This window comes from Falsibacillus albus, assembly GCF_003668575.1.
Lineage (GTDB): Bacteria > Bacillota > Bacilli > Bacillales > DSM-25281 > Falsibacillus > Falsibacillus albus.
Window position 1 is genome coordinate 1 of sequence record NZ_RCVZ01000009.1, and the last position, 57,055, is coordinate 57,055.

60 protein-coding genes (1 of these 60 cut by a window edge) are annotated in these 57,055 nt (G+C 46.0%); 40 read left to right on the plus strand and 20 right to left on the minus strand.

Annotated elements, in window-relative coordinates:
* Positions 1-746, plus strand: a 746-nt coding sequence (locus tag D9X91_RS22515) for a hypothetical protein (protein ID WP_199738109.1), incomplete at its 5' end; no start/stop codon positions are given.
* Positions 747-1,061: 315 nt separating this feature from the next.
* On the opposite strand, the gene D9X91_RS13055 is transcribed toward D9X91_RS22515, so the two are convergent.
* Entirely contained in the window at positions 1,062-2,063 is a 1,002-nt protein-coding gene (locus D9X91_RS13055) for a YeiH family protein (RefSeq protein ID WP_233569789.1), read from the minus strand.
* Positions 2,064-2,177: 114 nt separating this feature from the next.
* On the opposite strand from D9X91_RS13055, the gene D9X91_RS13060 reads away from it, so the two are divergent.
* A complete protein-coding gene (locus tag D9X91_RS13060) occupies positions 2,178-3,059 on the plus strand; it encodes a LysR family transcriptional regulator (protein ID WP_158598316.1) in 882 nt (293 codons plus the stop codon).
* 346 nt (positions 3,060-3,405) lie between these two features.
* Here D9X91_RS13060 and D9X91_RS13065 read toward each other — a convergent pair whose 3' ends face one another.
* Complete coding sequence (locus D9X91_RS13065) at positions 3,406-4,692, minus strand: MDR family MFS transporter (RefSeq protein ID WP_121681270.1); 1,287 nt, start codon at positions 4,690-4,692, stop codon at positions 3,406-3,408.
* 161 nt (positions 4,693-4,853) lie between these two features.
* Positions 4,854-6,086: an aminopeptidase gene (locus D9X91_RS13070; RefSeq protein WP_121681084.1), complete on the minus strand. Its 1,233-nt coding sequence runs from the start codon at positions 6,084-6,086 to the stop codon at positions 4,854-4,856.
* Between the two features lie 124 nt (positions 6,087-6,210).
* Here D9X91_RS13070 and D9X91_RS13075 point away from each other — a divergent pair, with 124 nt between their 5' ends.
* Positions 6,211-6,564 (plus strand): DUF488 domain-containing protein, encoded by a 354-nt coding sequence (locus D9X91_RS13075; protein WP_121681085.1) that lies wholly within the window; start codon positions 6,211-6,213, stop codon positions 6,562-6,564.
* Positions 6,565-6,582: 18 nt separating this feature from the next.
* Here D9X91_RS13075 and D9X91_RS13080 read toward each other — a convergent pair whose 3' ends face one another.
* Entirely contained in the window at positions 6,583-7,023 is a 441-nt protein-coding gene (locus tag D9X91_RS13080; RefSeq protein WP_121681086.1) for an Rrf2 family transcriptional regulator, read from the minus strand.
* 152 nt (positions 7,024-7,175) lie between these two features.
* Here D9X91_RS13080 and hmpA point away from each other — a divergent pair, with 152 nt between their 5' ends.
* Positions 7,176-8,399 (plus strand): NO-inducible flavohemoprotein, encoded by a 1,224-nt coding sequence (gene hmpA, locus D9X91_RS13085; protein ID WP_121681087.1) that lies wholly within the window; start codon positions 7,176-7,178, stop codon positions 8,397-8,399.
* A gap of 469 nt (positions 8,400-8,868) precedes the next feature.
* Here hmpA and D9X91_RS22735 read toward each other — a convergent pair whose 3' ends face one another.
* Together D9X91_RS22735 and D9X91_RS13090 are read right to left on the minus strand one after the other, a co-directional pair.
* Positions 8,869-9,027 carry a hypothetical protein gene (locus tag D9X91_RS22735; RefSeq protein ID WP_199738110.1) on the minus strand — a complete coding sequence of 53 codons (159 nt, stop codon included), beginning with the start codon at positions 9,025-9,027 and terminating at the stop codon, positions 8,869-8,871.
* Positions 9,028-9,079: 52 nt separating this feature from the next.
* A complete protein-coding gene (locus D9X91_RS13090; protein ID WP_121681088.1) occupies positions 9,080-10,009 on the minus strand; it encodes an MBL fold metallo-hydrolase in 930 nt (309 codons plus the stop codon).
* A 175-nt stretch (positions 10,010-10,184) separates the two neighbouring features.
* Between D9X91_RS13090 and D9X91_RS13095 the strand changes: the two genes are divergently transcribed.
* The 7 genes from D9X91_RS13095 (at position 10,185) to motB (ending at position 15,819) form a co-directional block, all read left to right on the plus strand.
* A complete protein-coding gene (locus tag D9X91_RS13095; RefSeq protein ID WP_121681089.1) occupies positions 10,185-10,559 on the plus strand; it encodes a DnaJ family domain-containing protein in 375 nt (124 codons plus the stop codon).
* A gap of 316 nt (positions 10,560-10,875) precedes the next feature.
* Positions 10,876-11,646, plus strand: a complete 771-nt coding sequence (locus tag D9X91_RS13100) for a prolipoprotein diacylglyceryl transferase (protein WP_121681090.1) — start codon at positions 10,876-10,878, stop codon at positions 11,644-11,646.
* Positions 11,615-13,033: a radical SAM protein gene (locus D9X91_RS13105; protein WP_407644192.1), complete on the plus strand. Its 1,419-nt coding sequence runs from the start codon at positions 11,615-11,617 to the stop codon at positions 13,031-13,033. Before D9X91_RS13100 ends, D9X91_RS13105 begins: the two co-directional genes overlap by 32 nt.
* A complete protein-coding gene (locus D9X91_RS13110) occupies positions 13,020-13,301 on the plus strand; it encodes a hypothetical protein (RefSeq protein ID WP_121681092.1) in 282 nt (93 codons plus the stop codon). The genes D9X91_RS13105 and D9X91_RS13110 overlap by 14 nt, the downstream gene beginning before the upstream one ends.
* A 391-nt stretch (positions 13,302-13,692) precedes the next feature.
* Positions 13,693-14,043 carry a VOC family protein gene (locus tag D9X91_RS13115; RefSeq protein ID WP_121681093.1) on the plus strand — a complete coding sequence of 117 codons (351 nt, stop codon included), beginning with the start codon at positions 13,693-13,695 and terminating at the stop codon, positions 14,041-14,043.
* A 167-nt stretch (positions 14,044-14,210) separates the two neighbouring features.
* Complete coding sequence (gene motA, locus D9X91_RS13120) at positions 14,211-15,014, plus strand: flagellar motor stator protein MotA (RefSeq protein ID WP_121681094.1); 804 nt, start codon at positions 14,211-14,213, stop codon at positions 15,012-15,014.
* The gene (gene motB / locus D9X91_RS13125) at positions 15,001-15,819 is read left to right on the plus strand and encodes a flagellar motor protein MotB (RefSeq protein ID WP_121681095.1); all 819 of its coding nucleotides are present in this window, start codon (positions 15,001-15,003) and stop codon (positions 15,817-15,819) included. Before motA ends, motB begins: the two co-directional genes overlap by 14 nt.
* Before the next feature lie 257 nt (positions 15,820-16,076).
* On the opposite strand, the gene D9X91_RS13130 is transcribed toward motB, so the two are convergent.
* Entirely contained in the window at positions 16,077-17,276 is a 1,200-nt protein-coding gene (locus D9X91_RS13130; protein ID WP_121681096.1) for an MFS transporter, read from the minus strand.
* Complete coding sequence (locus tag D9X91_RS13135; RefSeq protein WP_121681097.1) at positions 17,273-17,710, minus strand: MarR family winged helix-turn-helix transcriptional regulator; 438 nt, start codon at positions 17,708-17,710, stop codon at positions 17,273-17,275. The genes D9X91_RS13130 and D9X91_RS13135 overlap by 4 nt, the downstream gene beginning before the upstream one ends.
* 302 nt (positions 17,711-18,012) lie before the next feature.
* Between D9X91_RS13135 and D9X91_RS13140 the strand changes: the two genes are divergently transcribed.
* Positions 18,013-19,107, plus strand: a complete 1,095-nt coding sequence (locus D9X91_RS13140) for a carbohydrate kinase (protein WP_121681098.1) — start codon at positions 18,013-18,015, stop codon at positions 19,105-19,107.
* 13 nt (positions 19,108-19,120) lie between these two features.
* On the plus strand, positions 19,121-20,038 hold the full coding sequence (locus D9X91_RS13145; RefSeq protein ID WP_121681099.1) for a pseudouridine-5'-phosphate glycosidase: 918 nt from the start codon (positions 19,121-19,123) through the stop codon (positions 20,036-20,038).
* 260 nt (positions 20,039-20,298) lie between these two features.
* Here the strand turns inward: D9X91_RS13145 and D9X91_RS13155 are convergent, their stop codons facing one another.
* A complete protein-coding gene (locus D9X91_RS13155) occupies positions 20,299-21,132 on the minus strand; it encodes a S8 family peptidase (protein WP_121681101.1) in 834 nt (277 codons plus the stop codon).
* Positions 21,133-21,375: 243 nt separating this feature from the next.
* On the opposite strand from D9X91_RS13155, the gene D9X91_RS13160 reads away from it, so the two are divergent.
* The 4 genes from D9X91_RS13160 to map all read left to right on the plus strand — a co-directional run bounded on the left by D9X91_RS13160 (position 21,376) and on the right by map (position 26,494).
* Positions 21,376-23,085: a PAS domain S-box protein gene (locus tag D9X91_RS13160; protein ID WP_158598317.1), complete on the plus strand. Its 1,710-nt coding sequence runs from the start codon at positions 21,376-21,378 to the stop codon at positions 23,083-23,085.
* 212 nt (positions 23,086-23,297) lie between these two features.
* Positions 23,298-24,611: a lysine N(6)-hydroxylase/L-ornithine N(5)-oxygenase family protein gene (locus D9X91_RS13165; protein WP_121681103.1), complete on the plus strand. Its 1,314-nt coding sequence runs from the start codon at positions 23,298-23,300 to the stop codon at positions 24,609-24,611.
* Between the two features lie 83 nt (positions 24,612-24,694).
* A complete protein-coding gene (locus tag D9X91_RS13170; protein ID WP_121681104.1) occupies positions 24,695-25,213 on the plus strand; it encodes a type 1 glutamine amidotransferase domain-containing protein in 519 nt (172 codons plus the stop codon).
* Between the two features lie 534 nt (positions 25,214-25,747).
* Positions 25,748-26,494: a type I methionyl aminopeptidase gene (gene map / locus D9X91_RS13180; RefSeq protein ID WP_121681106.1), complete on the plus strand. Its 747-nt coding sequence runs from the start codon at positions 25,748-25,750 to the stop codon at positions 26,492-26,494.
* A gap of 102 nt (positions 26,495-26,596) precedes the next feature.
* Here map and D9X91_RS13185 read toward each other — a convergent pair whose 3' ends face one another.
* Together D9X91_RS13185 and D9X91_RS13190 are read right to left on the minus strand one after the other, a co-directional pair.
* A complete protein-coding gene (locus tag D9X91_RS13185) occupies positions 26,597-27,838 on the minus strand; it encodes an MFS transporter (RefSeq protein ID WP_121681107.1) in 1,242 nt (413 codons plus the stop codon).
* A gap of 152 nt (positions 27,839-27,990) precedes the next feature.
* A complete protein-coding gene (locus D9X91_RS13190) occupies positions 27,991-28,218 on the minus strand; it encodes a DUF1128 domain-containing protein (RefSeq protein WP_121681271.1) in 228 nt (75 codons plus the stop codon).
* A gap of 282 nt (positions 28,219-28,500) precedes the next feature.
* Here D9X91_RS13190 and D9X91_RS13195 point away from each other — a divergent pair, with 282 nt between their 5' ends.
* Both D9X91_RS13195 and D9X91_RS13200 read left to right on the plus strand, forming a co-directional pair.
* A complete protein-coding gene (locus D9X91_RS13195) occupies positions 28,501-28,860 on the plus strand; it encodes an adenylosuccinate synthetase (RefSeq protein WP_121681108.1) in 360 nt (119 codons plus the stop codon).
* 14 nt (positions 28,861-28,874) lie between these two features.
* Positions 28,875-29,711: a YihY/virulence factor BrkB family protein gene (locus D9X91_RS13200; RefSeq protein WP_121681109.1), complete on the plus strand. Its 837-nt coding sequence runs from the start codon at positions 28,875-28,877 to the stop codon at positions 29,709-29,711.
* Between the two features lie 410 nt (positions 29,712-30,121).
* Here D9X91_RS13200 and D9X91_RS13205 read toward each other — a convergent pair whose 3' ends face one another.
* On the minus strand, positions 30,122-32,041 hold the full coding sequence (locus tag D9X91_RS13205; RefSeq protein ID WP_121681110.1) for a heavy metal translocating P-type ATPase: 1,920 nt from the start codon (positions 32,039-32,041) through the stop codon (positions 30,122-30,124).
* A gap of 261 nt (positions 32,042-32,302) precedes the next feature.
* Between D9X91_RS13205 and D9X91_RS13210 the strand changes: the two genes are divergently transcribed.
* Positions 32,303-32,695, plus strand: a complete 393-nt coding sequence (locus D9X91_RS13210) for a YidH family protein (protein WP_121681111.1) — start codon at positions 32,303-32,305, stop codon at positions 32,693-32,695.
* A 152-nt stretch (positions 32,696-32,847) separates the two neighbouring features.
* Here D9X91_RS13210 and D9X91_RS13215 read toward each other — a convergent pair whose 3' ends face one another.
* Entirely contained in the window at positions 32,848-34,032 is a 1,185-nt protein-coding gene (locus tag D9X91_RS13215; RefSeq protein ID WP_121681112.1) for an MFS transporter, read from the minus strand.
* A 123-nt stretch (positions 34,033-34,155) separates the two neighbouring features.
* On the opposite strand from D9X91_RS13215, the gene D9X91_RS13220 reads away from it, so the two are divergent.
* Positions 34,156-34,542 carry an OsmC family protein gene (locus D9X91_RS13220; protein WP_121681113.1) on the plus strand — a complete coding sequence of 129 codons (387 nt, stop codon included), beginning with the start codon at positions 34,156-34,158 and terminating at the stop codon, positions 34,540-34,542.
* A 76-nt stretch (positions 34,543-34,618) separates the two neighbouring features.
* Here D9X91_RS13220 and D9X91_RS13225 read toward each other — a convergent pair whose 3' ends face one another.
* Positions 34,619-35,047: a pyridoxamine 5'-phosphate oxidase family protein gene (locus D9X91_RS13225; protein WP_121681114.1), complete on the minus strand. Its 429-nt coding sequence runs from the start codon at positions 35,045-35,047 to the stop codon at positions 34,619-34,621.
* Positions 35,048-35,138: 91 nt separating this feature from the next.
* Here D9X91_RS13225 and cax point away from each other — a divergent pair, with 91 nt between their 5' ends.
* Entirely contained in the window at positions 35,139-36,197 is a 1,059-nt protein-coding gene (cax, locus tag D9X91_RS13230; protein WP_121681115.1) for a calcium/proton exchanger, read from the plus strand.
* A 328-nt stretch (positions 36,198-36,525) separates the two neighbouring features.
* Positions 36,526-37,518 (plus strand): Gfo/Idh/MocA family oxidoreductase, encoded by a 993-nt coding sequence (locus tag D9X91_RS13235; protein ID WP_121681116.1) that lies wholly within the window; start codon positions 36,526-36,528, stop codon positions 37,516-37,518.
* Positions 37,519-37,529: 11 nt separating this feature from the next.
* Here the strand turns inward: D9X91_RS13235 and D9X91_RS13240 are convergent, their stop codons facing one another.
* Positions 37,530-37,793: a hypothetical protein gene (locus D9X91_RS13240; RefSeq protein WP_121681117.1), complete on the minus strand. Its 264-nt coding sequence runs from the start codon at positions 37,791-37,793 to the stop codon at positions 37,530-37,532.
* Between the two features lie 383 nt (positions 37,794-38,176).
* Between D9X91_RS13240 and D9X91_RS13245 the strand changes: the two genes are divergently transcribed.
* Both D9X91_RS13245 and D9X91_RS13250 read left to right on the plus strand, forming a co-directional pair.
* A complete protein-coding gene (locus D9X91_RS13245; protein WP_121681118.1) occupies positions 38,177-38,986 on the plus strand; it encodes a YfkD famly protein in 810 nt (269 codons plus the stop codon).
* A 133-nt stretch (positions 38,987-39,119) separates the two neighbouring features.
* Positions 39,120-39,572 carry a GNAT family N-acetyltransferase gene (locus D9X91_RS13250; protein WP_121681119.1) on the plus strand — a complete coding sequence of 151 codons (453 nt, stop codon included), beginning with the start codon at positions 39,120-39,122 and terminating at the stop codon, positions 39,570-39,572.
* 66 nt (positions 39,573-39,638) lie between these two features.
* Here the strand turns inward: D9X91_RS13250 and yfkAB are convergent, their stop codons facing one another.
* Complete coding sequence (gene yfkAB, locus D9X91_RS13255; RefSeq protein ID WP_121681120.1) at positions 39,639-40,763, minus strand: radical SAM/CxCxxxxC motif protein YfkAB; 1,125 nt, start codon at positions 40,761-40,763, stop codon at positions 39,639-39,641.
* Positions 40,764-40,915: 152 nt separating this feature from the next.
* On the opposite strand from yfkAB, the gene D9X91_RS13260 reads away from it, so the two are divergent.
* The 3 genes from D9X91_RS13260 to D9X91_RS13270 all read left to right on the plus strand — a co-directional run bounded on the left by D9X91_RS13260 (position 40,916) and on the right by D9X91_RS13270 (position 44,041).
* Positions 40,916-41,101, plus strand: coding sequence for an SE1561 family protein (locus tag D9X91_RS13260; protein WP_121681121.1), 186 nt, complete (start codon positions 40,916-40,918; stop codon positions 41,099-41,101).
* A 1,052-nt stretch (positions 41,102-42,153) separates the two neighbouring features.
* Complete coding sequence (locus D9X91_RS13265; RefSeq protein WP_121681122.1) at positions 42,154-43,707, plus strand: fumarate hydratase; 1,554 nt, start codon at positions 42,154-42,156, stop codon at positions 43,705-43,707.
* A 100-nt stretch (positions 43,708-43,807) separates the two neighbouring features.
* Positions 43,808-44,041, plus strand: coding sequence for a hypothetical protein (locus D9X91_RS13270; RefSeq protein WP_121681123.1), 234 nt, complete (start codon positions 43,808-43,810; stop codon positions 44,039-44,041).
* 2 nt (positions 44,042-44,043) lie between these two features.
* Here the strand turns inward: D9X91_RS13270 and D9X91_RS13275 are convergent, their stop codons facing one another.
* Complete coding sequence (locus D9X91_RS13275; RefSeq protein ID WP_121681124.1) at positions 44,044-44,595, minus strand: YdcF family protein; 552 nt, start codon at positions 44,593-44,595, stop codon at positions 44,044-44,046.
* Between the two features lie 155 nt (positions 44,596-44,750).
* On the opposite strand from D9X91_RS13275, the gene pdaA reads away from it, so the two are divergent.
* A complete protein-coding gene (gene pdaA, locus D9X91_RS13280) occupies positions 44,751-45,536 on the plus strand; it encodes a delta-lactam-biosynthetic de-N-acetylase (protein ID WP_121681125.1) in 786 nt (261 codons plus the stop codon).
* A gap of 161 nt (positions 45,537-45,697) precedes the next feature.
* On the opposite strand, the gene D9X91_RS13285 is transcribed toward pdaA, so the two are convergent.
* Together D9X91_RS13285 and D9X91_RS13290 are read right to left on the minus strand one after the other, a co-directional pair.
* Positions 45,698-46,060 carry a hypothetical protein gene (locus tag D9X91_RS13285; protein ID WP_121681126.1) on the minus strand — a complete coding sequence of 121 codons (363 nt, stop codon included), beginning with the start codon at positions 46,058-46,060 and terminating at the stop codon, positions 45,698-45,700.
* Between the two features lie 117 nt (positions 46,061-46,177).
* A complete protein-coding gene (locus D9X91_RS13290; RefSeq protein ID WP_121681127.1) occupies positions 46,178-46,525 on the minus strand; it encodes a hypothetical protein in 348 nt (115 codons plus the stop codon).
* 365 nt (positions 46,526-46,890) lie between these two features.
* On the opposite strand from D9X91_RS13290, the gene D9X91_RS13300 reads away from it, so the two are divergent.
* The 9 genes from D9X91_RS13300 to D9X91_RS13340 all read left to right on the plus strand — a co-directional run bounded on the left by D9X91_RS13300 (position 46,891) and on the right by D9X91_RS13340 (position 53,066).
* The gene (locus tag D9X91_RS13300; RefSeq protein WP_121681129.1) at positions 46,891-47,763 is read left to right on the plus strand and encodes a DNA-3-methyladenine glycosylase family protein; all 873 of its coding nucleotides are present in this window, start codon (positions 46,891-46,893) and stop codon (positions 47,761-47,763) included.
* 6 nt (positions 47,764-47,769) lie between these two features.
* The gene (gene rlmD / locus D9X91_RS13305) at positions 47,770-49,167 is read left to right on the plus strand and encodes a 23S rRNA (uracil(1939)-C(5))-methyltransferase RlmD (protein ID WP_121681130.1); all 1,398 of its coding nucleotides are present in this window, start codon (positions 47,770-47,772) and stop codon (positions 49,165-49,167) included.
* Between the two features lie 52 nt (positions 49,168-49,219).
* Entirely contained in the window at positions 49,220-49,414 is a 195-nt protein-coding gene (locus D9X91_RS13310; protein WP_121681131.1) for a hypothetical protein, read from the plus strand.
* 415 nt (positions 49,415-49,829) lie between these two features.
* Positions 49,830-50,174, plus strand: a complete 345-nt coding sequence (locus D9X91_RS13315; protein ID WP_121681272.1) for a PadR family transcriptional regulator — start codon at positions 49,830-49,832, stop codon at positions 50,172-50,174.
* Positions 50,171-50,509, plus strand: coding sequence for a DUF1048 domain-containing protein (locus D9X91_RS13320; RefSeq protein WP_121681132.1), 339 nt, complete (start codon positions 50,171-50,173; stop codon positions 50,507-50,509). The genes D9X91_RS13315 and D9X91_RS13320 overlap by 4 nt, the downstream gene beginning before the upstream one ends.
* 191 nt (positions 50,510-50,700) lie before the next feature.
* Complete coding sequence (locus D9X91_RS13325) at positions 50,701-51,462, plus strand: ABC transporter ATP-binding protein (RefSeq protein ID WP_121681133.1); 762 nt, start codon at positions 50,701-50,703, stop codon at positions 51,460-51,462.
* Positions 51,463-52,212: an ABC transporter permease gene (locus tag D9X91_RS13330; RefSeq protein WP_121681134.1), complete on the plus strand. Its 750-nt coding sequence runs from the start codon at positions 51,463-51,465 to the stop codon at positions 52,210-52,212.
* A gap of 250 nt (positions 52,213-52,462) precedes the next feature.
* Positions 52,463-52,666 carry a helix-turn-helix transcriptional regulator gene (locus tag D9X91_RS13335; RefSeq protein WP_121681135.1) on the plus strand — a complete coding sequence of 68 codons (204 nt, stop codon included), beginning with the start codon at positions 52,463-52,465 and terminating at the stop codon, positions 52,664-52,666.
* Between the two features lies 1 nt (position 52,667).
* On the plus strand, positions 52,668-53,066 hold the full coding sequence (locus D9X91_RS13340) for a hypothetical protein (protein ID WP_121681136.1): 399 nt from the start codon (positions 52,668-52,670) through the stop codon (positions 53,064-53,066).
* A 155-nt stretch (positions 53,067-53,221) separates the two neighbouring features.
* Here the strand turns inward: D9X91_RS13340 and D9X91_RS13345 are convergent, their stop codons facing one another.
* Positions 53,222-53,866, minus strand: a complete 645-nt coding sequence (locus tag D9X91_RS13345) for a glycosyltransferase (protein WP_121681137.1) — start codon at positions 53,864-53,866, stop codon at positions 53,222-53,224.
* Between the two features lie 96 nt (positions 53,867-53,962).
* On the opposite strand from D9X91_RS13345, the gene D9X91_RS13350 reads away from it, so the two are divergent.
* Complete coding sequence (locus D9X91_RS13350; RefSeq protein ID WP_233569790.1) at positions 53,963-55,414, plus strand: SH3 domain-containing protein; 1,452 nt, start codon at positions 53,963-53,965, stop codon at positions 55,412-55,414.
* Positions 55,415-55,659: 245 nt separating this feature from the next.
* Positions 55,660-57,055 carry the 5' portion of a CoA-disulfide reductase gene (locus D9X91_RS13355; RefSeq protein WP_121681138.1) on the plus strand. Its footprint extends 245 nt past the window's final position, so only the first 1,396 of its 1,641 coding nucleotides appear in the window; its start codon is at positions 55,660-55,662; its stop codon lies beyond the right edge, outside the window.

Genomic DNA, 57,055 nt, shown 5'->3' on the forward strand with positions numbered 1-57,055 from the left:
TGGCCGATGTGAAAGCCATGTCAAAAAATGAAGAGAACCAATCTTCATTGGATGCAAAAGCAGCAGCAGACGCATGGATAGAGTCAACAAACACAGGCGACCAAGACATGAACAGCACGAAAGCAGGCGTGAACACGATGACCGATGTGAAAGCCATGTCAAAAAATGAAGAGAACCAATCTTCATTGGATGCAAAAGCAGATGCAGACGCATGGGCAGAGTCAACAAACACAGGCGACCAAGATATGAACAGCACGAAAGCTGGCGTGAACACAATGACAGATGTAATGGCTATGTCAAACGATGAAGGGAATCAATCGTCATTGAATGCGAAAGCATATGCTGGTCTATGGGCAATGACCCAAAACGATGAAGATTCAAATAAAGCCGGGTTGAATGCGATGACAGATGTAATGTTAAGCTCTATGTCCAATTCATATGATGAAAACAATTCAAGCAGTTTGTCATCAGCAGTCGACACTGGACTTTGGGTTGAGAACAACAATGATTCTTATAATAATAGCTTGAATGGTGAAGTGAAATCAGACCTTCAATTGAATCTTATGAACAGTGGCCGTTATGATCACAATTCAAGCCAACTAGGATTGAATGCGGAATTAGGATTGAGCAGCATGTCCAGCAGTGATGAAGATCGCTACATGAGTGACCTTTCCTTAAATACTTCAATCATGCTAATGCTCGATTCAATGAACGAAGACGAAAACGATTCTATTTTGAATCTGTAAACAGATGAAAACCCTGTGGATGACGATCCACAGGGTTTTTTCTTTTTGGAGATTTTATTTGAATTTTCCCCCGCCATCTCCTCCACCATTTTGGCTATTGTAGAATTGAAATTTTGTTGAATCAGATTCAACGCCATGGCTCTTTTGAGTGGCATCAGGAGGTGCTGCCTTTTGCTGAAATAGATTGAAATGCCTATGATCAAAACAAGCGGAGCTCCGACGATTAGCCAAATCATGCGATCATCTCCTCTTTGAAAGTATATGAATACATACGCAGTATTTTCTATTAAGTTTCAAATATACGACTGTGAGAAGTTAAAAGAGCACTTCCACGAGACCAAAGGTAACAAGCGACAAAAGAACAGAGACGATGAAGATGGTCAGCAGCGGCCTCAGCGCTTTTTCCCTAAGTTCTTTAAAGTGTATGTTGAGGCCGAGTCCGGTCATGGCCATCGTCAAAATGAATGTCGTCACTTTGGACACACTGTCGATCATCGTTTGATTCAAAAATCCATACTGTGTCAGCAAAGTTCCCGCGAGGCTCATCAGCAAAAAGCCGAGAAGGAAATAAGGGAACTCAATTTTTGCTTCATTTCTATCATTCTCTTTTTTTCGCATCCAATAAATAAAGATCAAACTGACCGGGATTAAGAGAAGCACCCTGCCAAGCTTAGCTAGGAGAGCAAGGGCCAGTGCATCGCCGCCTGCAGGAGCTGCTGCAAGGGCGACATGTGCGATTTCATGCAGGCTGATCCCGCTCCACAATGCATAGTGATGGGTGGAGATAGGGAACCAGGAGAATAGAAGCGTATAGGAAACGGAAAAAATGGTTCCCATCATCGCGATGATGCCGACGCTCAAAGCCGTATCCTCTTCCTTTGCCTTGACGATCGGTGCGATTGCGGCAATCGCGGCAGCACCACAAATGCCTGTGCCGACCCCAAGCAAGAGTGTGATCGATTTATCGCTTTTTAATAGTTTGCCAAGCCAAAGCATGAGAATGATTGAAAAAATGATGGAAAAGCTCCCTAATAGCAAAACAGCCGGCCCTTGGTTGACGATCATCAAAATATTCAGCTTTAAACCAAATAGAATGATAGCCAAACGGAGCAGTCTTTTTGAACTGAAATCAATCCCCGATTTTATGGCAGTCGGATAGCCGAAAAATTGCCGGAACAAAACGGCGATCAGGATGGCAGAAGCTAATGGTCCGATCATGCTGAAAAATGGCAGCTTCGCTAAAAATGTGCCGATGACGGCAATGATAAAGGTGAAAAAAACTCCGCCCATTAGAGGGAATCGTTGTAATGTATTCAAAATGTGTGACACCTCCAAATGATCTATTATCATTATACTGCTCGTTTCGATATAATAAAAATTAATATAATCAATAGAAATCATAAGTAATAACTTATGGAAGGGATGACTACAATGGAGCAAAAATATTCAGTTTTTCTGGCGGTGGCGGAAGAAAGGAGTTTTTCAAGGGCGGCGGATTCGTTGTTCATTTCCCAGCCAGCTGTGAGCCAATATGTTGCAGGGCTTGAAAAGGAGCTTGGGGCGGCATTGATCATCCGGGATCATAAAAAACTTCGACTTACGAAGGCAGGGAAGATTTTGTATGAGTACGTGGTCGAATTAAAGCAGGCACATAAAGAGATGAATCAAAAAATCCAAGGTATCCTCAACATACCTGCTGGGGAGCTCAGGATTGGCGCCAGTTATACATTCGGCGAGTACATCCTTCCGCATACGATCTCGATTTTAATGGAGAAGTTTCCAAATATACACCCGACCATCACGATCGGAAACACGACGGAAATCGCGGCCAAGCTCCACGATGATCAATTGGATATCGGAATCGTCGAAGGGATGAACCTACATCAAGATCTCACCGTAATTAAATTGACAGAGGACGAAATGTACATTGCAGCGGGGAAAGATCACTCGTTGGCAGGAAAGACACGTATCACTGCGAAAGAACTGGAACACGAACGCTGGATCATACGCGAAAAAGGCTCAGGCACAAGAGAGGCGACCGATCAATTCCTAAAAAGCCAGGGGATAAAACCACTAGAATCCATGGAATGCGGCAGCACCCAGATCATCAAAGAATCCGTAGAAGCAGGGCTCGGCATCAGCCTGATCTCGCGCTGGGCCATCCGAAAAGAATACGACATGAAGCTACTGCGCATATTGAATCATAAAGACACCCCCGTCAAAAGGGACTTCTCAATCATCCGGCAGTCGGAAAAAGACTCTTCAAAAGCAATCGAAGTGTTTCAAGAAGTGCTGTTGGAATACTTTCTATGAGGGGATATTTAAGTGCGGAAAAGTTAGTGGTTTGGCGCAAGTATTTTGATTCCAGCGCAAAAAACCCGTAGTTAGGCGCAAAAAACTTAATTTAGGCGCAAAAAATCTAAGTTGTGCGCAAAAAATCAGATTAAGGCGCAAAAAACGATGTTGCCTGCTGTCCTCATAGTCGGATGAATCTGCGCGGTAGTCCGAAACCGGCGTTAAGCGCATAAAATCTGAAAATCGCGCAAAAAACTGGAGTTAGGCGCAAAAATCTTAATTTAGGCGCAAAAAATCTGAGTTGCGCGCAATGAATCAGATTAATACGCAAAAAACGCTTCGCCCCAATGGGGCGAAGCGTTTTTTATTGAGCACTCGCTGTTTCTGTTTTGTCTTTTTCAAACCGACGGAACATCAGCCAATAGATGGCGGCGCTGAGCACGGCGAGGAAAGTCAGCGAAAGGAAGGTCCATTCATAGCCAAATAGGGTCGTAAGCGGGATGGACAATGGTGCGAGCGTCCGGCCGATCGTGAACCGAAGGCTGGCCGCGGCGAAATATTGTCCCCTCATGTGTTCAGGCGCGAGCTTCGAGATGAAGCTTTGCTGGATGCCGACTGTCATCAGCTCTGCAAAGGTGAAGAAGGCCATTGCGATGATCATTCCCCAGACGGTGCCGAATTGCCCCATCATGAAGATGGCGAGTCCGTATACGATGGAAGAGATCATAAAGACGTTCCGTTCGTAATACTTTGTCATCCATTTTGTCACAAAAACGGTAAAAAGTGCGACGAGGAGGCCGTTTTCAGATAGGACAAAGCCGAATATCTGCTCACTCCTTAGATTCAGCGACCAATCACCGAAATGGAGGAGCGGCGCCTCTTTAATCGTTTCTTTTATATAAACAGGTATCAGCAGGTCGAGCTGCATGAAGGTCTGTGCAGCCAGGACGCCGGCGATGATGAATAATAGAAAGGTCTTGTCGCGGATGATAACGCGGTAGTCCTTCACTTGATTCCATAATGCTTCATGCCATTTCAGTTTTTGGATCGCTTCTGCGCCGTCATTGTTGACCAAAAGAGGTGCGGTTTCTCGTGTCCATTTGAAGAGCATGAAGGCAAGCAGCATGCATACTAATCCGGATACAGCCAATAATTGAAAACGATAGTGCACATAAAATATTCCGCCGAGCATCGGTCCGAGGACGACAGCAATGTTGATCGAAGTGTAGAAGACGGCGAAAACGTTGCTCCGCTCCTTTTCATCGACGACATCTGCGACCATTGCCTGACTGGCGGGCCAATAGACCGATCCGCACATGCCGGCAAAAGTGAAGCAAATGAAGCCGAGCGTCGCTGATTCAAGCCAAGGCGAATTGGCAAAGCCGAATACTAAAAAGGCCACACCTTGCCCGAATGCAGACAGCACCATCATTTTCTTCCTGCCGTATCGATCCGCATAATAGCCTCCCAGCAGGTTGGCCAGCACGGAGAAGACCTGAGAGCCGATCAGCAAGATGCCGGCTTTTTCTTTTCCGAATGCTTCTGTAAAATAAATCGTCAAAAACGGGAAGAACATCCAAAATGTCAAATTCAACAGCGCTTCCCCGAATAGACGGACTTTCAAATTTCGATCCCAATCCCTGATTCTCATAGCCGTTTCACCCCTTTGATGCTTCATAACCTTCCATATCATACTCCTCAAAAGGGTCCGGCACAAGGTCAAATTGACAAATTTCGCAAAATTAAAAACAAATAAAAAGGGTGGCCCCCTGGTGCCTGTCACCAGAGGGGCCACCCCTATCATTCATGAAATTAGAATGCCCAGTCTCCGTTGCGGAATACTGGCTCAGAGCTGCCATCCTTTGTGATTCCGTCGATGTCCATTTCAGAGGAGCCGATCATGAAATCAACGTGTGTGATGCTGTCGTTGAGTCCATTCTTTTCAAGCTCTTCCTTGGACATCTTTTTGCCGCCTTCGATGCAGAACGCATATGCGCTTCCGATCGCCAAGTGGTTGGAGGCATTTTCATCGAACAGCGTGTTGTAGAACAAGATGTTCGACTGTGAAATCGGCGAGTTGAATGGAACCAATGCGACTTCGCCTAAGTAGTGTGAGCCTTCATCCGTTTCGACAAGGCGCTTCAATGTTTCTTCGCCTTCTTCTGCTTTTACATCGACAATACGTCCATTTTCAAATGTAAGGGAGAAGTTGTCGATGATGTTTCCGCCGTAGCTCAAAGGCTTCGTGCTGGAAACTGTTCCATTGACACCTGTCTTAAGAGGAACCGTGAAGACTTCCTCTGTCGGCATATTTGCCATGAATTCATTGTCATCGGAGTTGATGCTGCCTGCTCCAACCCAAAGGTGCCCTTCAGGAAGCTCGATCGTCAAATCTGTGCCAGGCGCTTTATAATGAAGTTTGTGATAATTTTTCCCGTTCAAATAGTCAACTTTTTCATGAAGGGAAGCGTCATGGTCTTTCCATGCTTGAACCGGATCTTCCAAATCAGAACGCGTCGCTTTGAAAATGGCATCCCAAAGCTTATCTACTGCTTCGTTTGCATCTGCTTCAGGGAATACCTTTTTCGCCCAGTTTTCAGAAGGGACGGCAACCACTGTCCAGCTGACTTTATCGGATTGTATGTATTGGCGGTATTTATTCAGGGCAGTACCAGCTGCCTTTTGGAAAGCGGCGATTCTTTCTCCTTCTACTCCTTTTAAAAGGTCCGGGCTTGAAGAAATGATCGACATGAAAGCTGCACCTTTTTCAGCTAAGTCTTCCATTTCCCTTGCACGCCATTCAGGAAATTCATCGAATGCTTCGCGCGGCGCCATTTCATATTTCATACGGCTGATCTGATCATCGCCCCAGTTGACGTTCACATGCTTAGCGCCTGCTTCATAGGCCTTTTTTACGACCAAGCGAACGAACTCGGCTGCATCGATCGTTGCATTGACGACCAATGTTTGGTTCTTTTGAATATTTACGCCGACCTTAACGGCCAATTCGGCGTATCGTTCCATTTTATCCTGGAAAGTTGTCATATAGAATTCTCCTTTTTTTCAGAATGTTCTATTCTATTTTATCAGGGCTGGGAGTGGAATGGAATTGTTTTACGATTTAGAATGAGGGAAAGAGCAAATAATCTAGTATAAAAGGAGTGTATGCATGTTTCAGATGAAACGGATTTATGAAGCTGCAGAGGAATCAGATGGGAAAAGAGTCCTCACCGATCGGCTTTGGCCGAGGGGGGTCTCTAAAGAAAAAGCTAAGCTGGACGAGTGGATGAAGGAAATCGCACCAAGTACGGAACTTAGGAAATCTTTCTGTCATGATCCGGAAAAATTTGATCAGTTCAGGGAAAAATATAGAGAAGAACTACAATCGGAAGAAAAAGCAGAAGCGGTTGAATCGCTCAAACGAAAAGGGGCTGAAGGAAACGTGACGCTTCTGTACGGTGCGAAAGATGAAACGTACAACCATGCTATCGTACTCAAAGAATTTTTAGAAGGAAAAAGCTGATCTTTGAACGATAAAGGATCAGCTTTTTGATTGAAAATATTGACGATAGGCGTCTGGATCGGCTATCAAATCGGCCAATGTATATTCGTCCAGGACGGCTAAATATGACTGCAAGGCTTTATGAAGCACATGCTTCAATCCGCACACAGGCGTGATCACGCATTGGTTGTGCTCGCGGTCGAAGCATTCCACAAGGTGGAAGTCTTCCTCGGTCTTCCGTACGGTCGAACCGATGTTGATCTGGTCAGGGGATTTTCCCAGACGGATGCCGCCGTTTCTGCCGCGGATGGTTTCGACCAGCCCCATCTTGCCCAATTCATAGGTCACCTTCATTAGATGGTTTTTTGAAATCCCATATGCCTCCGCTATATGCTTAATATTGGCCAATTCGCCTTTTGGAAGCGTAGCTAAATATAATAAAACCCTCAAAGAGTAATCGGAATAATTGGTTAATCTCATTATCATCACCTTTACCTATTATAAGCATTGTGACAAATCAATGTCTAAATTTGTGACAGATTATTTAAAGATATATTTTAAATATTGCTTTAAACCTGCTAGAGGAGTAATTTAAAGATGTATTCAAAATACTACTTTAAGGAGCGATTCAAATGTTATCCCAAAAGACAATTGACATCGTCAAATCGACTGCGCCTGTTTTGGAAGTGAAAGGTCAAGAAATTACAACCTGCTTTTATCAATTAATGTTTAACAATCACCCTGAACTTTTAAATATCTTTAACCATGCCAACCAATCGAAGGGACGTCAACAAACGGCCTTGGCCAATACAGTATATGCAGCTGCCAAATACATCGATCAGCTTGAGGTGCTGCTGCCGGCGGTCAAACAAATTGCCCATAAGCATAGAAGCTTGGCCGTCAAGCCTGAGCATTATCCGATCGTCGGTGAATTTTTGCTGAAAGCGATCAAAGAAGTGCTCGGAGACGCGGCAACGGAAGACATCATCAACGCTTGGGCAGAAGCATATGGTGAAATTGCCAACGTCTTCATCAGCGTCGAAAAGGGGATGTACACAGAAGCCGAAGAACAGGAGGGCGGCTGGAAGGACTTCAAGGAGTTCGTCGTAAGCGACAAAGTGAGGGAAAGCATGACGATCACTTCCTTCTACTTAAAGCCAGCAGATGGAGGTAAAGTAACGAGCTTTTTACCAGGGCAATACATCACCATCCAGGTCCAGATTCCAGGGGAAACTTACACGCTTAACCGCCAGTACAGCTTGTCCTGTGCGCCAGGAAACGAATATTACCGCATTTCCGTGAAGCGTGAAACGGAATGCATGCCTGAAGGGAAAGTATCCAACTATCTTCATGATGAAGTGAATATTGGCGATATGATAAAAGTAAGTGCTCCTGCCGGCGACTTCGTCTTGAATAGGGAAGAAAATTCACCGATTGCCTTGATCAGCGGCGGCGTCGGCATCACCCCGATGATGAGCATGCTCCAAACCATGGTGAAAAATGAATCCAAACGGGATGTTGCATTCATCCACGCAACGAGGAACGTAGATGTCCACGCATTCTTGGAAGAAGTACAGGAAGCCTGCCAGCAGCTTGAAAACGGCCGTTCCTACTTTGGCTATGAAGCAAACGAAGCAGAAAAGCAAGCCGGTGATTTTTCCGGCTACATCCAAAAAGATTTCCTGCAAAAAGTGATCCTATCGTCTGAAACAAGATGCTACGTCTGCGGGCCGAAACCGTTCATGGAAGCCGTCATCCGCCAGCTCAAAGAAATCGGCATCCCGGAAGACCGGATCCACTATGAATTCTTCGGCCCGGCCATGGTGCTTGATACAGAACCGGTGGAAGTAAAATAAAAATAGGGAAAAGCTGATGTGTGAGATGCATCGGCTTTTTTTATTGTGAGAAGACTTTATTCGTAAAGCTAGTTTTAATAAATATCTAACAGTGTGAAAGGTTGATTTCCGCGGAAGGATGCTCGCTTTCTGAGGGGGCTAACAGGATGTGAGGTCGTTCGATGTTGGCACACGACGTACCGAACTTAATCGAATATCCGTCTTATATTGCGGGGTCTCACCCTGCCCGCAGATCCCCCCGGAGTCTCTCACCTTCAGCTCCAATCAACATTGGAGGATGAATTTTTAATATAAAACAGTCGCTATTACATAGGCAACTCTACCACAAATCCCGCTCAAACCCGCTTATGTTATGCAATTCGTCGCTGCATCCCTCTCCAATCAAAAACGGTCATCAATGAAATTGATGACCGTCAGACAAATTGACTCCATCCCGATTCTGCCCAGTTGAACCGGGGTGGTCCCAGTTTTATTCCTCTTCTTCGACCCGATTTTTGAACGCTTCTTGAGTGGTGATGAATTCTTCGTCCTCGATGCGTTCTTTCGTATGTTTTTCAGCGATGCTGTTCTCAGGGAAATTGCCCGGATGTCCTTTTTCTTTATGGTTGAATCCTTTTCCTCGCGCCATGCTGTTCACTCCCTTCATCACTTTACACATATCTTTTCCAAGTTCGGCGTAATTATTTGTCTGGTTGGCGATCGTTGAAGACCTTTTTCACATTACGGAAAAACAATGATTGTGCACTCCATTTTGCAAACTTGTCTGGAATCAACAGCTGCTCAGCGGCGCTTTCGGCTGAGATTGCGTCGCCTGCCTGGATCATATGCTCAATCAATTCCTTTAAATGCTGAATGTCTTCTTTACCGCCGACTCCACCGTGGCCAGGAACGGCGCAAGTAAATGGAAGCTTGTTCAACTCGTCCAGCACTCGGTTCCAGCGGCGATAGTTTCCTTCTTGGAAGGATGGGAAGCTTTCGACGAACAGCAAGTCGCCTGCAAAAACAACTTTGTCATCCGGCAGCCAAACGACGGTGTCCGATATCGAATGGGCGCTGCCGAAATGAAGAAGTTCCAATGTCCGCGTGCTGCCAGCGATGGTCAACTTGTCCTCAAACGTGACATCCGGGAGGCGCAGGCTGAAATCATGGATCGTTTTGGCGATTTCCTCGACGAGCGTGATGCTGGATCTCAGCTCGCTGCGCTTTTCTTCATTTTTTTCCGTTTCCAATTGCCCTGTCAGCATGGAGAGGTAAGCTGATTCGTTCTCGATTTGCATCTTGACCTGCGGCATGATCCGTTCCTTCATGGCCTCATAGGTCGAAGGGGTGCTGATGATCGCGGCTTCATCAAACAGTTGATTGCCCCTGACATGATCGCCGTGGCAATGCGTCGTCGCGACATATTTGATCGGCTTTCCGATCAAGGCTTGGGCTGCGCTTTTCAAATCAGCCGCCGCTTGCAGTGTCATCATCGTATCGACCACAACAGTAAAGCCGCCCATATCAATGATGCCGGCATTGCCCAGTGCGCCTCTTCCCGAATCGATTGCCGCGAATATGCCATCTGCAATTTCCTTTAGCTTAAAGTGTTCTGAGTAAAATGTTTTCAAAGATATCCACACCTTTTCTAAAAAAATCGTAATGGTGAATACATTCTTTTAAAAAGGCAAAAACACCTATCAGAAATTGTTAATTTTTTGACAAATTTAGAAACGTTGAGAGCGGTTCCATTGCCTTCGAATAAGGTATAATAAGGATAATCATTGACAAGAGGGGTGCTGTTGAATGGATTATTTCGATATTATATCCGAACAAAGAATTCGCGAAGCCCATAAGAACGGTGAATTTGACAACCTGCCCGGGATGGGGAAACCGCTGCCGAAGGATGAATTCGCCAATGTCCCCCAAGAAATCCGCATGGCCTACCGATTGATGAAGAACGCAGGCTACTCCCCTGAAGAATCGACCCTCAGACAAGAGATGATGACCATCGAAAGCCTCATCGCTCAATGCGATGACGAAGTCGAAAAAGAAGACCTCACCAAGCAGCTCAACGAGAAGATGCTCAAATTCAACCAATTCATGTCCAAACGAAAAAAGAACACAAACTCTTCGTTATTCAAAAACTACGAGAACAAGATCGAAAAGAAGCTATTGTAAATTTATTAAGGAATCCATCATTGATGGGTTCTTTTTTTATGGATTTACATGTTTCGCTGCTTATGCGGTGAGGACAGAAGGAAGATATCTGCGAAAAAAGCGAAATATCCATTATTCTACACCTTTCGTCAAATTTCGCCCCCGCCGTTCGCCACCTTCTTCCCGCCGCCGTCCGCCGCCGCCAATTCTCCAGCAGCCCCTCTCCCCCCCCCAGCAATCCTTCCCCATCATCCGAACAAAATTTCTCGATTTTTCAGATAAATAAACAGTGATTTGTGTTAATATTTTCCTATACATATGAGTTGAGGTGTTGAAAATGGATTTTCCCGTTTGGATCCATCTGGGCGGATTCCGTTTCCATCCGCACCTGGTGTTTGAAACACTCTCTTATTTCATCGGATTCAGGGTGTATCTTTGGACAAGGAATAAAGAGAGAATCCCGTATGACACGATGCTGGCGGTGCTGGTGGGGGCGATTGTCGGGGCGGCGCTCGGGTCGAAGCTGCTGTACTGGCTGGAAGATCCGATCAAAACCATCCATTCTCTCACGGACCTCCCCTATTTAATGGAAGGGAAGACGATCGTCGGCGGATTGCTTGGAGGGTTGATCGGGGTCGAGGCAGCGAAAAAAATGGTCGGATGGAAAAAATCGACCGGCGATGAGTTTGTGCTTCCGCTCATTGTAGGAATGTCGATCGGCCGGGTCGGATGCTTTTTGACCGGGCTGGATGACCATACATACGGAACCGAAACGAAGCTGCCATTTGGGGTCGATTTCGGCGATGGGGTGCCGCGGCATCCGACGCAGCTTTATGAAATTGTATTTCTCTTCCTGCTGGCCGCCTTCGTCATTGGGCTGCGCAAGTTGAATAAATCGAAGCCGTGGGAAGGATTTGAATTTCAGCTTTTCATGGCGGGCTATTTGTTGTTCAGATTGTTGATTGATTTTATCAAACCGACGCCGCATGTGTACTTCGGCTTGAACAATATTCAACTTGCGGCCATTGCCGGGTTGATCTACTACGGACAATTAATGTACAAGAAAGCGAGGAAACATGATGCCGAATCGAAGCTATCTGTTCTATGAATTGACGAATAGCATTTGTTCCAAATGTTTGCGAAAAGTGGAAGCGAAAATCATCCTGGAAAATGACTGTGTGTACATGGTGAAGCATTGCCATGAGCATGGCAGGGAGCGGGTGCTCATCTCCACCGATATCGAGTACTACAAGAAATGCCGTGAATTCATCAAACCATCCGAAATGCCGTACCGCTTCAATACGCCGATCAAATATGGGTGTCCTTATGATTGCGGGATCTGCCCGGACCACGAGCAGCACAGCTGTTTGACCTTGATTGAAGTGACGGATCAATGCAACCTCCAATGTCCGATCTGCTATGCAGAATCATCCCCGCAGAAGAAGCGCTGGAGGTCACTGGAGGAAATCGAGTTCATGCTCGATAGCTTAGTAAAAAATGAACATGAGGTCGATATCGTCCAAATCAGCGGCGGCGAGCCGACGATCCATCCGCAGTTCTTTGACATTCTCGATTTGGCGAAAACGAAACCGATCAAGCATATCATGGTCAATACAAACGGGCTCCGGATTGCCCAGGACCGTTCGTTTGCCAAAAGGCTTGCCGAGTATCTACCTGGATTCGAACTATATCTCCAGTTTGACAGCTTTGAAAAAGAAGCCTTGAAGGAGCTTCGTGGCGTCGATTTGCGGGAAACAAGGAGGAAGGCGATCGAGCACCTTAATGAATTCAACATTTCTACGACATTGGTGGTAACGTTGAAAAAAGGACTCAATGATCAGGAGGTCGGAAAAATCATTGAATACGGCCTTTCGCAAAAAGCGGTCAGGGGCGTCACGTTCCAGCCGATTCAGGCAGCAGGGAGGCTTGAGGACTTCGATCCTGCAACCGATCGACTCACCCTCAGCGAGGTGCGGCAGATGATCATCGATCAATCCGATGTGTTCAACAGTGAGGATATCATTCCGGTCCCGTGCCACCCTGACTGCCTGGCGATGGGGTATGCGCTGAAGACGAACGGCAAAGTGACGCCGCTCACCGGGATGATCGATCCGAAGGTCCTGCTCGAAGGAGAGCGGAATACGATCGTCTTTGAACAGGATGAGGAGATCAAGGATAAAATCTTCAAGCTGTTCAGCCTGAACCATTCGCCGCTATCCTCGTCTATGTCGCTGAAGGATCTGCTTTGCTGCCTTCCGAAGGTGTCCGCTCCGAACATTTCCTACGACAATGTGTTCAGGGTGATCATCATGCAATTTTTGGATGCTTATAATTTTGATATACGTTCCGTGAAAAAATCATGTGTCCACATCGCGCATCCGGACGGAAAGATCATCCCATTCGATACGTACAACCTGTTTTACAGGGACGATAAGGTGAAGCGTCTGGAAGAAATCCGCGCAGAAATGACGGGGGTGAATCATGAGCGAGTATAAGGAGGAGGAAATCGAGCCTAAACGGAAAGATACGCTTGCTTCCGGGATCGGCTTGACGGTGCTGCTTCATTTGATTTTGATTGTCTTTCCGGTGGCCTATTTTTTCATCGGCATTGTCCAGATTGTCTATATCATCCCAGCGGTTGCCATTGCGTACCGTAAGGGCTACCCGAGAAGGGGAAAAGGGCTCATCATCGGGGCGGGCATCACGTTCCTATTGAACAGCGCCTGCTTTGGGATCGTGATGTCGGGCAGCCTTGGTGGATGAGAACGCGGGTGGCTCTTGATTGGGAGGGATTTTGCGGGCATTATAAAAGAAATGGGTCTTTTCGCAATAATTGCTGTTTTTAGATTTTCTTGTAAACGATTCATCATTTGATTTTTTCTCCATTCGCAAGGCTGTTTTCAAGAGGCTCTTTTCGTAAAGTTTGTACAGGTTGATTTCCGAGGAAGGATACTCGCTTTCCGCTGCAATCAACCACCTAAGATGAAATTTTATCAAAAAAACTATTACTAATAGTAATCTTGGAGAAAAGAGCCATTTATAAAATTTGTTGCAATATATCAACGGTTGAGCAAGGTTGATTTTCAAGGTCAGTATGCTCGAACCTGCCGCTGCAGCCAACACAAAAACTCATGGGATAGAAAGGAGATTTTTTATGAAAATAGAGGGTTTTGGAGGAATCTTTTGGAGGACTAAAAATCTAGAGGATATCAAAAGCTGGTACAGTAAAGTCCTGAATATTGAAATTGAGAATTGGAATGGAGCCATCCTTACGCCACAACCTGGCAATGAAACCGTCTTTTCCTTCTTCACTGAAGATGACCCATATTTTCCAACAAACCAACAAGTGATGTTGAACTTTCAAGTTGAAAATTTGGACGACAGTATTAAACATCTAGAAGAAATCGGTGTTCCCATTGTGATGGAGAAGGCAGTTGATGAATATGGAAAGTTTATTTGGATTGAAGATCCAGAGGGAAGACGTATAGAGCTTTGGGAGAAGTAATAGGATCATAAGCAGCGATAAATATTGGAGATTGCCTGGATCATTTTGAACCAGGCAATCTTTTTACTTAAAGTATCAAAATATTAACTTTATAAAATATATGTCTTCATTTGTTGAAAAAACAGCCGATATAAACAGTAGAAATAACTTTATAGGGTGAAGTACATATGGATAAAACATCAGTAATCGGGATTGTGCTAGGGATTTTGGCAATCGGTTTGGGGATGTTCTTCAAGGGCTTGAGCCCAAGCGTCCTCATCAATCCTGCGGCAATCATGATCATCATTGTCGGGACGATCGCAGCAGTGACGATTGCGTTCCCGAGCTCGGATTTAAAGAAAGTGCCAAAGCTTTTCGGCATTTTATTCAAAGAAAAGAAACAGCTGGACCCCAAGGATGTGATCGGATTATTTTCCGAATGGGCACAGCTTGCACGAAAAGAAGGATTGCTTGCCCTTGAAGCAAAGACAGGGGAAGTGGAGGATCCTTTTTTGAAAAATGGATTAAGTCTTGCGGTGGATGGCCAAAGTGCCGACTACATCCGCGACGTTCTCAGCGAGGAAATCGATGCGATGGAGGACCGTCATCAATCGGGTGCAGCCATCTTTTCCCAAGCAGGCACATACGCACCTACGCTCGGTGTTCTTGGGGCGGTATTGGGTCTGATTGCCGCGCTCGGCCACATGGATAATACGGATGAGCTTGGCAATGCGATTGGAGCGGCTTTTGTAGCGACCCTGCTCGGGATTTTCACGGGCTATGTACTGTGGCATCCTTTTGCGAATAAGCTTCGCAGGAAATCGAAAGAAGAAGTGAATATTAAACAAATGATGGTGGAAGGAATCCTCTCCATCCTGGAAGGGGAAGCGCCTCGTATCATCGAACAGAAGCTTGCGTCCTATCTTCCTGCCGAGGAGCGGAAGAAAATTTTAGACGACGAAAGCGGTGTTATGAAAGATGAGCCGGCGTAGACGAAGGAAAAAAGAAGAAAACAATCATATTGATGAATCATGGCTGATTCCGTACGCCGATTTATTGACACTCGTGTTGGCGCTGTTTATCGTCTTATTTGCCGCCAGCTCCGTCGATGCCCAAAAGTTTCAGATGCTTTCCCGCGTTTTCAATGATATTTTCATAGGGGGATCGGGGGTCATGGACTATCCACAGCCATCGCCTCAGGACGATGCATCGCTGTCTGACGGGCTGAAGAAGGAAGATCAAAAGGCGGCGGCTATACAAACGACAGAAGTGCCGACACAACCAAGTGATTTGGAAAAGAAAATTCAGCTCCATAAGCTGGATCAAGAAGAATTAAAGCAAATTCAGGCGAAAATCAATCAGTATATTAAAGAAAATCATCTTCAGGTGAAATTTGCGACCTCCCTTACTGATGAAGGACTGCTGTTGACCATACGCGACAATGTCCTGTTCGATTCGGGGAAAGCGGAGGTCAAGAAAAGCAATTTGGATGTTGCCCATGAACTCTCGAAATTATTGGTGATGGACCCGCCTCGCGATATTATCATCAGCGGGCATACCGATAATGAGCCGATCCACAATTCGAAATTCGATTCCAACTGGGAATTGAGCGTGATGCGGGCGGTCAACTTCATGAAAATCATGCTGGAGAATAAAAATCTCGACCCGCGCTGGTTCAGTGCAAAGGGCTTCGGAGAATTCCAGCCCATCGCCTCCAACCAAACCGCCGAAGGAAGATCCAAAAACAGAAGGGTCGAAGTCTTGATCCTGCCAAGGCACAACTTGCCGGAACAATAAGAAACAGCCCCCTACCCTAGGTGACAGGCACCAAAGGGTGGGGGGCTGATTTTTGTTGGATGTTTTCTCGGAGAATAAGTGACTAAAAGTTTTATTTTTGTGAATACATCATGAGATGATGATTGGAGCGGAAGGTGCGAGACTCCGGAGGGATCAGCGGGCAAGGTGAGACCCCACAGCGTAGCGAGGACGCTCACCGCCCGCCCCTCGGAAAGCGAGCATCCTGCAGCAGAAATAAAGGTCAACAACAAATTGTATTACGCAGATAGTCTCTGCTCTTCGTTCGAAGCCACATTCTTCTTCTGCTTCCGTCCATGCAGGATATGATACAGTCCCACAACAAGAAGGATATAAATCGAAACATAGAAATATAGCTTTCCATAGCCTAAAGAGGAAACGATGATCCCCAAAAGGAAGGAACCGACCCCGATCCCTGTATCGAAAATCGTGAAAAAGGTCGCCGTGGCGATTCCCCTTCTTCTTGAATCGACGGAATTCAAGGCGATCGTCTGCATTCCCGGCACCAGTGTCCCATAGCCAAGGCCGATGACACCGCCGGCCAAGAGAAGCATGAATGCGCTATGGACGATGCTTAAGAGGAAGATGCCGATGCCAAAAAGCAAAATCGATGGATACAGGATGACATTTTCGCCGAAGCGGTCAAACCATTTTCCTGTAAATGGCCTTGAAATAATGATTGCAGCGGCATAGACGACAAAGAAAAAACTGGCCGCTTCCATCAAGCCAAGCTGCTTCGCATAAACGGAAATGAAGGAGAGGATGCTGGAATAAGCAAATGCAAGGGAACCTGCGGAAATTGAAATCGGCAGGGCTTTTTTCTCCAATAAATCCCCGATTCGGAATTTTGGCGGTGCTGCTTTTGTGAGCGCTGCTTTCGGAAATTTCACGATCAGGCCGCTGACAAGGGCGAGAAAAGCAAAAATGCTGCAAAGCAGGAATAATAGCTGGAACGATGCATAGTGGATGACCGTCAGTCCCAAAAACGGGCCGATGACCATCGCCATATTCATGAAGGTTGCGAAATAGCCCATTCCTTCTCCCCTGCGCGAATTCGGCACAAGGTCTGCAGCGATGGTGCCCGTTGCCGTTGTTGCCATGCCAAATCCTGCCCCGTGAAAAAATCTGAGCAGCAATAAAGCTCCTACGTTTCCTGCGCTAAAATACAATGGTGCAGCTACAAAGAATAAAGTCAGGGAAATGAGCAGGACCGGCTTTCGTCCGAAGCGTTCGATCCATATGCCTGAAAACGGCCGGCAGATGATGGACGATACGAGAAAGATGGAGATGATCAATCCGATTTCCTTTTCATCGCCATGCAGATCATCCAATACATAGATCGGCAGGGTGACGAGCAGCGTGTAAAAGGTTAGAAATAAGAAAAAACTTGATAAGGAGATGCTGACGAAATCCTTTGTCCATAATTGTTCTTTTTTCATCGATCGGATGCCTCCTTGCTGTACAACTTCTCGAGAATGAGGGCAGAAACGGTTTTCACTTCGGCTTGCTGTGAGGCCGAAACATTTTGCAGCATATCATTCTCGAATTCAGATACGACTTTCTGCCACGTTGGATATTCTTCCAGTGCCTGATTTGAAAGGCTAACGAGCTTTTCGCGCTTGTCCTTTCCTTGGAGGCGTTGGATCCAGCCGGCTTCCTCGAGGCGCGCCAACGTTCGGGTGATCGTCGGGCGCTCGACCCCCAAATAATCAGCCAGCTCTGCCTGTGTGCAGCTGCCAACCTGCTTTAACCGATACAAAATGGTCCATTGGCTGCTAAAGATCCCCAATGCGGAGAGGCGCTCATTTAATTCCTTAGACAAATAGCGCGTCAATTGATGCAGCTGATGGAAAAACTCATGATGGTTGTTCATCGATCATGTCACCTTTCTTATAAAAAATGAATCTGTTGTTTTTCATAGAGTCAGTTGGAGAGGAAGGTGCTAAATTCTAGAGGGAACACCGCAAAGCAACCTTTCTCACGCCTGATGTATATAACAAATTTTTTCCTTAAAAGTAGTTACCTAGCTAACTATATCGCATGAAGCATTTTTCGTCCAGATTTTGTGTAAAGTTTCACAATTACAAATTTTAAGAAAACTTATTGAATGATTCCCAACAAATGTTTAAAATGTAAACAAGTGTTTATCATTTTGTTGTCAATGGGGGTGGGGAAATGAATGAAAAAGAAAAATTCATACTCCAATTAATCGAGAACAATCCGTTTATCAGCCAAGCTGAATTGAGTGAAAAGACACAGCTTTCAAGGTCGGCTGTTGCGGGGTACATATCAGCGCTTGTGAAATCGGGGAAATTGCTGGGGAGGGCGTATATCCTCCCGAAAAACAACGGCGTCGTCTGCATTGGCGGATCGAATATCGACAGAAAGCTCAAAGTGCAGAAAGAGCTCGTTTATGGGACATCGAATCCATCGGAGACAAGTATTTCCTGCGGCGGCGTGGCGCGGAATATTTCCGAGAACCTCGGAAGGATGGGGATTCCGTCTTCTTTGATGACGATTGTTGCAGATGATTATGAAGGGGCTTTCCTGCTGGAGGAAACGAAGCCTTACGTGGATGTCGCGGGTACGATGATGGTTCTGCACCAAACGACGGGAACGTATACGGCTGTGTTGAATGAAGAAGGGGATATGGCCATCGCTTTGGCCGATATGAATATTTACGAGATGATCGACACCGGCTTCATCGAGAAAAGGTGGTCGCAGATTTCTTCAGCGGAAATGGTCCTTCTGGATACGAACTTTCCGGAAGAGGTGCTGGCCTACATCATCAGAAGATGCAAGCAGGAGGGTGTGCCGCTTGTGATTTCCCCGGTTTCCTCGCCAAAAGTGAAGAAGCTGCCGCGCAATCTGGAAGGGACAACCTGGTATATATCCAATAAGGATGAGGCTGAAGAACTGACAGGCATGAAAATCGAGAAGGACGGGGACTTCTTCATGGCAGCCGAGGCGATCATTGAAAAAGGCGCTGAAAATGTCGTTATAACAAGGGGGAAAGAAGGACTTGTCTATTACTCGCAATCGGGTGGAGCGGGTGTCATCTTGGCGCCGCATATTCAAGTCGATGAAGTGACGGGGGCAGGGGATGCGCTCGTTGCCGGTGTGATCTATGGATGTATGAACGGCTTCAATATCGAGGATGCATGCAAAGTCGGGATGACGGCATCGATCATCGCATTGCAGTCTGGCCAGACCGTATCGCCTGCTTTGAATAAACATAAGCTTCAGGAAACATATAAATCATATTTTTAAGGGAGAGAGCATCATGACATTTGAAAAGTGGCTGGAATTTTCCGAGGAAGTTTTGGAGGCAAAGAGAATGGGAAAAGCGATCGTGGCGCTTGAATCAACGATCATTTCCCACGGGATGCCATATCCGCAAAATGTGGAAACCGCGAAGGAAGTGGAGGCGATCATCCGGGAGCATGGCGCTGTTCCTGCAACGATCGCCATCATCGGGGGAAAAATAAAAATCGGCCTGACCGATGATGAAATCGAATTTTTAGCAAAAAGCGACGAGATTGTGAAAGCGAGCCGGAGGGATATGCCTTATTTGCTTGCCACGAAGAAAAATGGTGCGACAACGGTGGCAGCGACGATGATCTGCGCCAATTTGGCCGGGATCGATGTATTTGTGACCGGAGGGATCGGCGGTGTCCACCGCGAGGCGCAGGAAACGATGGACATTTCAGCCGACCTTCAGGAGCTGGCCAACACGAATGTTGCCGTCGTCTGTGCGGGTGCGAAGTCGATTCTCGACATCGGTCTGACACTTGAATACTTGGAGACGTTCGGCGTCCCGGTCGTCGGCTATGAAACCGATGTGCTGCCGGCCTTTTACACGCGTTCAAGTCCTTATCACGTCAACTTCAGGATCGACACGCCGGAGGATGCCGCAGCATTGATCGCTGCCAAACGGGATTTGAAACTGAATGGCGGAGTGGTCATCGCCAATCCGATCCCGACAGAAGCAGCCCTTGAAGAGTCATTCATCACGGAGGTCATTGAAACTGCCTTGCTAGAAGCCAAAAATCAAGGAATCAGCGGCAAGGCAGTCACGCCGTTTCTATTGAGCAAGGTGAAGGAATTGACGGAAGGAAAGAGCCTTGTCGCCAACATCGCCTTGGTTAAACATAATGCGGAAGTCGGGGCGCAGATCGCTGTTTCGCTGCTTTCGAAATAAACAGAAGCTGCCAGGCAGGGGCAGGCCATTTGTGAAAATAGAGATGGAATCAGTGCTGATTTTTTCACATTTATGCAATCCGATGAAGTTGATGGGAGCGGAAGGTGCGAGACTCCGGAGGGATCAGCGCCGCACCTCGAAAAGCGAGCATCCTGCAGCGGAAAACAACTTTTTTGAACCTATGATTCACAGCAACGAATCCTACAAAACAACCCAAAATAAAAGAGCTGGCCGCATCAAGTTTTATGCCGTCCAGCTCTTCATTTTTGGACAAGACCATAGCCAGAGAAGGAATCCACTCCTTCTGGTCCGATATCCACGGCTGACTTTTGCAGCAGATCCCTCAGTTCGATGTGAGATAGCCCGGGATTCTCCTCCTTTAATATGGCAAGCCTAGCGCTGACGACAGGGGCAGCGACAGAGGTGCCCGAAAAGGATTTATACTTGTTTTTCAGATACGTGCTCTTGACCTTCACCCCGATGGCCGCAAATTCAATCCCATTTCCATGAGATGAAAATGGCGCGCGCTGAAGACGGGAGTTGACGGCACTGACAGCGATGACTTCTGCATATCTTGCAGGAAACATAACATTGCTGTTTTCTGATTTTCCTGTATTCCCAGCGGCCGCCACCAGCAATATTCCATGATCATATGCCCGTTTGACCGCATCTTCTAGTTGAGGGCAGTCCGTTTGGGTCAACAAGCTCATATTGATAATGTCCATTTCATGTTCGATGGCCCACTCTATTCCCTTAACGACATCAGCGATCCTTCCGTTGCCGACCTTATCCAGCACCTTCACGGCATAGATTTCCGCGCCGGGTGCGAGCCCATTAAGCTTCGATGCAATAATGCCGGCAATATGTGTGCCGTGGCCGAAATCATCGCCGCAGCCTTCAGATGGATCCACTAGATTGACGCCGCCGGAAATGGTCAGGTCCTTATGAGGAAAGATGCCTGAGTCAATGATGGCAATCCTGATTCCTTTCCCTTTTGAATTATCACGATTAACCAGGTGTCTTTCACTCCGTTGCTTTCTCCATCTATAAAATAAATAAGCAGTGAAAAGCAGCATAACTATATTAATCATCATGCATGTTCCTCATCGAATAAATTTCAGAATTTTTTCAAGGCGATTTTCATTAAATGGTTGTTTTTTCTTAAAAGTAATTCATGTTGAAGAAGCCTCAAATTCCTCTTGCAATAGTATATGGCTGTCGTGCCACTCGGCTTGTACGTATGCGGAGATTACAGCATTACGGAATTACGAAAAAGATATAAAGGAATTCCACTATATTTGTCGAAAGGTAAGGTATACGTAAAAAGGGGCGTGCAAATGATGAAAACTTTTCCGAATGAATTATGCAGCATGATGATCAATCAGATTCCATACCCGTCCTATGTCGTCAGTGCTCAAGGAGAATTACTCGTTTTCAATCATTTGTTCGCAGCGGAAATGAATGACTTCCTTCATAGTGAGGAAAATAGGGAACAAATTTTATCAACATCCCCCTTGAATCAAAACGTTTCAATTGAAGCAGCCAATGGGACCATCCATCATTATTTACTGAAGATGGATAAAAGCATGATCGATCAGGAAGAAATGTATTTTTGCCAATTAATAAAAGAAGAACCTCCGCCCCAAATCCATGTTCATGAATTGAAGGAGCATAAGTTATCTTCCTTCATTCACCTGCACCCTGAAGCGGTATTCTATATGAGCGATGACGGGCGCATTCTCCATATGAATCCATCCGCAGAAAGGTTGACCAGCTTTCTGAAAGATGAAAAATACGGAATTTCCTTTCTGAGCCTTTTGCATAAAGATGATCATTGTCAGCATCAGCGTGAGTTTGCGCGATCACTGTCCGGATCTCCGCAGCACAGTTCACTACGAATCATCGATAAGTACCGGATTTGCCACAATGTAGATTTTACTTACATCCCAATCGGAACGGGGATTTACGGGGTGGCAAAGGATAAGACGAAGCGGATGATCATTGAAAATGAATTGAAGGAAGTGAAAGAGCTTCTCGAGGCACATTTTGAGAATACAGCTGAAAGCATCAGCCTTCTGGATGAGAACGGCAATATCTTGAAGATCAATAAAGCATTTGAAAAAGCATTCGGTTGGCTGCAGGATGAGATCGTCGGCTATTCGATGAAGATTTTGCACAAAAACGGAAGAAGTGAAGAATTCGAAGAAATCCTTATGCGAATTAAAAGGAAAGAAAGAATTGTGGATTTCGAAACGATTCGCTACAATCGCTGGAAAAAACCTGTCCATGTCATCATCAATGTCACTCCGATCATCAGTAAATCCGGCGAGCTGATCGGCATGTCATCGATCATGAGAGATGTCACGAAGCAAAAGCAGACGGAAGATCTGTTGAAGAAATCAAAGCAGCTCGCACTCATCGGCCAGCTTGCTGCAGGTGTTGCCCATGAGGTTCGCAATCCATTGACGACTTTGAAAGGATTCATGCAGCTCCTCAAGGAAGATACCAATCAGCCCATTTATTTCGATGTCATCCTGGATGAACTCCAGCGAATCGAATTGATCACCGGGGAATTCATTTCGCTGGCGAAGCCGCACGCAGTCAATTTTAAAGTAAGCTCACTGAATCGGATACTCTTCCATATCATTGAAACGGCCAATATACATTGTTTAAAGAAGAATGTGAGTTTATATTTACACATCGATGAGTTTGTGGAAGTGGATTGCGATGTGAAACAGGTCAAACAGGTGCTGATCAATGTCATCAACAATGCTGTCGATGCAATGCCGGAGGGCGGCGAACTGCTCCTCACGTTGTATCGGGTGGAGGATAAGGCCCTGATCACCATCGAGGACACGGGAATCGGGATTCCGGCTGACCGGATGAAGCATTTGGGCGAACCCTTCTACAGCACGAAGGAAAAAGGGACGGGCCTGGGGCTGATGATTTCTAATAAAATCATTAAAGAGCATGACGGCACGTTCATCATCGAGAGTGAGGAGGGGCGCGGAACGAAAGTGATGATTACACTTCCGATTGCCAAATAAGGGAAATGTCGAAAATATTTTCGACATTTCTTTTTTTTGCTGCGAGCCGTTCATTTCTTGGGAAATATAAAGTCATAAGGAAATTAATCAATCGTTTGATTAATAAAAAGTCGGTCATGATATGACATTGTTCGAGGCTTAATCCATCTTAGAATTGGGTATGTTTGTAGAATGGACAATAAAAAATTGATGGTAAAAGGGGAGTCTTACATATGGAAGAGAAGGATTTATTAGATGTAGTCGGGATTGGCATCGGACCCTACAATCTCGGTCTGGCTGCCTTATTGGAAGAAACCGACCTGCGCGGAATGTTTTTTGATCAGACCCCTGCATTTGAATGGCATCCCGGCATGTTGATCGATGGAACGGATTTGCAGGTTCCGATCCTTGCCGACCTCGTCACATTCGCCGACCCGCGCAGCCGATTCACCTTCTTGAATTACTTGCATGAACACAACCGTTTATATAAGTTTTTCTTTTTTAATAAAAATGAGATCCCCCGCCAGGAATATAACCGTTATGCCCAGTGGGTGGCAGGCCAGCTGGAATCTTGTTTCTTTGGGAAAAAGGTGGTCGATGTCATCGATCATATGAACGATGAATCTCCCCATTACGAGGTCATCGTGGAAGATCGGGATTCGGGCGAGCTGACGTCCCACTTTTCAAAGCATGTTGTCATGGGTACGGGGGCAAAACCGCTCGTTGTAAATGGAATGGAAGGTCTGCCTGATAAGGATGTGTTCCATTCGAACCGCTATCTATACCATAAAGACGATGTGGTAAAATCAGGCTCTGTGACGATTGTCGGATCTGGCCAGAGCGCAGCGGAAATTTTCCTCGATTTATTGAAGGAGCAGCGAAACCGGGATTATAAGGTCACCTGGTTCACAAGGTCGGAGGGCATCCTGCAATTGGAATCGTCGAAGCTCGGACAGGAGTTCTTTTCGCCAGACTACATCGAATATTTTCATCCGTTGTCCTTCGAGCAGAGAAAGAGCGCCTTATCCACGCTTGAGCATTTGCGGAAGGGCATCGACCCTTCCACGCTGAATGCCATTTACAATGTTCTTTACCACCGATCGGTCGAGGATAATACGCAAGACATCCTGATACAGCCTTTGACCGAAGTGAAAGAAATTTCCCGTGTGGATGACGGATACCGACTGTCTTGCCATCAGTGGCAGGAGGGTGATGAGTTTGACTATGAATCGAAAAAGGTCGTTCTTGCGACTGGCTACAAGCCGAACATCCCGGATTGGTTCGACGACCGGTTCCGCGATCAAATCGTTTGGGAGGACGAAAAAAGGTTCAAGGTCTCGAGGGACTATCAGCTGGTGTTTAAGGAAGAAAGGGAGCATCACTTTTTCACGCTGACCAATCTGGAGCATTCCCACGGGGCAGCCGCGACGAACCTAGGGTTGTCGGTCGACCGGAACATCCATATCATCAACACGATTGCGGGCAAGGAGCTGTACCGCATTCAAACGGACACCATCTTTTCTCAATTCACGATGGACAAAAAATGATGTTTTAAATACCAAATAACGGGAATCATTAAAAATGTGATTCGTAGGAAAATTCGTCAGTAAAGAAAAGGAGATGAGCGAATATGAGTAAGAAGATTGCATGTGTCGTAACGAGTATGTTTGAAGACAGCGAATACACTGAGCCAGCAAAAGCATTTAAGGAAGCCGGCCATGAAGTGGTGAACATCGAGAAGGAAGCAGGCAAAAAAGTGAAAGGCAAGCAAGGAGATGCAGAAATCTCCATCGATAAAAGCATTGATGATGTTAAACCGGAAGATTTCGATGCACTCTTGATCCCTGGTGGCTTCTCACCCGACCAGCTGCGTGCAGATGACCGCTTCGTCCATTTTGTCAAATCGTTCATGGATGACAAGAAACCAGTCTTCGCGATCTGCCACGGACCGCAGCTGCTCATCACCGCCAAGACATTGGAAGGTAGGACAGCAACTGGATTCAAATCGATCAAAGTCGATATGGAATATGCAGGTGTGACATACAAAGATGAAGAAGTCGTCGTATGCGGCAACCAACTCGTCACCAGCCGCACACCTGACGACCTGCCAGCCTTCAATCGCGAATCGTTGAAGCTGCTCAGTGAATAATAAATAGTTGAGTTGATACAGGGCCGCCCCATTCCGATGGCGGCCCTTTCGATTGTAGGGGAGGATAGGGTGGCCCTTTGGTGACAGGCACCAAAGGGCAGGGTTTAGCGTGGGAAAACAAGCGATGATGGAGAAACTGCGATTAGTGATGGAATAAACGTGATTAGTGATGGAATAAACCTCAAGAGTGATGGAAAAAATCGAAAAAGTGACGGAATCTTCTCGAAACATGATGGAATCCACCACCCCAGCCAGAAGCAAAGCCTCTTTATCCGCTCATTCAAACCTCAATCCACTCATCATCGCTTTTATTTAACAGAGGAGACTTGGAAATGGCGGGCAAATAGCCAGGAAAGCGGGTATCAGGAAAAGGTTTTCCCAAGAAAACGCCCTTGGACAAATGGAGGGGGCGGAATTGGGTCAGAGTGGCCCCTGGGTGACAGGCACCAAAGGGCACGGGTATACTTATAGTGTGATTACATATATTCAGGATTTACTAGTGAGACGTAGTTCATTGGGAGAGGAAGGATAGCGTTGATTATTCTTAAATCGCCGCGGGAAATTGAAAATATGCGCAGATCGGGGGTGCTGCTGGCGACGATCCATCAGGAAATCGCCAAATTGATCAAACCGGGCATTACCACGATGGAGATTGATCGATTTGTCGAGGGGTTCTTGAAGAAGCATGGCGCCACCCCGGAACAGAAGGGATATAAAGGATACGAGTTTGCCACTTGTGCATCGATCAATGATGAAGTCTGCCACGGCTTTCCGCGGAAGACACCATTGAATAATGGGGATATTGTGACGATCGATATGGTTGTGAATTTGAATGGAGCTCTGTCGGATTCAGCTTGGAGCTATGCAGTTGGAGACGTGGATTCGAAGACAGAGCAGCTTCTTAAGGTGACAGAAGAGTCCCTTTATAAAGGCATTGAGCAATCGGTTGAAGGGAACAGGATCGGGGATATCGGCCATGCCATCCAGACCTATGTCGAAGGCGAAGGATTTTCGGTCGTTCGCAGATTCATCGGCCATGGGATTGGTTCGACGATTCATGAGAAGCCTGAAGTGCCGCATTTCGGTGTTGCCGGGAGAGGCTCCAGACTTCGTGAGGGCATGGTTTTTACCATTGAGCCCATGGTCAACATCGGCGACTTTGAAGTAAAAATGGATGACAACGGATGGACGGCAAGGACTGAGGACGGATCTCTTTCTGCCCAGTTCGAGCATACGATTGCGGTCACGAAGGACGGCCCGGTGATTTTGACGAGATTATAAATATATCAAGAAGGAGCATGCCATCATTTGGCATGCTCTTTTATTTGCTCTTTTCTCATACTTTGTTGATTTAGGCGTTAAAATCGAAACAGTTTTTTTATTTTAGGAAGCATCTTTCAAGCTTCTTGCTTTTACCCAAAGAAAAAAGCCATACAGCAACAAAACGGTACCGCCAATCAATAAAATCCTATAAATGGACAAGCGGCTTGTCATCAGAGCAGATACCCCAGCATAGGAAAGCGGGATGAATCCAATCGAGACCATGGTCGTCAAACTCATGACGCGTCCCATTTTTTCTTGATCAGTCGTTTCTTGAATCAAGCTTGCAACAGGGATGTTGATGCTCGAAATCGCCATGCCAATCAAAAAAAGTATAATGGCAGCCATCCAAAGAAAAGGTGCTCCGCTTAAAAAGATCAAACCTGCGCCTTCTGCCATGATAAGGAGGATGACGGTGCGGCCCCTTGCATTTCTCAAATTGATCAACCCCGACAACACCGCACCGCTTAACATTCCTGCGGCAAATGCACTCTGCAGGAGGCTCAAATGAACGGCTGACCCTCCAAATTTTTCATCAGCCATGACCGGGATGCTTAGCATGAGTGGACCGATGAAAAAGAAATTATCGATGATGAACGTCAGCATCAGTGCCAATAACAGTGGACTCCTTCTCACATATTGAAACCCAGTTTTTAAATGGACAAAAATCGAAACGTCTTTGCCTGGTTGATCGATGATCCGTCTATCACTGATGTTCAGTGCAAAGAGGCTCCCGGTAATGAGCAAAATGGAAATCGTGATAAAAACGCCTTTAAATGAGAGGAGGGATAAGAGGAATGCTCCAATCAATGGTCCGATCAGCGTCGTGATCTGGCTGGTCGTCTGGATCAGCGAATTTGCCCGCGTCAACTGATGTTTGTGAACGAGAGAAGGGAGGAGCGAATCGCGTGCCGGCCAAAAAAAAGCATCGATGGAGCCAAAGGAAAAGGCGAATACAAACAGCTGCCAAAATTGAAGTTGCCCGATCGTTAAAAGCAAAAACATCGACAATATCAGCAATCCCCTGACCAAAAGTGAAAAGAAAATGATCCGCGATCTTCGTACATAATCCGCTGCCACTCCGCCAAACATCATAAAAATCACGCGAGGCAAAGTTGTCGCCATTAAAATCAATCCAAGCGATTCTGTCATATGCAGCCGTTTCAAGACATACCATTGTTCACATAACAAATAAATCGAAATCGAGAGCCCTGAGCATATGCTGGCCAGCCAAAGGAAAAGTAACGGTTTATTGTGTTGGACTTGTCGAATAACGTTTTTAGACAAAATTCCATTGATTTTCATAAAGGATACCGCCTTTCTACTTCAATGACAATCTAATTAGATAAATAACTAATTAGGTGGTTATCTAAATAGTAAAGGCGATTGGATTAATTTTCAAGTGTGTTTTTTTCATGAAAAAAGAAGCCGGTGACTCTTGGCTTCTAGTGAGTTCATTATGCTTTTTTACGAATGTTCCCCAGTTCCTCTGCGATGGCCTGCATTTCGCTGGGACTGAATGAATCTTTTCGTTTGACCATTGAATAGAGGTCGTGAAGGTCCTCGTACATTTCTTCATCGAAATAGCCAGGCTTGATTGCGCCTACATTGACCATTCTTAGTTTTGTCTTTATTTCTTCAACCATGAATTCGATATTTTCGGGTGATTTTTGAGAAAGATCCACTTCTTCCATCCTTTCCTTTTCCGACTAGCTTACATAATATCTTTCCATGATTGCTGCAGATTGTCAAATTGATTAAGTGAGGTGTATCCGATGTTTTAAAAATTGATTTAAAGGTAAATTAAAAGAGTAACAAAATTTCATCATAAAAAATATCATCTGAAAATCCCAAAAGAGGACGGCTTCCCCTATAATGAAAGATAATACGTACATAATTAAATAAGGTTCTCTCTTCAATAGGGAGGGACCCTTAAATACATTTATTGATACAGGAGGCATTTGTTCATGGCGAGTAAATTTTTCAAGGGAGTACTATTAGGGGCTGCAGCAGGTGGATTATTGAGTTTATTGGACAAAGAGACAAGAACGGCCGTCATTTCCTCAAGCAAACGCAATGGGGAAAAGGCGTGGGAGATGGTGAGCCATCCGCGCGAGCTTGTGGCCAAGTCCAAGGATTTGTACGAAAGATCCACAGCTGCCTTTCAGCAAGTGAAGGAAGATCTGGAGTATATCAATGAAAAAGTGGAAGAAGTAAAAAAAATCACACCGGAAATCAAATCGATGGTAAAGGATACGAAAGAAACGTTTGAGCACTCTGCTGAAAAGTATAAGGATGCTTTGGTGGAGGATGAACAGCAAGTATAAGATGAGGTGAGGGAATGAGAGAGAAAAAGATTAGTAAATCGTTCATAAAGAATTTAGCATCAAGCATCCAATACGATGATGCTGTCGGACTGGCAGCGGAATTGTCCTATTTCTTCTTGCTTTCGATGTTTCCTTTGCTGATCTTTTTAGTGACGTTATTACCTTACCTGCCTTTTACAGAAGAAGATGTCCTGAATGTCATCCGGGATTTTGCACCGGGACAGACGATGGACTTGATCCAAACCAATTTGAAGGAAATCATGAGCAACCGGAGCAACGGCTTGCTTTCATTCGGGATCATCGCGACGATCTGGTCGGCGTCCAACGGGATGAATGCAATCGTCAAAGCGTTGAACCGCGCCTATCGCATCGATGAAACAAGGTCCTTCCTTGTGACGAGGGGCATGTCGATCTTCTTGACGTTCGGGATGATCTTCGTATTCATGGTTGCATTGCTGCTGCCGGTATTCGGCAAGCAGATCGGGATGTATCTATTCTCTAAATTCGGTTTTTCCGAGTTGTTTTTACAGCTTTGGAATGCATTAAGATGGATTGTCAGCGCCATTATCTTATTTCTGATCTTTGTGGGCATCTACTACTTTGCCCCGAGTAAAAAAATTAGCTGCGTCACGGCCTTTCCTGGGGCGATCGTAGCCACCATCGGATGGGTCATTGCTTCTTTTGCCTTTTCCTTCTATGTCAGCAGTTTCGGAAATTACTCCTCGACCTATGGAAGCATCGGGGGGATCATCGTCCTGATGCTCTGGCTCTTCATCTCAGGCTTCATCATCATCCTCGGCGGCGAGGTCAATGCCCTGCTCAATGTGGATGACGAAGAATGCAAAAGCTGATTACCGCTAATTACCTGAGCGACAGACAACTGAAACGTACACACTAAAAAGAGGATGCACATCACGCATCCTCTTTAAAATTGTCTTTTATTCGAAGGGAGAGACCCATCATGACCAAAAAAACCAAAAAAGACGGCGGAACTAAGCAAAACAAAAACCAAAAACCTAAAGGGAAAACATCCGGATCCGCTAACGGCCAAAACGGATACCATTAGAAAAGCATAGGCAGCTTGACCAGAGGCAATGAGAAGGGAAAATTGCAGTTCGAATTTTCCTTGGCCTTCCTTTGGACCGAAGCGCAGCGTGGAAAGAAGATGGCAGGCTTCCATTATGTGTGGAATTTCTCCATCACATGGACAAAAATAGGGTATGCCCCTTGGTGCCTGTCACCAAAGGGGCATACCCTGATTTTATTTCAAGAGCCTCAGACTGTTGAGGATGACGAGGATGGTGCTGCCTTCGTGGCCGATGACGCCGTAGGGCAGATCCAAGAATTGCAGGAAGTTCGATGCGATCAAGAGCATGATGACGGATATCGAGAAGATGACGTTTTGCTTGATGATCCGATTCATCCGCTTGGAGATTTGAATCGCTTCGGAAATCCGTGATAAATCATTTTTCATGAGAACGACATCGGCGGTTTCTAGGGCGACGTCCGTTCCTTCTCCCATCGCAATGCCGACATTGGCAGTTGCGAGCGCCGGGGCGTCATTGATGCCGTCGCCGACCATGGCAACATTATTGAACTGTTCTTTCAGCTTTTTCAATTCTGACACCTTCATGTCAGGCAGGCATTCGGCGATGTATTGATTGACATAGGCTTCTTCGGCGATGGCCTTGGCCGTCTTTTCGCTGTCTCCGGTAAGCATGATCGTATAGAGTCCTTGGTCGCGCAGGAGCTTGATGGCATCGACGGTAATATCCCGCACCGTATCCTTCAGCGCAAGGATAGCAGCGATTCCGTTTGGGTCTTGGACAAAGACGATCGTTTTTCCTTCTGCTGCAAGCTTGCTTCCCGCATCATTAGCAAAACTACGCGCGTTTTCAGCACCGACGAAATCCGCTTTGCCGATTTTCCAGTCTTCACCGTGCAATGCGGCTTTGACCCCCCAGCCCGACACATCTTCCAAGGAATCAGGCTGAAGGAGCGGATTCGTGCGATCCCGCTTTTTTACATACTGGACGATCGCCTGGGCCAATGGGTGATGCGAGTAATTTTCAATCGACGCGACCTTATGAAGGACCTCATTCTCATCCACGTCGGGACGGACGATCACATCGGTCACTTCCGGCTTTCCTTTTGTCAGCGTCCCGGTTTTATCGAATGCAATTGCCTTCAGATTGCTCAAGTTTTCTAAATGGACGCCGCCTTTAAAAAGGATTCCATGCTTCGCGCCGTTGGAGATGGCGGACAGTGTCGCCGGCATGATCGAGGCAACGAGTGCACAAGGCGAGGCGACCACGAGCAGGATCATGGCACGGTAAAAGGTTTCTTTCCACGTCCAGTCCAACAACAAGTGGGGGACGAACATCATCAGCAGAACGACGATCAGGACGACCTTCACGTACGTTCCTTCAAAGCGCTCAATGAACAGTTGTGATGGCGACTTTTCGCTTTGCGCCGATTGGACAAGTTTGATGATTTTTTGGAAAAGCGTATCGCTGTTCGGCTTGGTGATCTCAATCGTGACAGTCCCAGTGATATTGACTGTCCCGGCGAAGACTTCCCCGTCCTGTTCTTTTGTAATCGGGATCGATTCGCCTGTAATGGCCGCTTCATCAATCGTCGTCTGGCCTTTGACGATCTGGCCGTCGGAAGGAATGCGCTCACCCGGCTTTACTAAGATTTGGTCACCGATGTTCAGCTCGGAGACGTGCACCCTCTTTTCATCACTGTCTACGAGGAGAGTGGCTTCCTCGGGCTGTAGATCCATCAATGACGAGATTTCCTTCTGGCTTTTGTTCATCGTATACGTTTCAAGGGCGCCGCTGACGGCAAAAATGAAGATCAAAATGGCGCCTTCCGTCCAGTAGCCGATGATCGCCGAGCCGATCGCGGCGAAAATCATCAGCATTTCCACATTCAGTTCCTTGTTTTCAATCGTCTCTTCAATGCCTTCCTTTGCTTTCGCAAACCCGCCGATCAAAAAGGCGAGCAGGAAGAAAGCGACAGAAGTTCCGCTTGCCTCATTTTTCTGCAGCAGCCACCCCGTTAGGATGAATACACCGCTCATCAAAGCGGCGATCAACTCGGCATGCGGTTTGATTTTATCCAAAAAAGATTCCTTTTTCACCTTGGGAATTGCTATTCTTTTAGCCTCAGTACTCATAAAGAACCCTCCTTTTAATGAGAAGAATAATCACTTTCATTACCCTTAAAAATGACGAAAGCTGTCATCCTATAGATGACAGCAATTTCTTATAGTGGAGCAGAAGCGGAGTCAAGCCGCTTCAAATCCGTTATAAACTTTTGTCGGCAGTTATGTTAGACATATACTACCATATAATGTATGGGAAGAAAAGAAATATGTTCCGGTGACTTTTTGCATTATAATAAATGCAAGTTAAAAACGAATGCTAGGTGAAGCAAAATGAACAATGAAAACAAAGAGCATACAGTCGATTCAAAGTATATCCAGCAGCATCTGGCCAATGAGCGAACATATCTCGCTTGGATCAGGACGGCCATTGCCACGATCGGCGTAGGGTTTCTGATCACGAATCTGCATTTCTCCTTGAGCGAAGATTTCAGTGAAATGGGCGACATCTTGGCAAATGTGATCGGCGCATTGTCCATCGTCTTCGGGCTGGCGACCATCCTATTTTCGACGGTCAGCTATTTTACGAAATTGAAGAAAATCAATGAGCAGACATTCAGGGCATCAAGAGGGCCGATTTGGATTTTGTCGACCATTTTGATTGTCATAATTTTTATTTTTGCCTTTTATTTGTTTTATATTACGACACCATTTACTGTGCGCTAATGCGAGGGGGATTTGAATCTGTGCGCGGTTCTCGGAACTGCTTATTGCGCGTAAGTTCAGTTTTTTGCGCCTAGCTCTGTTTTTTTGCGTGAAATCTGGTTTCATCCCCATAAACATGAAACAAGGGAACTCCAATTGACGGAGTTCCCTTGTTAGCTATGAAAGGCATGCTCAACTTTTTTCTCCATTTTCCTTCCGTACATCGTGACGAAGGCGAAGATGGTAAGCATCAGGAAGCTGATGATGTTGAAAAAGCTGACGTCCGAAAAGTATTCGATGAAGATGCCGGCAATGAACGGCCCGGACAGGCTGCCGACGCTGAAGGCGATACCGCAGATCAGGTTCCCAGTCGGGAGCAGGTTCTTCGGCATAAGGTCGGACATGTAGCTGATGCCAAGCGAGAAGGTCGATCCGACGACCATTCCGGCAATGAATAGGCAAATGCTCAATAAAAGGACCGAATGTTCTACGGCACTGGCGGCTATGAAGCTAATCCCGCCGATCAGCGAAATGGCAATGATGATGTTTCGCCTACCAAACTTATCGCTCATGATTCCGAGCGGCAGCTGAAACACGATGCTGCCGATGGCAAATGAGGTCAGCAGGATGGACACGCTGCTGACGGACAAGCCGATGCGCAAGGCATAAACGGGGAAGCTTCCGTTCAGGGACGATTCCAAAAATCCATACCCCATGGCAGGCAGGAAGGCGACCCAGCCGAAGCGGACGGCCGTCGAAAAGCGGCTGATCGTATCCTTGAACGAATTGACCGCCATGTCCTGCTCTGGAAAATCATTTTTCAATGTAAATAAAAAGCCCCACGCAATTAAACAAAGGACCGAGGAAATGATGAACGGTAGCGACTGGCTGATGTCGACAAGCGGTGTCATCAGCGGACCAGCCGCAAAGCCAATTCCGAAAAAGAGGCCATAGAGGGATATGTTCCGTCCGCGTCGTTCCTTGGATGAAAAAGATGTGATCCACGTCTGGGTGGCAAAATGGAGGGCGTTGTCGCCGATCCCGATGCAGAGCCTTAAGAAAAACCAAAACCAGAACGTTTTCCAGAGCGGGAACAGGGCCAATGATAAAATGACCACGCCGCCGCCTGCGATGATGATCGGTTTATAGCCGAATTTCCTGAGCGGCCCTTCCATGAAAGGGGATATGATTAAAATCCCGATATATAAAGCTGTCGCGTTGATTCCATTTAACGATGAGGATACGCCGTCATGCTCGAAGATGACCGCAATCAGCGGAAGCAGCATCCCTTGCGAGAAGCCGGAAATCGCCACGATGCTGACTAAAATCCAAAATCGCAGTTGATTTGAATGCCTCATTATCTCTTCTCCTAGTTGAATTTCAATCTCCATTTTGATGGTAACGGTAATTCATTTGAATGGCAAGATAATTAAAAATCGATTAGAATTTTATTCAATGAGAACATGGAGGAGTGAATATATATGAAATATACAATGAAAGAAGGCGGCTTTTTCACGGAGCTGCCATACGGAAGACTGGACATTTCAGGCGACGAGGCATACGGTATCCGTCCGTACCAGCTGATGGTGTCATCCATCGCAGTTTGCAGCGGGGGCGTATTGAGAAAAATCCTTGAAAAGCAGCGCGTTGATGTGAAGGACATCGAAGTTCAGGCTGGGGTGGAACGCAACGAAGAAGAAGCAAACCGCATCGAGAAAGTGGCGCTTCACTTCACGATCACCGGAACAGGACTTTCAGAAAAGAAAATCGAGAAAGCAATGGTGTTGACACGGAAAAATTGCTCGATGGTGCAATCGGTCATCGGCAGCATCGAAGTGACCGAAACATTTGAGTTGAAGGAAGGATAAATAAAATCTAAATCCAATACAACCGATCCGCCATGCCCCTCAGTTACTCGAGGGGCAAGGGCGGAAAGCAACTTAGTCATACCTTTCCAACCGCAAGCTCCTGCGGTTCAGATCCGGCATGATCATAATATAAAATCGTCTTTGGCGACAGCTTTAAGAGGAGGTAGTCGGGATCATCGGGACCCGTGATCCATGGCTGCAGCTGTTTGTGCCAATATTTCCGCTTCATTTCCACTGAACCTACTTTTTCAACAACCGCTTCAATTTCTGCATACGAATCGTTCAAGCCTTTTCCTTCATAGCCAAGCAAGATGTGGACATCTGGATGTTCTGTTAAATCATTCGCTTTATGGGCATGCTGATTGGTAGCTGTGTAAAGTGTCAAATCGTCATGAAAGAACATCATAAACCGCGAAAACGGTTTGCTGTCCTGGATAGTGGCCAATGTTCCGACATGATGATCATCCATCAATGATAAAATTTTTTCCTTCAAAGCATCGTTCATATGGGATGTCTCCTTTTTGGCAAGATATCCATTAATGTGGCTTATTAAAAGAACTTTTAACCATTTTCCTTTAAGAAGAGAGGTAGAAGGCATGGATAAAATCTTTGGTTTATTGGTCTTGGCCGGGGTGCCGCTTTCCATCATCGGATCCTTGCTGCATTGGCCGAGCGTGGTCATGTTCATTGTATACTGTGTCACGATCATCGCGCTGGCATCATATATGGGGAGAGCGACGGAAAGCTTGGCGATAGTGGCAGGACCTCGGATCGGTGGGCTACTCAATGCAACGTTCGGAAATGCAGTCGAACTGATCATCTCTATTTTTGCCCTGCAGGCGGGATTGACGGAAGTCGTCCTGGCATCGCTGACCGGGTCGGTGATCGGGAACCTCCTGCTTGTGGCAGGACTTTCATTTTTCGTAGGCGGACTGAAGTTCAAGCGCCAGAAATTCAATGTCTTTGACGCAAGGCACAACTCGGGGCTGCTCATGTTTGCCGTCATCGTTGCCTTTGTCATCCCTGAAATCTTTGCGATGTCGATGGAACCATCCCGGACGATCAGCTTGAGCGTCGGCATCTCCATCATCTTGATCATCTTATACATGGCAGCACTTTTCTTTAAACTCGTCACCCACCGAGGGGTCTATCAATCACAAAATGACTCTGCCGGGGAAGAGGCTCATGAAGAACCGGAATGGAGCAAGGGAAGGGCGACACTCGTACTGGCGCTGGCAACCGTTGCCGTCGCATATATCTCAGAAAACCTTGTACATACGTTTGAAACGGTCGCACACAGCTTTGGCTGGAGCGAGCTGTTCATCGGGGTCATCATCGTCGCCATCGTCGGAAACGCTGCCGAGCATGCATCCGCCATTTTGATGGCGTACAAAAATAAAATGGATGTCGCCGTCGAAATTGCCATCGGCTCGACCTTGCAGGTGGCGATGTTCGTCGCGCCTGTGCTTGTGTTGATCTCCCTGTTCTATGCCCAATCGATGTCGCTCATTTTCACGATCCCCGAGCTGGTCGCAATGGTGTCATCAGTGCTCTTGACGGTCGTCATCGCCAATGACGGGGAGACGAACTGGTTCGAGGGGGCCACGCTGCTTGCAGCATACGTGATCATGGGATTGGGATTTTATTTGTTGTAGGGAATGTAAGAGCTTAGGATTTTCTAGGCTCTATTTTTTTGTATATGGATTATTAAATTGTGATAGACCGGTGGTTGTGATATTTTTGAAAAATAAGGCTGTAACAAAAGGAGGGCTCAAGAAATTTTGTTGCTGTTAATCAAAATCGGAAAGGGCTGATTTCCGCTGCAGGATGCTCGCTTTCCGAGGGGCGGGCGGTAAGCCTCCTCGCTCCGCTGCGGGGTCTTACCTTGCCCGCTGATCCCTCCGGAGTCTCGCACCTTCCGCTCCAATCAACATACTTTAAGTATTCGCCTATAAAAATATTAAACCAACTAGGAGCTATCAAATGAAAAAAGCAAACCTCTGTTTTATCGGTGCTGGCTTTCATGCATCGACGAACATTTTTCCATCTGCTATCGAAGCAGGCGCGGAAATACAAGCTATATCCACAAGGAATATTGATCGTTCCAAGGCTGCGCTGCAGCGGTTTGGAAGCAATGGGACGCCTTATGATGATTATAAAAAAATGTTGGAACAAGAAGAATGCGACGGGGTTGTCGTCATCGCACAGCCTGTGGATCAACCTTCCATTGTGCTCGATTGTATCAGGGCCGGGAAAAATGTATATGTAGAAAAACCACTTGGGATGAGTGTGGAAGAAGCGGCTCAAATTGCAGATGCGGCTGAAGAAGCAGGAGTGATCGTGATGGTTGGATTCATGAAACGCTTTGCCCCTTGCTATGCGAAGTTAAAAGATTTAATGACAGAGGGTAATCTGGGTGCCGCTCGTTCTTTCCAAGCAAGGTTTGCGGTGGACAGCACACCGTTTTGTAAAAATGAAGATCAATTTATCAAATTTGCCGCGATACATATGGTTGACCTTGTTCGCTATCTTTTTGGAGAAGTCCTTCAAGTAACAGGTCTGAAATATACAGACCAGGAATTCATCTCCCAAAGTATTTCGCTGAAGTTTGAAAATGGCGTCGTCGGGAGCCTCTATTTTACGGGAATGACAGCTTGGTCGCGTGAAAGTGAAAATATGCTCGTCACATTTGATAACGGCTTTGCCTTCGCTGATGAAATCAATACCTTGACCGTGCATCAGTCGCAAACTTTTGAAGACCTGCCATGGAAGTCCTTAAGGGAGGAGAACGCCGTTTTCACTCCATCGGCCACACCGATGTCCGGACCTTACAGAGACCTTTATTTACGAGGGTTTGTCGGGGAAATGGCCCACTTTATCGGCTGTTGTAAAAGTGGGGAAACGCCCACTTCAAATGGACGCGACAATGTGAATACAATGCTGCTATGTGATCGCATACTTTCTGCGCTGCAGTAAGACGCATTGATTTAAAATCCAGATCCATTGGCCAATCCAATCATAAACAACACGATGATGGCAATATATCCGACGGGAAGTAAGATGAGTATGGCCGCCGATGCTTTTCGCCAAAAGCCGCTCGTACTGAACCAGGAAGCTGCCGCAGCAGAAATGTAGCCGATTGCGATGATCCAAAGCCATAGATGACCAATATATTTTCCGGTGAGCGTTTGTAAGATGAAAAAAGTGGCGATCAGTATCAAGATTGAAACAATTCCTAAGTACTTTCTCAATTTAAATCTCTCCCTTCATTAACAGAATTTTACCATAAATATCCAGTTTGTTAGAAGGACTTTTCTAATAAAACGTAAAAACCTCTGCACAATCGTTCTTTAAGTGTGCAGAGGTTTTTAAAATCCGTTAAGTATCATATTCACTTTGGAAGAAGGCGTTTCGCATATCGATAGACATTCCTCCTTTAATTTCAGGTAAATGTTAACTGATAGCCCTCCCTCCTGTTTGTTAAGTTAAGTATACAACAGTGTTAGAAATTTGTAAATATTCAGAATAATATTTATCTGTTAGAAAAAAATGTATTTCCTTAATAGGCATAAAGTGAATGACACGGGAAAAAATAATAAAAAATTTGGTAAGAAGGAAGGGAGTTTACGACAACATGAAATGGCCTCAATCTATTCTAGCCGTCATTTTTGCATTATTTACACTTACCAATCCCGTTCATGCTGAAAAAACAAAAGCACCTGAAAAATCTGTTCAGGCTAAAATACCATCCTCGGTCTTGAATGTGGCGAAGGAAAACACTTATCCAAACCCGACACAGGATATGCCGTATTTGCAGCCGAGCGAATTCACGAAAGACTTGTTGAAGTCATCGAATGTCAAAATCGACAACCCGAATTTGATTAAAATGTTCAATGAATCAGCGATTAACAAAACGCCTTTCTCCATCGGATTGAGAGCGACGATCTTCCTTGGTGAGTGGCCGCTGAGCTACGAGTCGTCGGAAACGGCGCCGAACTGGGAATATCAAAAAATCAACACGAATTACTTTGACAACCGAGGCGGGAAAAAGAATTATCAAATTCACTACGTCCAGGAATCGCAAAAGGTCATTAAAGGCGGCTTGACGGCCAAGATCGCAAAATCTGAAGACGTCAAAAAAATGATGCTCTTAAAAGCGATGGAAAACACAAAGCTTCCATTATCATGGGATACCATCGTCGGAGCAGGCACGAAAAAAGATAACGTCTACAACATCGCACCAAAACGGCTCGGCTACCTATACGGCTATGCTCCAGCCGTCAATGAAAAAGGGAAAGTGACTTACGGCGAAGTCTACCTGGTCCTCAAAGGGCTGAAACGGATGATCATCGTCAAAAACGTTACCTCCCAAGGCATCGGCGCCTGGATCCCCGTTCAGGACCACGTCTCATTCGGCTTCATCTCAACCGATCGACCAAGATAACGATACTAAAGAGTGACAGGCACCATCCATTTTCTGGATGGTGCCTGTCACCCTTTTTTACCCATTGTTGCTTTTTTTAAGGTAATGTTTTTAGTATGAAATAAGCCATAATAGAAGGGATAAGGAGAACAACATGGAAATCAGGAAGCTGAACAAAGGGGAAGAGCCCCCGATGGACCTGCTTTTGTTGGCAGATCCTTCAGAAAAGCTGGTTAAGGAGTATGTAAAGAGGGGAGACTGTTTTGTTGCCATCATTGAGGAGCAAATTGTCGGCGTCTATGTCCTTTTGCCGACAAGGCCGGAGACAGTGGAGTTGGTCAATGTGGCCGTGAATGAGGATCTACATGGCAAAGGGATTGGCAAGCGATTGGTCATGCATGCGATACAAGAATCCAAGGAGAGGGGATTCAAAACGGTTGAAATTGGAACCGGGAATGCCGGCATCGGACAATTAGCGCTTTATCAAAAGTGCGGTTTCAGAATCGTAGGAGTGGACTTTGACTTCTTTACAAGGCACTACCCGGAAGAAATTTACGAGAACGGCATCCATTGCAGGGATATGATCCGACTATCGATGGATTTATGAAAGGGTGACTGAAAGGGTGACAGGCACCATCCATTTTCTGGATGGTGCCTGTCACCCTTTTGAATTTTATATCAATGTTTTTCTCTTGCTGAAGTCGACTTCAGGGTAGTATGCATCCTTCACGAGGACGTTGGGGCCCAGGCATTTGACGGATGGGCAGTGGCAGTTGAGGTCTTTTGCCAGTTTGGAGTCCATCCATTTATTGAATACATCCGGAAGCGAATCGCGTACGACGTTGCCGAGTGCAGGCGTATCGCCGAAGTCCGTGACGATGACATCTCCGTTGAAGATGTTCACATTCAAACGGGACCGGCCGTCAGGATCGTTGCGGACGGTGACGTTCTTTTCGTTATAAAGTCTTGAAAGCAGTTCGCGGTCTTCGGCATTGCTGCTGCAAGGATAGAAAGGAAGCGTTCCGAACAGCATCCACACCTCTGGATTGCGGATATCGAGCAGGTGACGGACTGCTGAACGCATTTCATTAAGCGTCAATGTTTCCATCGTCGAAGCGAAGTCACTCGGATACATCGGGTGAACTTCATGTCGGGCACATTGCATTTCCTCCGTGATTTGCTTGTGGATTGCCTCCATATGTGGAAGTGTGCGCTTATTCAGCATCGTTTCTGCAGACACCATCACATTTTCCTTCGCAAGCGCGCGGCTGTTCTCAATCATTGTGTAGAAAAGCTTTTCACGTTGGGCAGGCGTCGGCTTTCGTTCCATCATCGCAAATCCACCCTCGATGAAATCGTCGATCGTGCCCCAATTGTGGGAAATATGAAGAACGTCCAGAAAAGGTGCGATCTCCAAGTATCTATGTAAATCAAGCGTCAAATTTGAATTGATCTGAGTACGGACACCGCGCTCATGGGCATACTTTAATAAAGGAAGAACATAATTCTTCACCGACTTCTTGGACAGCATCGGCTCACCGCCCGTGATGCTCAAGGAACGCAGATGAGGGATTTCTTCCAATCTTGATAAAAGCAGATCAAGCGGCAGTGCATCCGGGTCCTTCGGCTGCAGCGTATACCCGACTGCACAATGCTCGCATCGCATATTGCACAAAGTCGTCGTGGTAAACTCGACATTCGATAACGTCAGCCGGCCATGCTCCTCCATATCCATATAGGCTTCCCATGGATCATATTCGGTCGTGATTTTTTTTAATTGTGTATCATTAATAGGCATGTTCATGCTCCTTCAAACAAAATTGTACCAACTGCCATTATTCTGCAGTTCCCCATGGCTGTCAACCAGCGAAAGCCGGATATAAACGAAAAATCGTTGCACAAACCACATACTTCCGTTACGATGGAAAAGTACGAAAGGAGAGACGACAGATGGGTAACGCTATTCATGACAACGAATCTCAAGTAACTTACTTAAAGCAACGTTTAAATATGTTTTTAGACGTATTGGATTCCATAGATCCCGAAAATACAGAACTCGAAGACGTCGACCGCTTAATCAACATGCTCGACGAACTCGAAACGAAATGTGAACAATTCAAAAAAACACAAGACTAATCAGTCTTTGCATCGAAGCTCTCTTTAGGAGGGCTTTTTTTGTTTTTGTAATGGATGGAAATCGGCTAATGCGCAAAAAATTGAAGTTAGGCGCAAAAATCTTGAGAATCGCGCAATAATCACAAGTTACGCGCAAAAAACAAAATCAAAGCCAATTTGTCTGGCGGAGATGCACAATCAAGGTGGTTATTTTGATGATTGCTCGCAGGCTCGATGTGGGCATCACGCAAAAAATTGAACTTAGGCGCAAATAATCAAGAAAATAGCGCAAAAAAATGAAGTTAGGCGCAAAAATTCCGAGAATCGCGCAATAATCACAAGTTACGCGCAAAAAACTAAATCAAAGCCAATTTGTCAAGCGGAGATGCACAATCAAGGTAGTTGATTTGATGATTGCGCACAGGCTAGATGTGGTCTTCACGTAAAAAATTGAACTTAGACGCAAATAATCAAGTAAATAGCGCAAAAAAATGAAGTTAGGCGCAAAAATTCTGAGAATCGCGCAATAATCGCAAGTTACGCGCAAAAAACAAAATCAAAGCCAATTTGTCTGGCGGAGATGCACAATCAAGGTGGTTATTTTGATGATTGCTCGCAGGCTCGATGTGGGCATCACGCAAAAAATTGAACTTAGACGCAAATAATCAAGAAAATAGCACAAAAAAATGAAATTAGGCGCAAAAATTCCGAGAATCGCGCAATAATCACAAGTTACGCGCAAAAAACAAAATCAAAGCCAATTTGTCCTGTACACGCCTATGACCAAGCCGTCTCCGCTTTTCCAGTTGTCCAGCTCCCCCGGCTAGAGGCTGTGAGATTTCCCTCAGCGCGCTTACGATAAGTCAACATCGAATCGCTGTCGCTCTTCGTGTTTCCTTTATTTCATTCGAGTCAGTCCAGCTTAGTCGTCGATAATCAGGGTGCCTCCGCTTTTGTGTGTAAACGCTCGCAATCTTTCCTTTTCAACTTTTTGGACTAGGAGTATAATGTAATCGGAATCAAATACAGACAAACAAATGCTACATGTGTTCTGAAAGTAGGGAGAGGGTAAAATGAACCTGGAAAAGCTTAAGGAAAGTATGTATCAATTAATCGTGGAGACGTCGACGAATCTTCCGAAGGATGTCCGCAGGGCCATCAGGGAAGCGAAGCAGCGTGAGAATGAAGGTACGCGTGCGGCGATGAGTTTGGCGACTATTACTAATAATATTCAGATGGCGGACGAAAATGTGTCCCCGATTTGTCAGGATACGGGTCTTCCGACATTCAAGATCAAAACTCCGGTCGGCGTGAATCAGCTCCAAATCAAAGAGGCGATTTACGAGGCGATCACGAAAGCAACAAAGGATGGGAAGCTTCGCCCGAATTCCGTTGACTCGCTGACGGGTGAAAACAGCGGCGACAACTTGGGACTTGGCACGCCTGTCATCAAGTTCGAGCAATGGGAAAAAGACTACATCGAGGCGAAGCTGATCTTAAAAGGAGGCGGCTGCGAGAACAAGAACATTCAATACAGCCTGCCGTGCGAGCTTGATGGGCTCGGCCGCGCGGGACGCGATCTTGACGGCATCCGCAAGTGCATCATGCACTCCGTTTACCAAGCGCAAGGTCAAGGCTGCAGCGCCGGCTTCATCGGCGTCGGCATCGGTGGCGACCGTTCTTCCGGATACGATTTGGCGAAAGAACAGCTATTCCGCTCCGCTGATGATGTCAATCCGAATGAATCCCTTCGCCAATTAGAGGAGTATGTAATGGACCATGCGAACGAGCTTGGCATCGGTACAATGGGCTTCGGCGGCGAAACGACACTTTTAGGCTGCAAAGTCGGCGTCATGAACCGCATCCCGGCCAGCTTCTTCGTTTCCGTAGCGTACAACTGCTGGGCATTCCGTCGTTTGGGCATCAGCATCAACCCGGAAACTGGCGATATCAATGAATGGCAATACCAGGACGGCGAGCTTGTTTCTTTTAAAGAAGAAAACGAAGCAGAAAAGCAAACAGCTGCTGCTTCCGAATCTGAAAGCAGCATCGTGACGCTTGAAGCACCGATCACAGAGGAAAAAATCCGCGAACTTAAAGTCGGTGATGTCGTGCGCATCAACGGTATGATGTACACGGGCCGCGACGCGATTCATAAGCATCTTTCCGATAACGATGCACCGATCGACTTGAATGGTCAGATCATCTATCACTGCGGTCCGGTCATGTTGAAGGATGACGAAGGCCAATGGCACGTGAAAGCAGCCGGCCCGACTACGTCCATTCGCGAGGAGCCTTACCAAGGCGATATCATGAAGCGCTTTGGAATCCGTGCGGTCATCGGAAAAGGCGGCATGGGACCGAAAACATTGGCTGCCCTTGAAGAACATGGCGGCGTCTACTTAAACGCAATCGGCGGAGCTGCTCAATACTATGCAGACTGCATCAAATCCGTGGAAGGCGTCGACCTTATGCAGTTCGGAATCCCTGAAGCGATGTGGCACCTGAAAGTGGAAGGCTTCACAGCAGTTGTCACAATGGATTCCCATGGCAACAGCCTTCATGAAAAAGTCGACAAGTCGTCTTTAGAAAAACTGGCGCAGTTCAAGGACCGCGTGTTTAATTAATTTCACGAAAAAAATAAACTCCCCTTAATTTCAGAGGGGAGTTTTTTGTGGATTATGTTAATATTTGGATAAATGGGTTTTTTGAAGGAGTGTGATTAATATGATCGTCTATGTGATTATCGCCCTCATTTTCCTTTTGATTTATCTAAATCTTGTAAGAACCGGGAGAATGAATCTGTTTGAATTAACTGCGTTAACATTCATAATCTTCGGGGGCATATTAATGATCTGGTCGAAAACTTGGCTCGGAAATGTAGGGGTTGGTATATTCTCACTGGGCTCATTCATGCAATTGGTGGATGTCATAAAAAATAAAAATGAAATTAAGAGGTAATTTCACACCCATCCCGAAATATGAGACCCAAAGTAGCTCCCTATCTTCTCTACTTCCGTCATGACGCGGCGGATGCCGTTGTCCGTTTGGAACCAATTATCTTTGTCCACGCCGGCACGATCGGCTACTGTGGCCATCATGAATTCCGTTTCTTTCGGGAACACGGTTTGATACGTCATGAGCGCTCGGCGGGAGTGCCATGATTTGCAGACCATGATGACTTTTTGCGGATGGATCCCGTTCTTTTTTAATACATCAAAAGAAAATTGGGCATTATGAAACGTATGCTGCGCCTGATTTTCCTTCAAAATCGCTGATTGCGGCACACCGTTTGCGATGCCGACCTTCTGCAGGAAGTCCCATTCGGTCGTCGTCACGCGCGGGTTCGATCCGCCGGATGGCAGGATATATGGCGCCATTCCTTGATGATACAGCGATGCGGCTTTTTCCATGATTTGTGGGAGGCTGCCGCCAGGAACTAGAATCACATCTGCCGGTGCAATTTCTGTTTCGACAAATATCAAGTCGGTGATGCAATCGAATGGATATGACATGGCTGACTCCTCCTTTCTCAAACCTTTGCCACCTATCTAATACCACTCTTTTCTTCAGCATATGCACGTTTCCTCCCTGATTCCAATAATATGCACGCATGATTCCGTCCAATTGCACAAAAAATAACCCCAAAAGCAGTAAAGGAAGGTATTTTATGAAAAAATGGATTGGCTCTTTGGCGCTCATTTTCTTCCTCGCATTCGCCCAATCTGCCTCTGCTGTTTCCAATCAGGCCATTCACTGGGGCTTTATGAAGGGAAAAAACGGGGAGCAGGGGGAAGCAGGAGCCCAGCTCGATCAGCTCATTGCTAAATACGGGGCATTTTATAAGGCAGGAAAAGAAAAGAAAATCATCTACTTAACATTCGACAATGGCTATGAAAACGGCTATACGGCACAGGTGCTTGATGTGTTGAAAAAAGAAAAGGTGCCTGCAGCCTTCTTTGTCACCGGACACTATTTAAAAAGCGCCCCAGACCTCGTCATACGGATGGTCAATGAAGGGCACATCGTCGGCAATCATTCCTGGGGACACCCGGACATGACGCAGATCACCGATGACCGGATCAGACAGGAGCTTCAAAAAGTAAAAGATGAAACAGCACGCATCACGAAGCAAAAGGATATGACATTCATGCGGCCGCCGCGGGGAATCTTCAGCGAGCGCACGATGCAAATCGCCAAAGAGGAAGGCTATACCCATGTATTCTGGTCACTTGCGTTTGTCGATTGGAAAGTCGATCAGCAAAAGGGTTGGAAATACTCCTACGATAATATCATGGCACAAATCCATCCGGGAGCGGTCATCCTGCTTCACACCGTTTCAAAGGATAACGCCGATGCACTCGATAAAGTGATCAAGGACTTGAAAAAGCAGGGCTACAAATTCAAAAGCCTCGATGATTATGTGAAGACCCATCAAGAAAACAAAGCAAACTAAAAGAAGGCTGTCGGGAAAACTAGCGGATTCGGTTTTGAAATGCAAAATTCGAATCAAAAGTGCTTTCCACAAACCAAATGACAGTCAAAATAGCACACGAAAAAGCTCAGAGCAATCAAAAGTCCTGAGCTTTTTTTGATGCCATACATTTGCAGCCAATTTTATAGAAGACGGTTCTCCAAGGATTCTATTGCCAGTTCTAGTGCAGTCAACCGGCGCTCGATTAATGTTTTTTGAGAACTGCCTTCTTTTGCTTTTTCCAGCTGGCTTTTGATAGATGGAAGGAGGCCATGTAGAACTTCTTTAGAAGTCAATACGGTTTCTTCATCATCGGAAAAATCCTCCCCATTCCATGTACCCTTGAGGCTTTCTAAACCAATCTTTACAGCGTCTCGTCTCTTTTGGACAAGGCTTGTGTTCAATCCTTTTTCTGTCATGCTTTTATAAGAAGTTGAAAGTTTATTGAAAGTCGACTCCAAGGATTTAATGGATAAGTCTTGGATATCTTGGTTGACAGTCTTCAAATAGGAAGCACCCTTTCTTTTTTAGTAATACTAAAATGTTTTTCAACCAACCTGAAGTTAGTGGAATAGCCCCGATCGATTTTAACATAAATGCCCAATAAAACAGTCCCGGCAGCCTCAATCTTTGCTTCCATATTTATTCGCATAATTCACTTCAAAATTGCCGTCTTTCGTCTGGACGGCCAACGTTTTGTCGTCCTTGCCTTTTATCGTGAAAATTTTGGAGCCGGCCGGAAAATGGTTTGAAAAAATTTTGTTAGGATTCACGTTAACTTCCTGGTCAGAGTAGACCTCAACGGTATTAATTTGTTTTCCTAAATCTTCATCCGGTATCATGTTGTCGGACACGATGTAATTGTCGCCATGATAGACGATAAATGAGTACGCCCAATCTGCACTGGGGCTGGATTGGCAGCCAGTGAGCAGGAAAAATGTGAGCAAAACCATGAAAGTGATCTGTTTCAAGTGATTTACACTCCTCAAATAGACTATAGAAGAGATGAAATCAACTCGCTTACCGCGGACGAACCACCGAGCCACCTCGCTGTGCTGCGGGGTCTCGGCTGGCTCGTTTTTCCGCAGGAGTCTCGCCGATTCCCTCTCTTCATTAAATTCTCGTTCATGTTCATTAATAAAAAATTGGGAAAGACTTTTTCATCGGGAACATGGAAAGCGAAGTGTATTCAGGCTGCAATATTAATAATCTCTCCTTTACAATTTTTAGACGAACGAATAAGCACCAAGGTTTCAGTTCAATTCGCCTTCTTTCTGTTGAACCCCTTAAATATGCTATAATCGAGAAAAGCTTAAGGGGATGTAGGTGAACGAACATGTGGGAAGAAAGGCTGCAGATCGAGGGACCGTATCATTTTGATTTGATTTTGGAGCGGCTCTCAATGGATCCGTTGAACGCAGTGGATGTGAACAATCGTACGGTCAAGGTGCCGATCTATGAACCGGAGCGGGAAGTCGCGACGATCCAGGCTGTCGGCGAAGTGGAAGCACCGGAATTCATCATTAAAGGTAGGAACGAAAAAACGAAGGAATCGGTGCAGGAGAAGCTCGCGCATATTTTCCAGTGGCACGTGTCGCTGAAAGATGTGGACAAGCATTTTGCCGAAACCGATTTGCACGAGATTTTTGCCCAGCACCGCGGGACGCCGCTCATTCTTGATTTTTCTCCCTATACGTGCCTGATCAAGTGCATCATCCATCAGCAATTGAACTTGAAATTTGCTATGACGCTGACGGAGCGGTTTGTGCACACATTCGGTGAGGAAATCGATGGGGTCTGGTTTTATCCGACGCCGGAAAAAACAGCTTCTTTGGCGATCGAAGAGCTGCGCGAACTCCAATTCAGCCAGCGGAAAGCGGAGTATGCGATCGGCTTGAGCCAGATGATCGTCAATGGCGAGCTCAATCTCGAGGAACTGAGCGTGGAATCGGATGAAATGATTATGAAGACGCTCGTGAAAATCCGCGGCATCGGGCCATGGACGGCGCAGAACTTCCTGCTGTTCGGACTCGGACGGCCGAACCTGTTCCCGATCGGGGACGTCGGCATCCAAAATGCATTGAAAAAATTATACAAGCTCGAGGCAAAGCCCGATCATCCTGCGATGGAGCAGTTCAGCGAGGCGTGGAAGCCTTATTTAAGCTATGCATCCCTATATTTATGGCGAAGCATTGAAACGACGGAGTGATAGAAAGTGACAAAACCAAAGCAAAAGCAGAAGGAACAAAAAGTATTCATCAAGGAAAGACAGACATTTCCTTTAACGATAAAGAGGCTCGGCATCAATGGAGAGGGTGTCGGCTATTTCAAGCGCCAGGTCGTCTTCGTCCCAGGTGCCTTGCCGGATGAAGAGGTGGTAGTCGAAGCGACAAAGATCCATCCGAAGTTCGCGGAAGGCCGGATCAAGAAAATCCGCAAAGCGTCGCCGCATCGAATCAAGCCGCCATGCCCGGTGTACGAGCAATGCGGCGGCTGTCAGCTGCAGCATCTGGCCTATGAGCAGCAGCTTCACCTGAAGCGTGACATCGTTATCCAGGCGCTCGAACGCCATACGAAATTCGATATCGGAAAAATGAACATCCGTCCGACGATCGGCATGGACAACCCTTGGCATTATCGGAACAAAAGCCAATTTCAGGTCGGCTCGCAAAAAGGAAAAGCGATTGCCGGGTTATACAGCATGAACTCCAACCGCCTTATTGACATCGACGAGTGCATCGTCCAGCATCCTGCGACGAACAAAGTGACGGCGGAAATCAAACGGATCATCAACGATTTCAATATCCCGGTCTTTGATCAAAAGAAGAAAAAGCCGCTCATCAAGACGATCGTCACCCGTGTCGGTTTTGAAACCGGCCAAGTGCAGGTCGTGCTCGTGACGACGGAAAAATCGTTCCCACGAAAAGATTTGCTCATCGAAGAAATCAAAAAGCGCCTGCCGGAAGTCGTCTCGATCGCGCAAAACATCAATCCGAAAAAGACAGCGATTATTTTCGGCGATGAAACGATCCTCCTATCCGGAAAGGAAAGCATCGAAGAGCGTCTCGAAGAATTCACCTATGAACTGTCGGCCCGCGCCTTCTTCCAGCTCAACCCGATTCAGACGAGCAAGCTTTATAACGAAGCGAAAAAAGCTGCCGGCCTGACTGGTGTGGAAAAAGTCGTTGATGCCTACTGCGGCGTCGGCACGATCGGACTGTGGCTCGCCGATGGAGCGAAGGAAATCAGAGGGATGGACGTCATCAAGGAAGGAATCGACGACGCCAAGCAAAACGCCAAAAAATTTGGCATCGAGCATGCCGACTATTATGTCGGAAGTGCCGAGACGCTGATGCCGAAATGGAAAAAAGAAGGCTGGCACCCGGACGTCGTCGTCGTAGACCCGCCAAGGACCGGCTGCGACCGCAAGCTCCTTGACACGATCAAGGAAGTCAAACCGAAAACATTCGTCTATGTCTCATGCAACCCATCCACACTCGCCAAGGACATCGACTACTTGAAAAAGCACTACAAAGTCGAATACATCCAGCCCGTGGACATGTTTCCGCAGACGGCGCACGTAGAAGCGGTTACCTTGTTGGAGCTTAAATAACGCTTTTCTGTTTGACGGTACGAAGAACACAAGTGCAGAGAGGTGTGAACACATGGATGCAAATAAAAAATGGCTCGCAATTCCTGAAGATATTAGAAGGAAATTAAGAAAGAACGTTTTCTGTACGAATTGTTCAGATGTTGTAGAAATTGAACAGTTTACGATTGAGGATCATTCAAACGGGATTGTCTTAGAAGGCAAGTGCAAGGTTTGTGGGAATGGTGTTTCTCGGGTTATTGAAGATTAACAGGAATTGAAATAGGTGCCTGATCACTAGTACGGGAGCGGATTAACGTACTGGGGGACAGGCACCTTTTTTAAACTGAGACCAAATAGAAGAATTAATCTCAATTTTAGAGAACTATGTCTTCCTTAACTGGGACAAAGAACCTTTCCCCTATGTCCTAATTACTCCATATGCCAGGTGATACAGTACTCCAATCGATTTCACCAGTTAATATTAGCGGCCATTTTTCGGCGCCTGCTCCCAGTGCGATCAAGGGGCAGACGCCTTTTTGTTTTTTTTTTGAAAAGATTTGTTGACAATTCAAGCTATTCGGTAATACTATATACTAGTAGTCATTATTACTGAATAGCTGAAGTGCAGTTAATCTGTGTTTCAGGGTACTGAATATATGAGTGAAAAATTGGGAGGTGAAAAATTGGAAAACATCACGGAAATGCTGAAAGGGGTGCTTGAGGGTTGTGTGCTTGAAATCATCAGCCGTGGAGAGACTTACGGCTATGAAATCACGCAGCAGCTGCGGGCACTTGGCTTCACGGATGTCATTGAAGGCACCGTTTATACCATCACGATGCGGCTTGAGAAAAATAATCTGGTGAATATGGAGAAAAAGCCATCCACCATGGGGCCGCCGAGGAAATTTTACACCCTTAATGAAGCAGGTCAAGAACAGCTGAAAGCATTTTGGAAAAAGTGGGATTTTGTTTCGAGTAAAATCGATGAACTTAAAACGAAAAAGAATTTAAAAGGAGAGATCGTATGAATATCTTTGAAAAAATTATCGGAAGTCTGGATGACAAGCGAGAATGGAGAGCAATGGAGGCGCGTGCGAAGGCACTGCCAACTGAGTACCACAATGCTTATAACGCGATTAAAAAATATATGTGGACGGCTGGCGGCACGACGGATTGGAAAGAAACAAGCCGAATCTTTGGCGGCATTCTTGATCTCTTGGAAGAAGCGGCAGCCGAAGGCAGGAAAGTCACTGACCTCACGGGGGATGACGTGGCCGCATTTTGCGACGAGCTTGTGAAGGACTCGACAACCTGGAAGGATAAATACCGCAAGAAGCTAAATGATACGATTGACCGCGGGTGAAGGTGAAATCTTATTTCAAGGAACCGGCAGAATCTAAATATAAAGTCTGCAAATATGAAATTCAAGGTATCTACTGAATAGGAAACGTGACACATTCACTATTCAGTTTTATTTTTAAATCAGTAGTCGGTAATACAGAATATCGGTCAGACATAGTAGGGGAGAATATGTAACTTTAAGGAGGAAAACGAATGAGTAAAACAGAGATTTCTGTTAATGGGTTGAAAAAAGCTTTTAAAAATAAGGAAGTATTGAATGGGGTGGATTTTGAGGTGAAGAGGGGAGAAATTTTCGCCCTGCTTGGGTACAATGGAGCGGGAAAGACGACGACGGTCAATATCCTCTCGTCCCTGATGAAGCCTGATAGCGGTGAAGTGGAGATTTGCGGATATGACATCAAGCAGCAGCCGGACGGTGTTCGCAGCAGCATCAGCCTGACAGGGCAATTCGCTGCTTTGGATGGAATGCTCACCGGGAGGGAAAATTTGATGATGATTGCCAAGCTGCGGGGAGTGGCCAATCCTGCTGAAGTCGTCGACAGTCTGCTTGAAAGGTTTGGCCTCACCGATGCGGCCAGCCGCCGGGCGGATCAATATTCCGGGGGGATGAAGCGCCGCCTTGATATCGCCATGAGCCTGCTTGGGACGCCGGCAGTCATTTTTCTAGACGAACCGACGACAGGACTTGATCCGGAGGCGCGAATCGAAGTATGGAAAATCGTGAAGGAACTTGCAGATGGAGGAACGACCATTCTGCTTACGACCCAGTACCTGGAGGAAGCCGAACAATTGGCGGACCGCATCGCCATTTTGCATGGCGGAAAAATCATCAGTACCGGCACCCTTTCCGAACTTAAAAAGATGTTCCCGCCGGCGAAAGTGGAGTATATCGAGAAGCAGCCGACATTAGAAGAAATTTTTCTTTCAATTATCGGTAAAAAGGAGGAAATGTAAATGAAAAATCAAACGGGTGTTTTACTGGCACGTTTAATGCGCAATATCATGCGCAGTCCTGATACGATCATTACAGTTGCCATCACACCGATTATGATGATGCTGCTATTTGTTTATGTGTTTGGCGGAGCCATAAAGGCGGGAACGGGCAGCTACGTCAATTATTTATTGCCGGGAATTTTGCTTATGGCTATCGCATCCGGCGTCGCATACACTTCTTTGCGCCTTTTCAATGATGTAAAAGGTGGACTCATGGCGCGTTTTATTACGATGCCGATTAAACGCTCATCGATATTATGGGCTCACGTGCTTACCTCGCTTGTTTCCAATGCTCTAACCGTCTTAGTCGTTTTCCTTGTTGCCCTTTTAATGGGTTTCCGTTCAAACGCAGACCTTCTTTCCTGGCTGGCAGTAGCCGGGATACTCGGACTTTTTACACTAGCGTTGACATGGCTGGCGGTCATTCCCGGATTGACCGCGAATTCTATGGAAGGGGCCACGACCTATTCGTACCCATTGATCTTCCTTCCATTCATCAGCTCGGCGTTTGTCCCAACTGAGACCATGCCTCGCATTGTCCGTGCGTTCGCTGAGAACCAGCCCGTGACCTCCATCGTGAATGCGATTCGGGCGCTTTTGTATAACGGGGCGGTCGGAAGCGATATCTGGATTGCTCTTGCGTGGTGTGTCGGCATCATGATCCTTTCCTACATTATTGCAAGCAAACAATTTAAACGCCAGTTAGGATAAATGGAGTGTGATCCGTCAAAGGTAGGTGCGGGATCTGGAAGCAGTAGTGCATTCGCCGCGGGGAAAGGCGCAGACCGGTTCTCACGTTTGCTTGTTCTGATTTAAACAAAGTGAAACAGTAGAACCGTCCCCGTGTTTCACGCGTTTCACAAAAAACATGGATGTAAAGATATCTTTACATCCATGTTTTTTTATTTTATTCTATATGTAAAGATATCTTTACACGCCCTGATAAAGGAGATTTTTCCATTTGAATGTAACGAACCGAATTAAAGAGATCCGTTTGGAAAAGGGAATCAGTCAGGTGAAGATGGCTGAGGATCTGCAAATTACGAGACAGACCATTAATGCCATTGAAAACCATAAATACAATCCCAGCTTAGAATTAGCATTAAAGTTGATTAAATATTTTGGCGTCGGCATTGACGACCTATTCAAGCTTGAGGAGGACTAAGATGAAAAAGTGGGGGACTATCATGATTGCAGTGACGATTATTGGAGGGATGGGCATAGGGTTCTTTTTAGTAAATCTGTTTCTCCCTGACTTGCCAGTTGGAACGATTTATGCGGGAATTGGAGGATCCATTGCAGGGATCGGGATTGTGATGGGAATCGGGAAGATGCGTCAAAGGCGGAAGAAAAACAACGTTCCTGAAGTGGATGAAAGAACGTGGATGAATATCAAAAATTTTTATGCCATTTCCCTGTATTTTGTTCTGATTGGAAGCATGCTTCTTGTCTGCATCCTCTTTACCATTGGAATGAAGACGATAGAAGTAGGGGCTTTGGCCATCTATTTATTGTTGATATTTATGCTGCTGGCAGTTGGGACGACTGTTGTGAGAAGGCGATGATTTGGGATGGGCAGGCTGGTTCACCTTTTCCCCAGTGCAGGAGTGAGTTAATGTGCTGAGGGCAGGCTCTTTTTTAGTAGGAGGGAAGGACAGGTTGATCGTTTTTTTATGGGTCATACAAGTTGGGACCTGTCCCCAATCTCCCATGTCATGGTTTAATTTTTAAACTTATCCGGAAATTGCTTCACGACACCGGCAGAGATGACATCTGCCATCTGGATGATATGTGTGACGCCGTCGTCGATTGAAACAATTCTTGCATTCCAATTTTTTGCTAAGCTTGAGGATAAATCATCAGTCACTAACTGCAAATGCTTATACAGCATTTTTTTTAGGTCCTCATTTTTTAAATAAGGGTTGGCGCCGCTAAGGAAAGCCGCTATTTCATCTGCATTTCTATACCAATCTTTGTTTAGCTGATTCATCAAGGACTTATTGCCACTTTTTGCAGCCTCTACAATCTTACCTGCAATGACAATATGCTCGGTAAGCAACTCAGCAAGTTTGTTCCCGACTTTTTCTCCATATACCGGCTTCACTGCATTTCCAATATCCTTTTGATTTTTCAAAAGCCTGGCCAGTACCTGTTGCTGATCCTTCGATCCGGCTGTTGTTGCACTTGTTATATAATTACTTGTCCACAGCACATGATCGATCCAGAGTTTCCTGAAATCATTTTGAAACGCTGCTGCGGATTGGCTGATGCACTGGGTCTGCGGTTTAGCGTATGCATGGGTTGTCCCAACCGCCATGTTGAGAGGGACGAGCAAAAGTAAACCGATCAACCATAATTTTTTCATGAGAATTCTCCTTTCAAAGTAAAAAACAAATTCCTTCATTATTATTGATGAATGGGATTTTATTATTCCAGGAATGGTTGACGTTGAAAATTTACGATGTCGCCGGGTCTATTCTTTATTCTTTTATCTCAGCTAAAGCTTGGTGTTGATAATAGCCCGTTTCCGGCTGTTGATTTCCGGACTTGCCTTCCTTGGGAGCTCCTTGAAGTAGAACAGGAATTGCCGCGAATGCTTTCTGATGGCGAAAATCATGTTAAAATATGCGGTACACATACAACGAGATTAGAAGGGAATATCGTCAAACGTCCCTCCATCCCTTGGACCAGCGATTTTAACAGAGAAGGGAAGAATTTTTTGATTATGACAAAGAAGAAAAAGGGAATTTTGATTGGCGTTCTAGGTGCTTTGTTGGTGATGGCTGTCGTTTTCACCGTTGGCAAATCTATACATAGTAAGGAAAAATCTTTACAGGCATCCCCATCTCCAGCACAGGAAACGCAAGATAAAGTGGATCATCCATCTGAAAACAAAAAAACTAATCCTGAGAGTAATAAAACTTCGGATTCTTCGGTGAAGAAGAGTGAAGCGGTAAAATCAAAGAGTCAAGAAACGAAGGAAAAAGAGTCAAAAACACAGCAGAGTAAAGAACATACATCCACCGCCGTTACAAAGCCAGCAACCAAATATGTGGCAGCGAGCTCATTGAATGTTCGAACGGGAGGCGGGACGGATCATGCTGTCATGATGACCGTGAAAGAAGGACAGGAAGTTTCCGTTTATGAGTCGGACGGTTCCTGGAGCAGAGTGAAGGTGAATGATCAATCGGGGTGGGTGGCTACGAAATACTTATCCGATAAAAAACCGGTCGTTCAAACTGTTAATCCGCCTTCGACCAAAAAGACAAACAGTTCGACAGCAGCAAGTACACCAAAAAAGCCTACAGCGAATACAAACGTGGCTGATGGATTAACGACCATTGCTGGAAACAGGCAGCTCATCCTCGTGACGACAAATGGATCAAATACGAGCCGGGCGACGATCCGCACATTCGAAAAAGGTAGTGAAGGAAAGTGGAACCCAGTGCTGAATACCACTGGCTATGTCGGAAAATATGGCATGACTTCCAATATGAGTGAGGGCGGCAAAAAGTCGCCGATCGGAAAATTTACCATCGGGACAGCATTTGGCCGAAGAGGAAATCCAGGGACGAAATTGCCGTTCCGTTCAATTACCAGTGACGATGCTTGGGTGGATGATCCCAAGTCCTCCCTTTATAACACCTGGCAGTCAAAGAGCAAAACGAAGGGTCAATGGAATAGCGCTGAAAATATGAATATTCCCGCCTATACGTATGGATTTGTCATCAACTACAACACACAGCGGATTCCATACAAGGGCAGTGCGATCTTCTTTCACATCGGCAGCAGCTATACGCTGGGGTGTACGGCAACTTCTGAAACGAATGTAATAACAATTTTGAAGTGGCTCGACCCTGCAAAAAATCCAGTGATCATTCAAACACCAGTTCAATCATTAAATAAATACTAAAAGCAAAAACTGCAGGAAGACCTCTTCCTGCAGTTTTTTGGTAGTGCTATTCTCGCATCCGAGGCTCCTCGCTAGTTCATCAGATATTTTAGCCTACAATAAGGAAGAAATTTTTGACACAAAATATACACAACGGGGTATATTGATTTTTAATCAAAGAGTCATATAATAAAAGTGTAAGGATTACCTTTTTTATCCTTTGTGAAGTGGTGAACAAACATTGGCCAGGGAAGAGGCGAGGGAAAATGAAGAAGAAAATTGTGATTGTGGGCGGGGTTGCCGGGGGAGCCACTGCTGCAGCAAGGCTGCGCCGGTTAAGTGAGGAAGATGAGATTGTCTTGATTGAAAAAGGAGAGTATATTTCGTTCGCCAATTGCGGGCTTCCGTATTATATCGGTGACGTCATTACGAATAGAGAGGCGCTGTTGGTTCAAACCGTGGAGGGGATGTCCAAGAAGTTCAAACTTGATATCCGGAACATGAGTGAGGTGGTTGAAATCCATCGTGATCGCAAAACCGTTTCGATCAGGAAAGTGGGAACGGATGAAGTTTATCAAGAAAGCTACGATAAGCTGATCCTATCACCGGGTGCGCGTCCAATCGTTCCGCCGCTTGATGGTTTGGCTGAAGCGGAGAATGTATTTACGCTGCGGAATGTCCCGGATACGGATAAAATCAAGGCTTGGGTCGATGAAAAGAAACCCAAAGAAGCGGTGATCATCGGCGGCGGTTTCATCGGGCTGGAAATGGCAGAGAACCTGCATCATCGCGGTGTGCATGTGACGGTGGTTGAACTGGGGAATCAGGTGATGGCGCCGATCGATTATGAAATGGCAGCGATTGTCCACCGTGAACTGCGGCAGGCTGGCGTTAAGTTATTTTTGAATGATGGTGTGAAGGCAATCAATGAGAAAGGCAGTTCCATTGTTCTTCAAAGCGGCAAGGAATTAACGAGTGATTTGACCATACTTTCCATAGGGGTCAGACCTGAAAATGAACTGGCCGTTAAAGCGGGATTGGCCGTTGGAGACCGCGGAGGCATCATGGTCAATCCGCATCTTCAAACCGATGATCCCGATATTTATGCGATTGGGGATGCCATAGAAGTGAGGGATTATATTCAAGGTACACCAGCGATGGTTCCCCTGGCATGGCCGGCCAATCGCCAAGGTCGGCTTACGGCGGACCATATCAATGGAAAAAAAGCGGAGTACAAAGGCAGTCTTGGGACATCCGTCGCAAAGGTTTTTGATTTGACTGTCGCTGCAACGGGCAACAATGAAAAGATGCTGAAGCGGATCGGCGCCACGTATGAAGCAGTGCACATTCATCCTCAGTCCAACGCGTCCTACTATCCAGGAGGAAGCCAGATTTCGTTGAAACTCTTATTCCAGCCAGAAACCGGTGAAATCTTCGGTGCACAAGCTGTCGGATATAAAGGCGTCGAGAAACGGATCGATGTCATCGCAACGGCCATCAAAGGGAAGTTGAAAGTATGGGACCTTGCCGATCTTGAACTGGCATATGCACCGCCATATTCTTCTGCAAAGGATCCTGTCAACATGGCCGGATACGTGGCTGGAAACGTCGTGGATGGTGATTTAAACCTGGTGCATCATGATGAAATCGATGACATCATCA

What these genes read in the sequence shown, in the direction of transcription:
- D9X91_RS13145 (WP_121681099.1), top strand. Translation starts at nt 19,121, where the DNA reads ATGACATTTGAAAAGTGGCTGGAATTTTCCGAGGAAGTTTTGGAGGCA.
- D9X91_RS22735 (WP_199738110.1), bottom strand. Translation starts at nt 9,027, where the DNA reads ATGGCGCGAGGAAAAGGATTCAACCATAAAGAAAAAGGACATCCGGGC.
- cax (WP_121681115.1), top strand. Translation starts at nt 35,139, where the DNA reads ATGGATAAAATCTTTGGTTTATTGGTCTTGGCCGGGGTGCCGCTTTCC.
- D9X91_RS13070 (WP_121681084.1), bottom strand. Translation starts at nt 6,086, where the DNA reads ATGACAACTTTCCAGGATAAAATGGAACGATACGCCGAATTGGCCGTT.
- D9X91_RS13235 (WP_121681116.1), top strand. Translation starts at nt 36,526, where the DNA reads ATGAAAAAAGCAAACCTCTGTTTTATCGGTGCTGGCTTTCATGCATCG.
- D9X91_RS13095 (WP_121681089.1), top strand. Translation starts at nt 10,185, where the DNA reads ATGGATTATTTCGATATTATATCCGAACAAAGAATTCGCGAAGCCCAT.
- D9X91_RS13105 (WP_407644192.1), top strand. Translation starts at nt 11,615, where the DNA reads ATGATGCCGAATCGAAGCTATCTGTTCTATGAATTGACGAATAGCATT.
- D9X91_RS13350 (WP_233569790.1), top strand. Translation starts at nt 53,963, where the DNA reads ATGTCGCCGGGTCTATTCTTTATTCTTTTATCTCAGCTAAAGCTTGGT.
- pdaA (WP_121681125.1), top strand. Translation starts at nt 44,751, where the DNA reads ATGAAAAAATGGATTGGCTCTTTGGCGCTCATTTTCTTCCTCGCATTC.
- D9X91_RS13320 (WP_121681132.1), top strand. Translation starts at nt 50,171, where the DNA reads ATGAATATCTTTGAAAAAATTATCGGAAGTCTGGATGACAAGCGAGAA.
- D9X91_RS13225 (WP_121681114.1), bottom strand. Translation starts at nt 35,047, where the DNA reads ATGAACGATGCTTTGAAGGAAAAAATTTTATCATTGATGGATGATCAT.
- D9X91_RS13140 (WP_121681098.1), top strand. Translation starts at nt 18,013, where the DNA reads ATGAATGAAAAAGAAAAATTCATACTCCAATTAATCGAGAACAATCCG.
- yfkAB (WP_121681120.1), bottom strand. Translation starts at nt 40,763, where the DNA reads ATGCCTATTAATGATACACAATTAAAAAAAATCACGACCGAATATGAT.
- D9X91_RS13170 (WP_121681104.1), top strand. Translation starts at nt 24,695, where the DNA reads ATGAGTAAGAAGATTGCATGTGTCGTAACGAGTATGTTTGAAGACAGC.
- D9X91_RS13270 (WP_121681123.1), top strand. Translation starts at nt 43,808, where the DNA reads ATGATCGTCTATGTGATTATCGCCCTCATTTTCCTTTTGATTTATCTA.
- D9X91_RS13205 (WP_121681110.1), bottom strand. Translation starts at nt 32,041, where the DNA reads ATGAGTACTGAGGCTAAAAGAATAGCAATTCCCAAGGTGAAAAAGGAA.
- D9X91_RS13155 (WP_121681101.1), bottom strand. Translation starts at nt 21,132, where the DNA reads ATGATGATTAATATAGTTATGCTGCTTTTCACTGCTTATTTATTTTAT.
- D9X91_RS13185 (WP_121681107.1), bottom strand. Translation starts at nt 27,838, where the DNA reads ATGAAAATCAATGGAATTTTGTCTAAAAACGTTATTCGACAAGTCCAA.
- D9X91_RS13100 (WP_121681090.1), top strand. Translation starts at nt 10,876, where the DNA reads ATGGATTTTCCCGTTTGGATCCATCTGGGCGGATTCCGTTTCCATCCG.
- D9X91_RS13130 (WP_121681096.1), bottom strand. Translation starts at nt 17,276, where the DNA reads ATGAAAAAAGAACAATTATGGACAAAGGATTTCGTCAGCATCTCCTTA.
- D9X91_RS13300 (WP_121681129.1), top strand. Translation starts at nt 46,891, where the DNA reads ATGTGGGAAGAAAGGCTGCAGATCGAGGGACCGTATCATTTTGATTTG.
- D9X91_RS13275 (WP_121681124.1), bottom strand. Translation starts at nt 44,595, where the DNA reads ATGTCATATCCATTCGATTGCATCACCGACTTGATATTTGTCGAAACA.
- D9X91_RS13165 (WP_121681103.1), top strand. Translation starts at nt 23,298, where the DNA reads ATGGAAGAGAAGGATTTATTAGATGTAGTCGGGATTGGCATCGGACCC.
- D9X91_RS13325 (WP_121681133.1), top strand. Translation starts at nt 50,701, where the DNA reads ATGAGTAAAACAGAGATTTCTGTTAATGGGTTGAAAAAAGCTTTTAAA.
- D9X91_RS13160 (WP_158598317.1), top strand. Translation starts at nt 21,376, where the DNA reads ATGATGAAAACTTTTCCGAATGAATTATGCAGCATGATGATCAATCAG.
- D9X91_RS13075 (WP_121681085.1), top strand. Translation starts at nt 6,211, where the DNA reads ATGTTTCAGATGAAACGGATTTATGAAGCTGCAGAGGAATCAGATGGG.
- D9X91_RS13330 (WP_121681134.1), top strand. Translation starts at nt 51,463, where the DNA reads ATGAAAAATCAAACGGGTGTTTTACTGGCACGTTTAATGCGCAATATC.
- D9X91_RS13250 (WP_121681119.1), top strand. Translation starts at nt 39,120, where the DNA reads ATGGAAATCAGGAAGCTGAACAAAGGGGAAGAGCCCCCGATGGACCTG.
- D9X91_RS13210 (WP_121681111.1), top strand. Translation starts at nt 32,303, where the DNA reads ATGAACAATGAAAACAAAGAGCATACAGTCGATTCAAAGTATATCCAG.
- D9X91_RS13195 (WP_121681108.1), top strand. Translation starts at nt 28,501, where the DNA reads ATGGCGAGTAAATTTTTCAAGGGAGTACTATTAGGGGCTGCAGCAGGT.
- D9X91_RS13115 (WP_121681093.1), top strand. Translation starts at nt 13,693, where the DNA reads ATGAAAATAGAGGGTTTTGGAGGAATCTTTTGGAGGACTAAAAATCTA.
- D9X91_RS13260 (WP_121681121.1), top strand. Translation starts at nt 40,916, where the DNA reads ATGGGTAACGCTATTCATGACAACGAATCTCAAGTAACTTACTTAAAG.
- D9X91_RS13135 (WP_121681097.1), bottom strand. Translation starts at nt 17,710, where the DNA reads ATGAACAACCATCATGAGTTTTTCCATCAGCTGCATCAATTGACGCGC.
- motB (WP_121681095.1), top strand. Translation starts at nt 15,001, where the DNA reads ATGAGCCGGCGTAGACGAAGGAAAAAAGAAGAAAACAATCATATTGAT.
- D9X91_RS13080 (WP_121681086.1), bottom strand. Translation starts at nt 7,023, where the DNA reads ATGAGATTAACCAATTATTCCGATTACTCTTTGAGGGTTTTATTATAT.
- D9X91_RS13220 (WP_121681113.1), top strand. Translation starts at nt 34,156, where the DNA reads ATGAAATATACAATGAAAGAAGGCGGCTTTTTCACGGAGCTGCCATAC.
- D9X91_RS13060 (WP_158598316.1), top strand. Translation starts at nt 2,178, where the DNA reads ATGGAGCAAAAATATTCAGTTTTTCTGGCGGTGGCGGAAGAAAGGAGT.
- D9X91_RS13215 (WP_121681112.1), bottom strand. Translation starts at nt 34,032, where the DNA reads ATGAGGCATTCAAATCAACTGCGATTTTGGATTTTAGTCAGCATCGTG.
- D9X91_RS13110 (WP_121681092.1), top strand. Translation starts at nt 13,020, where the DNA reads ATGAGCGAGTATAAGGAGGAGGAAATCGAGCCTAAACGGAAAGATACG.
- hmpA (WP_121681087.1), top strand. Translation starts at nt 7,176, where the DNA reads ATGTTATCCCAAAAGACAATTGACATCGTCAAATCGACTGCGCCTGTT.
- D9X91_RS13310 (WP_121681131.1), top strand. Translation starts at nt 49,220, where the DNA reads ATGGATGCAAATAAAAAATGGCTCGCAATTCCTGAAGATATTAGAAGG.
- D9X91_RS13065 (WP_121681270.1), bottom strand. Translation starts at nt 4,692, where the DNA reads ATGAGAATCAGGGATTGGGATCGAAATTTGAAAGTCCGTCTATTCGGG.
- D9X91_RS13200 (WP_121681109.1), top strand. Translation starts at nt 28,875, where the DNA reads ATGAGAGAGAAAAAGATTAGTAAATCGTTCATAAAGAATTTAGCATCA.
- D9X91_RS13340 (WP_121681136.1), top strand. Translation starts at nt 52,668, where the DNA reads ATGAAAAAGTGGGGGACTATCATGATTGCAGTGACGATTATTGGAGGG.
- D9X91_RS13345 (WP_121681137.1), bottom strand. Translation starts at nt 53,866, where the DNA reads ATGAAAAAATTATGGTTGATCGGTTTACTTTTGCTCGTCCCTCTCAAC.
- D9X91_RS13245 (WP_121681118.1), top strand. Translation starts at nt 38,177, where the DNA reads ATGAAATGGCCTCAATCTATTCTAGCCGTCATTTTTGCATTATTTACA.
- D9X91_RS13265 (WP_121681122.1), top strand. Translation starts at nt 42,154, where the DNA reads ATGAACCTGGAAAAGCTTAAGGAAAGTATGTATCAATTAATCGTGGAG.
- motA (WP_121681094.1), top strand. Translation starts at nt 14,211, where the DNA reads ATGGATAAAACATCAGTAATCGGGATTGTGCTAGGGATTTTGGCAATC.